The sequence below is a fragment of the Agrococcus sp. AC640b genome (assembly GCF_979255995.1).
Genome location: NZ_CEEDMM010000024.1, coordinates 1 through 43,034 on the forward strand (window position 1 = coordinate 1; position 43,034 = coordinate 43,034).

General features: G+C 71.6%; 29 protein-coding genes. 1 reads left to right on the forward strand and 28 read right to left on the reverse strand.

Annotation, left to right across the window (positions count from 1 at the left end; translation table 11 throughout):
- Nucleotides 1–38: 38 nt before the first annotated feature.
- The 7 genes from ACZ6H8_RS10750 to rpsL form a co-directional block, all read right to left on the reverse strand.
- On the reverse strand, nt 39–605 hold the full coding sequence (locus ACZ6H8_RS10750) for a dTDP-4-dehydrorhamnose 3,5-epimerase family protein (RefSeq protein WP_464146814.1): 567 nt from the start codon (nt 603–605) through the stop codon (nt 39–41).
- 31 nt (nt 606–636) lie between these two features.
- Entirely contained in the window at nt 637–1,623 is a 987-nt protein-coding gene (locus tag ACZ6H8_RS10755) for a GDP-mannose 4,6-dehydratase (protein WP_464146815.1), read from the reverse strand.
- A complete protein-coding gene (locus tag ACZ6H8_RS10760; protein WP_464146847.1) occupies nt 1,613–2,593 on the reverse strand; it encodes a GDP-mannose 4,6-dehydratase in 981 nt (326 codons plus the stop codon). Before ACZ6H8_RS10760 ends, ACZ6H8_RS10755 begins: the two co-directional genes overlap by 11 nt.
- A 157-nt stretch (nt 2,594–2,750) precedes the next feature.
- Nucleotides 2,751–3,944, reverse strand: coding sequence for an elongation factor Tu (tuf, locus tag ACZ6H8_RS10765; RefSeq protein WP_464146817.1), 1,194 nt, complete (start codon nt 3,942–3,944; stop codon nt 2,751–2,753).
- A gap of 109 nt (nt 3,945–4,053) precedes the next feature.
- Nucleotides 4,054–6,168, reverse strand: a complete 2,115-nt coding sequence (gene fusA, locus ACZ6H8_RS10770) for an elongation factor G (RefSeq protein WP_464146819.1) — start codon at nt 6,166–6,168, stop codon at nt 4,054–4,056.
- Between the two features lie 74 nt (nt 6,169–6,242).
- Nucleotides 6,243–6,713, reverse strand: coding sequence for a 30S ribosomal protein S7 (gene rpsG, locus ACZ6H8_RS10775; RefSeq protein ID WP_464146820.1), 471 nt, complete (start codon nt 6,711–6,713; stop codon nt 6,243–6,245).
- A 5-nt stretch (nt 6,714–6,718) separates the two neighbouring features.
- Nucleotides 6,719–7,087: a 30S ribosomal protein S12 gene (gene rpsL / locus ACZ6H8_RS10780; RefSeq protein WP_092506783.1), complete on the reverse strand. Its 369-nt coding sequence runs from the start codon at nt 7,085–7,087 to the stop codon at nt 6,719–6,721.
- A 379-nt stretch (nt 7,088–7,466) separates the two neighbouring features.
- Between rpsL and ACZ6H8_RS10785 the strand changes: the two genes are divergently transcribed.
- Entirely contained in the window at nt 7,467–8,060 is a 594-nt protein-coding gene (locus tag ACZ6H8_RS10785; protein ID WP_464146822.1) for a hypothetical protein, read from the forward strand.
- 62 nt (nt 8,061–8,122) lie between these two features.
- Here the strand turns inward: ACZ6H8_RS10785 and ACZ6H8_RS10790 are convergent, their stop codons facing one another.
- From ACZ6H8_RS10790 to ACZ6H8_RS10890, 21 genes are all read right to left on the reverse strand, one after another.
- Nucleotides 8,123–8,788, reverse strand: coding sequence for a hypothetical protein (locus ACZ6H8_RS10790; RefSeq protein WP_464146823.1), 666 nt, complete (start codon nt 8,786–8,788; stop codon nt 8,123–8,125).
- A complete protein-coding gene (locus tag ACZ6H8_RS10795; protein WP_464146825.1) occupies nt 8,785–9,153 on the reverse strand; it encodes a hypothetical protein in 369 nt (122 codons plus the stop codon). The genes ACZ6H8_RS10790 and ACZ6H8_RS10795 overlap by 4 nt, the downstream gene beginning before the upstream one ends.
- Entirely contained in the window at nt 9,150–10,829 is a 1,680-nt protein-coding gene (locus ACZ6H8_RS10800; protein WP_464146826.1) for a hypothetical protein, read from the reverse strand. The genes ACZ6H8_RS10795 and ACZ6H8_RS10800 overlap by 4 nt, the downstream gene beginning before the upstream one ends.
- Nucleotides 10,826–11,107: a hypothetical protein gene (locus ACZ6H8_RS10805; protein ID WP_464146827.1), complete on the reverse strand. Its 282-nt coding sequence runs from the start codon at nt 11,105–11,107 to the stop codon at nt 10,826–10,828. The genes ACZ6H8_RS10800 and ACZ6H8_RS10805 overlap by 4 nt, the downstream gene beginning before the upstream one ends.
- 177 nt (nt 11,108–11,284) lie before the next feature.
- On the reverse strand, nt 11,285–11,572 hold the full coding sequence (locus ACZ6H8_RS10810) for a WXG100 family type VII secretion target (protein WP_464146828.1): 288 nt from the start codon (nt 11,570–11,572) through the stop codon (nt 11,285–11,287).
- A gap of 118 nt (nt 11,573–11,690) precedes the next feature.
- Nucleotides 11,691–12,308, reverse strand: coding sequence for a hypothetical protein (locus ACZ6H8_RS10815; protein WP_464146829.1), 618 nt, complete (start codon nt 12,306–12,308; stop codon nt 11,691–11,693).
- The gene (locus ACZ6H8_RS10820; RefSeq protein WP_464146830.1) at nt 12,305–12,949 is read right to left on the reverse strand and encodes a hypothetical protein; all 645 of its coding nucleotides are present in this window, start codon (nt 12,947–12,949) and stop codon (nt 12,305–12,307) included. Before ACZ6H8_RS10820 ends, ACZ6H8_RS10815 begins: the two co-directional genes overlap by 4 nt.
- 19 nt (nt 12,950–12,968) lie before the next feature.
- Nucleotides 12,969–14,192 (reverse strand): DUF308 domain-containing protein, encoded by a 1,224-nt coding sequence (locus ACZ6H8_RS10825; RefSeq protein WP_464146831.1) that lies wholly within the window; start codon nt 14,190–14,192, stop codon nt 12,969–12,971.
- Nucleotides 14,189–14,500, reverse strand: a complete 312-nt coding sequence (locus ACZ6H8_RS10830; protein WP_464146832.1) for a hypothetical protein — start codon at nt 14,498–14,500, stop codon at nt 14,189–14,191. Before ACZ6H8_RS10830 ends, ACZ6H8_RS10825 begins: the two co-directional genes overlap by 4 nt.
- A 145-nt stretch (nt 14,501–14,645) precedes the next feature.
- A complete protein-coding gene (locus tag ACZ6H8_RS10835; RefSeq protein ID WP_464146834.1) occupies nt 14,646–15,263 on the reverse strand; it encodes a hypothetical protein in 618 nt (205 codons plus the stop codon).
- A 79-nt stretch (nt 15,264–15,342) separates the two neighbouring features.
- A complete protein-coding gene (locus ACZ6H8_RS10840; RefSeq protein WP_464146836.1) occupies nt 15,343–19,935 on the reverse strand; it encodes an FtsK/SpoIIIE domain-containing protein in 4,593 nt (1,530 codons plus the stop codon).
- Nucleotides 19,932–20,666, reverse strand: coding sequence for a hypothetical protein (locus ACZ6H8_RS10845; RefSeq protein ID WP_464146837.1), 735 nt, complete (start codon nt 20,664–20,666; stop codon nt 19,932–19,934). Before ACZ6H8_RS10845 ends, ACZ6H8_RS10840 begins: the two co-directional genes overlap by 4 nt.
- The gene (locus ACZ6H8_RS10850; protein ID WP_464146838.1) at nt 20,659–22,242 is read right to left on the reverse strand and encodes a serine/threonine-protein kinase; all 1,584 of its coding nucleotides are present in this window, start codon (nt 22,240–22,242) and stop codon (nt 20,659–20,661) included. The genes ACZ6H8_RS10845 and ACZ6H8_RS10850 overlap by 8 nt, the downstream gene beginning before the upstream one ends.
- A complete protein-coding gene (locus ACZ6H8_RS10855; protein WP_464146839.1) occupies nt 22,239–23,600 on the reverse strand; it encodes an FHA domain-containing protein in 1,362 nt (453 codons plus the stop codon). The genes ACZ6H8_RS10850 and ACZ6H8_RS10855 overlap by 4 nt, the downstream gene beginning before the upstream one ends.
- The gene (locus ACZ6H8_RS10860; RefSeq protein ID WP_464146840.1) at nt 23,600–24,433 is read right to left on the reverse strand and encodes a PP2C family protein-serine/threonine phosphatase; all 834 of its coding nucleotides are present in this window, start codon (nt 24,431–24,433) and stop codon (nt 23,600–23,602) included. The genes ACZ6H8_RS10855 and ACZ6H8_RS10860 overlap by 1 nt, the downstream gene beginning before the upstream one ends.
- Nucleotides 24,426–26,027 (reverse strand): RDD family protein, encoded by a 1,602-nt coding sequence (locus ACZ6H8_RS10865; protein ID WP_464146841.1) that lies wholly within the window; start codon nt 26,025–26,027, stop codon nt 24,426–24,428. Before ACZ6H8_RS10865 ends, ACZ6H8_RS10860 begins: the two co-directional genes overlap by 8 nt.
- Nucleotides 26,024–28,354: a transglutaminaseTgpA domain-containing protein gene (locus tag ACZ6H8_RS10870; protein ID WP_464146842.1), complete on the reverse strand. Its 2,331-nt coding sequence runs from the start codon at nt 28,352–28,354 to the stop codon at nt 26,024–26,026. Before ACZ6H8_RS10870 ends, ACZ6H8_RS10865 begins: the two co-directional genes overlap by 4 nt.
- Nucleotides 28,351–29,727: a DUF58 domain-containing protein gene (locus ACZ6H8_RS10875; protein WP_464146844.1), complete on the reverse strand. Its 1,377-nt coding sequence runs from the start codon at nt 29,725–29,727 to the stop codon at nt 28,351–28,353. The genes ACZ6H8_RS10870 and ACZ6H8_RS10875 overlap by 4 nt, the downstream gene beginning before the upstream one ends.
- Nucleotides 29,727–30,698, reverse strand: a complete 972-nt coding sequence (locus ACZ6H8_RS10880) for an AAA family ATPase (protein WP_464146848.1) — start codon at nt 30,696–30,698, stop codon at nt 29,727–29,729. Before ACZ6H8_RS10880 ends, ACZ6H8_RS10875 begins: the two co-directional genes overlap by 1 nt.
- Before the next feature lie 28 nt (nt 30,699–30,726).
- A complete protein-coding gene (locus tag ACZ6H8_RS10885) occupies nt 30,727–36,873 on the reverse strand; it encodes an Ig-like domain-containing protein (RefSeq protein WP_464146845.1) in 6,147 nt (2,048 codons plus the stop codon).
- A 149-nt stretch (nt 36,874–37,022) separates the two neighbouring features.
- Nucleotides 37,023–42,953 carry an Ig-like domain-containing protein gene (locus ACZ6H8_RS10890; protein WP_464146846.1) on the reverse strand — a complete coding sequence of 1,977 codons (5,931 nt, stop codon included), beginning with the start codon at nt 42,951–42,953 and terminating at the stop codon, nt 37,023–37,025.
- Nucleotides 42,954–43,034: the final 81 nt, after the last annotated feature.

Here is a 43,034-nt window from a genome sequence, read left to right on the forward strand (position 1 = left end):
CCCCCCCCGGGGCGCGGCGTCCGGTGCGACCGGTGCGGTCATGGCCCCGCGAGCACCTCTGCGAGCGTCGGCGCGTCGAGGTCCTTCTGGCTGATGATCGACCGGTCGTCGCGGTCGGGCTCGATGGGCCAGAGGATGCCGAGCTCGGGGTCGAGCGGCGTGATGGCGACGCCGGCCATGCCGGGCACCCACTCGCTCGTGAAGCAGTAGACGTACTGCGTCGGGGTGTCGCCCGTCGACTGGAAGCCGTTGCAGACGCCTTCGGGCACGAGGATCTGCGTGCCGGGCTGCAGGTCGGTCTGGAAGACCGCGCCGCGCGTGGGCGAGTCGGGACGCGTGTCGACCCAAGCCCCGTATGCGGTGCCGTGGGCGATCGCGATGAGCTTCACCATGGACTCGCCGTGCATGCCGCGCATGCCGCCCGGCTTCGTCTCGGTCACGTTGACCTGCTGGAACGCGGGCAGCGCATGGCCCGCCGCCTCGAACGCGGAGGAGCGGAAGAACTCCCGCACGGTGCCGCGGTCGTCGGTGATCTGCTTCATGCGGATCAGCGCGAGGCCGTCGATGCTCGTCGTCTGCAGGTCGAAGTCGATGATGTCCACCACGGTCGAACAGCCTAGCGTCCGACCACGGCGGCTACGGCGCCGTGGTCTCGCCCGCGGCGACGAGGGCGAGGTCCGCTCGGACCATGGCGCCCACGACGTCGGCGAACGCGACCGTCGGTCGCCACCCGAGACGGGTGCGCAGACGCGTGGCGTCGCCGACCATCGTCGCGACGTCGGCTGGGCGCGCGAAGCGCTCGTCGATCGTCACGAGGTGCTGCCACTCGTCGATGCCGACTGCGGCGAACGCGGCACCGACGAACTCCCGTACCGTGCGCGCCTCGCCGGTGGCGACGAACCAGTCGCCTGGCTCGTCGGCGCGCGCGATGCGCAGCATGGCGTCGACGGAGTCCGCCGCCCAGCCCCAGTCGCGAGCGGCGTCGAGGGTGCCGAGCGCGAGTCCCTCGTCGAGTCCTGCGGCGATGCGCGCGACGCCGTGCGTGATCTTCCTGGTCACGAACGACATGGGTCTGTCTGGCGACTCGTGGTTGTAGAGGATCGCGTTCGACGCGTGCATGCCGCGCGCGCGAGCGAGCTGGACGATGCGGTGCGCGTATGCCTTCGCCGTGCCGTAGGGCGACACGGGCGCGATGGGCGTCTCCTCCGTCTGCGGCGTCGTGGCCGCATCGCCGAAGATCTCCGACGACGACGCCTGCACGAGCCGCGGCGCCGACCCCGTGCGCGCCTCGACGCGCCACGCGCCCTCGACGATCGCGGCGACGGCGGCGCCCGAGACGAGGCCGGTGCGCGCCGGGGCGCGCCACGACTCGGCGACGGACGAGATGCCGCCGAGGTTGACCACGAGCGACGGCGACGCGGCGTCGACCGCTGCAGCGAGGCCGTCGAGATCGCCGAGGTCGCCGACGACCACGTCGACGCCCGCGTCGCTCAGCCGGCTGGAGCCCTCGTCCTGCGCACGCACGAGCGCGACGACGTCGGCGCCCTCCGCCAGCAGCCGCCCGACGAGCAGGCCGCCGTCCTGCCCGGATGCGCCCGTGACGAAGACGCGCTCAGGCGACATGCGCACGCTGCTCGCGCAGGTCGTGCTCGACCATCATCTGCACGAGCTGCTCGAAGCCGACCTTCGGCGCCCAGTCGAGGGCACGGCGCGCCTTGGCGGGGTCGCCGATGAGGAGGTCCACCTCCGCGGGGCGCATGAACTCGGGGCTCTGCTCGACGTAGGGCGTCCAGTCGTCGATGCCGACGACGCGGAAGGCCACGTCGAGCAGCTCGCGGATCGAGTGCGTCTCGCCGGTCGCGACGACGTAGTCGTCGGCGACGTCCTGCTGCAGCATGCGCCACATCGCGTCGACGTAGTCGCCTGCGAAGCCCCAGTCGCGCTTCGCCTCGAGGTTGCCCATGACGATCGTGTCCTGCAGGCCGAGCGCGATGCGCGCGACGGCGATCGACACCTTGCGCGTCACGAACTCGGGCCCGCGCCGCGGCGACTCGTGATTGAAGAGGATGCCGCTCGAGGCATGCATGTCGTACGACTCGCGGTAGTTGATGGTCATGTAGTGGCCGAAGACCTTGGCGACGCCGTAGGGCGAACGCGGCCACAGCAGCGTCGTCTCGCGCTGCGGCACCTCCTGCACGCGGCCGAACATCTCCGACGACGACGCCTGGTAGAAGCGCACGTCCTTCGAGCCGCCCGCGTACAGCCGCGTGGCCTCGAGCATGTTGAGCACGCCCTTGCCCGTCACGTCGCTCGTGAGCGAGGCGTTCTGCCACGAGTAGGCGACCAACGAGATGGCGCCGAGGTTGTAGACCTCGGTCGGCTGCGACGTGTCGAGCACGCGCGCGAGGGCGAGCGGGTCGGTGAGGTCGCCCGCGACGAGCTCGACGTCGGGCACCGCGGCCCGCACCAGGGGCTCCTTGGGATTGAACTGCCCGCGGATGAGGCCCGTGACGTCGTAGCCCTTCTCGAGCAGGAGCTCGGCGAGGTACAGGCCGTCCTGGCCGGAGATGCCGGTGATGAGCGCCTTGGGCATGCGTCTGCTCCAGTGGTCGGGGTCGCCGGATGCGACCATCATCGCACCGTCGCCTGCGAGCGCGCGGCACGGCGGCGCTGCCCGCCGCCGTGCCCCGCACGACGAAGCAGGGGGCCCGCATGATGCGGACCCCCTGCTCGTCGATGCAGTCGGAGACTTAGGCGAGGACCTTCGTCACCGTGCCGGCGCCGACCGTGCGGCCACCCTCACGGATGGCGAAGCCGAGGCCCTCCTCCATGGCGATCGGCTGGATCAGCTCGACCGACATGTCGGTGGTGTCGCCGGGCATGACCATCTCGGTGCCCTCGGGCAGCGAGATGACGCCGGTGACGTCGGTGGTGCGGAAGTAGAACTGCGGGCGGTAGTTCGTGAAGAACGGGTTGTGACGCCCACCCTCGTCCTTGGACAGGATGTAGGCCGTGCCCTCGAAGTTGGTGTGCGGCGTGACCGAGCCCGGCTTCACGACGACCTGGCCGCGCTCCACGTCCTCGCGCTTCGTGCCACGGAGCAGGAGACCGCAGTTCTCGCCTGCCCATGCCTCGTCGAGCTGCTTGTGGAACATCTCGATGCCCGTGACCGTGGTCTTCTGCGTCGGGCGGATGCCGACGATCTCGACCTCGGAGTTGATGCCGAGCGTGCCGCGCTCCGCGCGACCCGTGACGACCGTGCCACGACCGGTGATCGTGAAGACGTCCTCGACGGGCATGAGGAACGGCTTGTCCTTGTCGCGGACCGGGTCCGGGATGGACTCGTCGACGGCCTCCATGAGGTCGAGGACCGCCTGCGACCACTTCTCGTCGCCCTCGAGAGCCTTGAGGCCCGAGACGCGCACGACGGGTGCGTTGTCGCCGTCGAAGTCCTGCGACGACAGCAGCTCGCGAACCTCGAGCTCGACGAGCTCCAGGATCTCCTCGTCGTCGACCATGTCCGACTTGTTGAGCGCGACGAGCAGGTACGGCACGCCGACCTGCTTCGCGAGCAGCACGTGCTCGCGCGTCTGCGCCATGGGGCCGTCGGTCGCGGCGACCACGAGGATCGCGCCGTCCATCTGCGCGGCGCCCGTGATCATGTTCTTGATGTAGTCGGCGTGACCGGGAGCGTCGACGTGCGCGTAGTGGCGCTTCGGCGTCTCGTACTCGACGTGCGAGATGTTGATCGTGATGCCGCGCTGGCGCTCCTCGGGAGCGGAGTCGATCGAGGCGAAGTCGCGCTGCACGTTGGTCGCAGACGGGTACTTGTCGGCGAGGACCTTCGAGATCGCTGCCGTGAGCGTGGTCTTGCCGTGGTCGACGTGACCGATCGTTCCGATGTTGACGTGCGGCTTGGTCCGCTCGAACTTGGCCTTGGCCACTATGTCCTCCTAGGACGTCTTGCTTGCTCCGCGCGCGCGGCGACGAAGCTGTTCTGGGGTATGCAGTTATGGTAGCCGGGCTCGCCCCTGGGGACGAACCCGGCCGGGCTCACTCGCCCTTGGTCTTCTGGACGATCTCCTCGGAGACCGCCTTCGGAACCTCGGCGTAGCTCGAGAACTCCATCGAGAAGACGGCTCGACCCGAGGTCTTCGACCGCAGGTCGCCGACGTAGCCGAACATCTCCGACAGCGGGACGTCGGCCTTGACGACCTTCACGCCCGCCGCGTCCTCCATGGAGAGGATCTGGCCGCGACGCGAGTTCAGGTCGCCGATGACGTCGCCCATGTACTCCTCGGGCGTGCGCACCTCGACCGCCATGAGCGGCTCGAGCAGGATGGGCTGCGCCTTGCGGGCCGCCTCCTTGTACGCGATCGATCCTGCGATCTTGAACGCCATCTCCGACGAGTCGACGTCGTGCGCCGCACCGTCGAGGAGCGACGCCTTCACGCCGACCGTCGGGTAGCCGGCGAGCACGCCGACCTGCATGGCGTCCTGGATGCCGGCGTCGACCGAGGGGATGTACTCGCGGGGCACGCGGCCACCGCTCGTCGCGTTGACGAACTCGTAGGTCGTCTCGGCGGTGACCTCCATCGGCTCGAGCTTGATCTGCACCTTCGCGAACTGACCGGATCCACCGGTCTGCTTCTTGTGGGTGTAGTCGTAGCGCTCGATCGTCGACTTGATCGTCTCGCGGTAGGCCACCTGCGGCTTGCCGATGTTGGCCTCGACGTTGAACTCGCGACGCATGCGGTCGACGAGGATGTCGAGGTGCAGCTCGCCCATGCCCTTGATGACCGTCTGACCGGTCTCCTGGTTGAGCTCGGTCTGGAAGGTCGGGTCCTCCTCGGCGAGCTTCTGGATCGCGACGCCGAGCTTCTCCTGGTCGGCCTTCGTCTTCGGCTCGATCGCGACCTCGATCACGGGAGCCGGGAAGGTCATCGACTCGAGCACGACCTGGTTGGCCGAGTCGCTCAGGGTGTCACCGGTGGTGGTGTCCTTGAGGCCGATGACGGCGTAGATGTGGCCGGCGGTCACCGAGGCGACGGGGATCTCCTTGTTGGCGTGCATCTGGAAGATCTTGCCGATGCGCTCCTTCTTGCCCTTGGTCGAGTTGATGACCTGGGCGCCGGAGTCGAGGTGTCCCGAGTAGACGCGGATGTACGTGAGACGGCCGAAGAACGGGTGCACGGCGATCTTCGACACGAGCGCCGCGAAGGGCTCGGTCGAGTCGGCACGACGCTCGATGACGATCTCGGGGTCCTTGACGTCGTGGCCCTGCACGGGCGGCACGTCGAGGGGGCTCGGGAGGTAGGACACGACGGCGTCGAGCATCGGCTGGACGCCGCGGTTCTTGAACGCCGAGCCGCACAGCACGGGGTAGGCCGAGCCGTCGATGGTCAGCTTGCGGATGCCGAGCTGGAGCTCCGCGATCGACAGCTCCTGGCCGTCGAAGAACTTCTCCATGAGGGCGTCGTCCGCCTCGGCGACCGCCTCGACGAGCCGCGCACGGTACTCCTCGGCCTTCGCCTGCAGGTCGGCCGGGATCTCCTGGATCTCGTACTTGGCGCCCATGGTGACGTCACCCTTGGAGTCGCCGGGCCACACGAAGGCCTTCATCGACAGCAGGTCGACGACGCCGACGAAGTCCGACTCGGAGCCGATGGGCAGCTGGAGCACGAGGGGGCGCGCGCCGAGGCGCGACACGATCGTGTCGACCGTGAAGTAGAAGTCGGCGCCGAGCTTGTCCATCTTGTTGACGAAGCAGATGCGCGGCACGTTGTACTTGTCGGCCTGACGCCAGACGGTCTCGGACTGGGGCTCGACGCCCTCCTTGCCGTCGAAGACGGCGACGGCGCCGTCGAGGATGCGCAGCGACCGCTCGACCTCGACCGTGAAGTCGACGTGGCCGGGGGTGTCGATGATGTTGATCTGGGTGCCGTTCCAGAAGCAGGTCACGGCGGCAGACGTGATCGTGATGCCGCGCTCCTTCTCCTGCTCCATCCAGTCGGTCGTCGAGGCGCCATCGTGCGTCTCGCCGATCTTGTGGTTGACGCCCGTGTAGAAGAGCACGCGCTCGGTGGTCGTCGTCTTGCCGGCATCGATGTGCGCCATGATGCCGATGTTGCGGACCTTCGTGAGGTCCGTCAGCACGTCTTGTGCCACAGGGGTTCCTTACTGGAGTGGATTGGCGGGTGGGGTCGAGGGGCGCCCGAGGCGGGCACCCCTCGACCGGGTGGTCACCAGCGGTAGTGAGCGAAGGCCTTGTTCGACTCGGCCATCTTGTGCGTGTCCTCGCGACGCTTCACGGCAGCGCCGAGGCTGTTCGAGGCGTCGAGGATCTCGTTCTGCAGGCGCTCGGTCATCGTCTTCTCGCGACGAGCCTTCGCGTACGAGACGAGCCAGCGCAGCGCGAGGGTGTTCGCGCGGTGCGGCTTGACCTCGACGGGCACCTGGTAGGTCGAGCCACCGACGCGGCGCGACTTGACCTCGAGGGTCGGACGGATGTTGTCGAGCGCCTTCTTGAGCACGACGACCGGGTCCTGGTCGGACTTGCTCGCGACGCCGGCGAGCGCGCCGTAGACGATGCGCTCGGCGAGGCCCTTCTTGCCGTCGAGGAGGATCTTGTTGACGAGCTGCGAGACGATCGGTGCGCCGTAGACCGGGTCTGCGACGACGGGGCGCTTCGGGGCGGGTCCCTTACGAGGCATGGTTCTCAGCCCTTCTTCGCGCCGTAGCGGCTGCGAGCCTGCTTGCGGTTCTTGACGGCCTGCGTGTCGAGCGCACCGCGCACGATCTTGTAGCGCACGCCGGGGAGGTCCTTCACACGACCGCCGCGCACGAGCACCATCGAGTGCTCCTGCAGGTTGTGGCCCTCGCCGGGGATGTAGGCGGTGACCTCGGTGCCGTTGGAGAGCTTGACGCGGGCGACCTTGCGCAGAGCCGAGTTCGGCTTCTTCGGGGTGGTCGTGTAGACGCGAGTGCAGACGCCTCGCTGCTGCGGGTTGGCCTTGAGCGCGGGCGCCTTGGTCTTGGAGACCTTCGGCGTCCGGCCCTTGCGGACCAGCTGCTGGATGGTGGGCACGAATGCTTCCTTCTGCTGCACGGTGACAGCATCGATGTGATCTGCCGACGTCCGTCGGCGTCATCGGTGATCCGACGCGCGAGCGGACTCGCGTGGTGCATCGGATATGCCGTGGGGGCTCGGGCGGATGCCCGATTTCCCAAGTGCGTGGTTCGCCGCTTCCCGCGCATGACGCAGGGCGCGCGTGAGCGCACACCCGAGCAAGTCTACGGCCAGGGGTCATGCTCGGTCAAGGTCGGCCCCGCCCGCCCGTGCTGGTCGGCAGAGCCGCGCCGTCGCCGGTGCCGGCCAGCGCCCTCGGAACGATCCTCCACCCGCCCTCCAGGCTTCGGGCCTCGAACACCCCTAGGCTCCTGAGGTCACCCGAAGAGGAGCATCGATGTCCACCATCACCACCCGCGCCCTGCGCGGCCCCGTCGCCGTCGCGTTCGCCGCCGTCGGCATCCTCGGCCTCGCCGCCTGCAGCGGCGGCGACGCATCCGAGGAGTCGGCAGAGCCCACCACGAGCGCCTCGAGCGGCGCCGAGGAGTCGTCGGAGCCCACGACGAGCGAGGCCCCCGAGGAGACCGAGGCCGCAGCCGACGGCCAGCTCTGCACGAACGAGCAGCTCAGCTCGCTCACCGCAGCCTCCGGTCAGGAGATCCCGGAGGAGGCGTTCGTCGCCGCGACCGCGGAGTTCCAGCCCGCCTCGGCGATCGGCGACCTCCCGACCGAGTGCCTCCTCACGGCCGAGGAGTCCGGCGTGTCCGCGTCGTTCGCCTTCCTGCCAGGCGGCGCCGCCACGCTCGCGACGATCGCCGAGCAGGCGAACGCAGCCGGCGGCTCGGTGCAGGACGTCGGTGGCGTCATCACCGGCACGCTCGACGGCGTGACCATCACGGGCGTGCCGCTGACGCAGGTCGCCCCGGACTCGACGGCGTTCGAGAACCCCGCCGACATCGTCGTCCTCACGAGCATCCCCAGCGTCGGCTGACGCCTCCCTCGCGTCGACGGCCCCGGACCTCACGGTCCGGGGCCGTCTCGCGTTCCACGCCCTCAGCCGGCCTGCCCTCCGCGTGGGGCGCCCGCCGCGCGCAGCGCAGCCGCGACGCCGCCCTCGGCGTGCCACGTCGTGCCGAGCACGATCTCGTCGAAGAGCGTCTGCAGCAGCGCCGCGAAGGGCGTCGCGGGCGCGACGACGTGCACGAGGCGCGCGTGCCGCTCGCCGGGCACCGTGACCCAGTAGTCGATCCGCAGCGTCGGCAGGCGACCCACGGCGTCGACCTCGGCGTCCTCGAGCGTCGGCCGACGCAGCACGAGCGAGCGCGACGCCGCGAGCACGCGGTCGTCGGGCCCGGCGATCGCCGAGCCGCCCTGCGGCTCATGGGCCGCTCGCAGCACGAGCGGCACGAGCGCATCCATCACGGCACGCGGCGAGGCGTCGGCAGCCGTGCTCACGGCGACGCCCGGATAGACGGCGATCGAGGCCGGCAGCGGCACGCCGTCGCCGAGGGAGCGTCCGAGGTGCAGCTGCTCGGCCCTCCCCCGTTGCGCGTGCGCGAGCGCGAGATGCAGTCGGCGGCGCAGGCGGATGCGGTCGAGCGCTGCGGCGTCGCCAGCACCGTGCACCTCCTCCGCGAAGCGTCGGATGCGCGTGCGCGCGTCGGGCTCCCCGATGGGCACCGCGTACCAGTCGCCAGGCAGCGGCAGCTCGAGCCTCATCGCAGCCCCCGCACCTCGGGGGCGTCGACCACGATCGATCGCCGCGACACGACACCGATCCCAGCGACCCCCGCGGCATCGACGACGCGGCGGGCGTCGAGCCGCTCCTCGTGGGGTCGGTGCGTCGTGAACGTCACCGTCGCGCGCGGCATGGCCGGCCCCGCGGCGGCGAGCGCCGCGAGCGCGGCGCGTGCCGACGGCCCGGGCGCGTCCGCGACGGCGGGGTCGAGATCGAGGTGCACGACGAGCGCGTGCCGCCAGGGGGCGCCGTCCGCGACCTCGGCGACCGAGACGTCGACCACCCCGTCGACCGCCAGCAGCGCGGCCTCGAGCGCGTCGAGGTCGATGCTGTCGCGCGCGCTCACCGCACCACGCTCCCACCGCGCTGGAACACCGTCGAGTGCCGCTGCTCGTCGCCGCCGAAGAACTGCTCGAGGCCCACACGATCCGCCCACGCCTCCGCAGGGGATCCCGACAGGTCTCCCTGCTGCTGCAGCGTCGTCTCGTACGCTGCGCCCGCGTGCGGCACGAACGGCGCGTCCGCCGGCGGGGCGACCTCGATGCGCGTCCGGTTCGCGTCGTCGCGGTGGTAGCCGCCCTGCGGGTCCTCGAGCAGCGGCACGGGATCGCCGACGTGCTCCACCGACAGCACGGGGATGTGCGCGGGCACGTCGACGTCGTCGACGGGCGCACCTGCCACGACGACGCCGTCGACGTCGTACCGCTCGGTGAACGCGGCGTCCGCTGCGAGGTTCGCGGCCGTGATGCCGCCGAGGCTCCAGCCGGACAGCAGCACGCTCGCACCGTCTGGCACGCCGGCCTCCGCCATCGCCTGCTGCACGGCACGCTCGAGCTGCGTGGGACGGTCGCCGAGCTTGGCGTTCGCGTCGCTCGCGATGTCGTTGATGCCGTCGGTGCCCGTCGTCCACTGCTGCGTGCTGGGGATGTTCACGCGGTAGCGCACGACGCCGTCCGCCCCGACGACGGCCGTGACCGTCACCATGGTGGCGTCCTTCGAGTCGTAGCCCTTCGGCGCGTCGCGCAGCGCGTCGACGTCGCGGTTGCCCGCCTGCAGCTCGGCGAGCAGGTCGCCTGCCGTCGCATCGGGGCCGAGGTCGCTCGCCACGGTCTTCACGTCGCTCCACCGCAGCGACGGGTCGCCTGCATCCTGTGCGACGAGCCATGCGAGCACGCCGGGCGCCGTGCGCCGCAGCGTCTCGATCGCGCCGGCCATGAGCGCGGCGTCGAGCTCGCCCGTGCGCAGCAGCGTGCGCACGAACGCCTCGGCGCCGCCGTTCGCGACGAACAGCACCACGGCTGCGAGCAGCAGGCCGCCCAGCAGCGCGACGATGCCGCCGACGGCGAGCATCGCGACCGCGATCGCCGCGGCGACGAGCACGACGACGGCGACGAGCACGACCGCCGCGATCCACTGCAGCACGGCGACGACGGCGTCGGCGATCGCCGCGAAGAGGTCGGCGATCCCGCCCCACAGGTCGTCCCAGAAGGAGTCGTCGACCCCCGAGCCCTCGATCTCGGCCCGGATGCGCGCCTCGGCCTCCTCCGCGGCGCTGCGCTTGCGCTCCGCCGCGACGAGCCAGTCGTCGTACGCCTCCTGCCGCGTCGCCTCGTGCGCGGCGACGACGGCCGCCTGATCGCCGACCGGGTCGTCTGCGGCGTCGGCCGGCGTCGATGCCGCGAGTCGCGCGCGCTCGTCCTCCGCGTCGCCCACGGCGACGTCGGCCACCTCCCAGCGCTCGAGCGCCTCGTCGGCGGCCGCCTGCGCGATGCCGAGCTCGGCCGCGTAGTCGACGAGCGACTGCCCCGTCACGTCGTAGCGCGAGCGCGCCCTGCCGATCTGCTCGCTCACCTCGCCTGCGACGTCGCGCACGCGGTCGAACGCGCGCGCGATGGTCGAGTCCTCGTCGCGGATGGCCCGCAGCCGCTCGATCGCCGTCTCGATCGCCTCCGCCGTGCCGACGTAGGCCGTGCCGTGCCCGTCGACGACGTGCGGATCGCCCGTAAGCGGCTCGGGCCTCATCGCTCGTCCTTCGCGAGCTCGACGTCGAGCTCGACGAACGCCTGCACGATGTCGTCGATCGCGCGCGCGAGGCCCTCCGCCGCCTCCTGGAAGTCGCGACGGTTGTCGTCCCACGAGTCGGCCGACTCCCGCACGCGATGCGCGAGCCCCTCGTGCCCGACCGCGGTCGCTGCGGCATCCGCCGTGTCGTCGTGCGCTGCGAACTGCGTCGCGACGTGGTCGAGGTTCGTGACTGCGCCGCGCAGATCGCCGTACGAGATGCGGATGTCCTGGGCCACGGGATGCCTCCTGGGGTCTCCGCCAGGCTATGCGCGAGGTCTGCGAGCGCCGATGGGCAGGTCTGCCCATCGACGGCCGCGGCCCGCCGAGGCACGCGCGTCGCGCCCGCGCCCCTGCGCACACGACGAAGGGGCCGACCATCGTGGTCGACCCCTTCGGACGTGCTCGTGGCTGGATCAGCCGCCGGCGAGCTGCTCGTCGAGACCCTGGATCGCCTGCATCATCTGCGTGAGCGACTCCGACATGTCGTTGATGCCGTCGACGGCCGTCGTCAGACCCGACGTCAGCTCCTCGTAGCCCTCGCCGAACTTGCCAGACGCGTGCTGCGTCTTGAAGTCCTCGCCGAGCAGCGTGTCGACCTTGCCCTTGAGCTGCTCGAGCGTCGTGACGATGTCGTCGCGACCATCCTTGAGCGCCCCAGCGACCTGCTCCATCTCGCCATAGCTGGCACCGAAGTCCGTCATGGTCCGAATCCTTCCGTCTGTGTTCCGGCCCGCGTCGGACCCGATGACGACCACGCTACGGACCCCCGGCTCGAAGGTCGATGGGGAGAAGTCCCCATGCGGTCGCGGTGCGGCTCGGTCAGCGTGCGACGGGTGCCGGCGCCCAGCGCAGCGTCGAGACGCACACGTCGAACAGCTGGCGCAGCCTCCGCAGCGGCACGCCGTCCGCCGGGGCGTCCGCTGGTCTGCCGAACCCTGCCACGAGCTGCAGCGCCCGGCTGCGCTCGGTGCCCGGCACGGGCGTCATGTAGACGCGAGAGTGCACCACGAGCGACGTGCCGTCCATCTCGCGCGGGAACTGCCGCTCGAACACGATCGTGCGGGCGTCGCCGAGCAGCGGCTGCGCGTCGTGCTGGCGCATCGCGGTGCGCACTGCGGCATCGAGCGAGCCCGGCGACGTCGCCGCACGGAACGTCGCCGTCAGCGATGCGGGCACGAAGAGCGTGTCGGGATGCGGCTCGAGCGGTGCGAAGAACGCCACGACGCGCGCCTCCTGCAGCTGCGCGAACATGCCGTCGATCTGCCGCCGCAGCTCGACGAAGAGCTCGGGCCTGCCAGCCTCCATCATGCGACCGCGCGCGACGCGCGTGAAGCGCTCGAGCGTCTCCTGCGTGGGCGCGTGACGCTCCCAGCCTGGTGGCAGCAGCATCGTGAACTCCGGATCGGGCGCGCCGCCCAGCTCCTCGCGCAGGCTCATCGCGACTCCTCCACGATCTCGTCGTCGACCGTCAGATCCCAGCGCTCGCGCGCGACGACGCCGTCGGAGAGGACCCCGCGGAACGGCCGCCCGTCCTCGTACGTCGCCGTCATGGTCTCGAGCAGGCCGTTGAGGCCCGGCCGCACGGCGGCGAGCATGAACGCGACGCCGCCTGCGACGGTCACCACGATGGCACCCTCGCCGTCCTGCAGGACGATCGACTCGGTCGCGAGATCCATCGTGCCGCCGCTGGGCGCAGCAGCCGTCGTGGCGATCGACATGCGGATGCCCGTGCCGAGCCCCGGCAGCTCGAGCACGTCGTGCTCACCGGTGGGCAGCAGCTCGGCGACGCCCTCGGCCTCCATGATGCCGACGCGCACGACCGCGCCCACCGGGATGGGCGTCGGCCACGCGTGGAAGACGATCGGGTCGGGCAGCTCCTGCCGGTGCCGCAGGACGGCGTCGAGCTGCTGGAGCGCCTCGATGCGATGGTCTCCCGGCCACTGGCCCGGCCACACCTCCTCGAGCCGCGCCGACGCAGTCCGCACCCATTCGGCCGCCGCGGCGTCGAGGTCACCGTCGACGATCGGGACGATCAGCCATCCCGGCCAGGTCGTCGATCCTGCGATGTCCAACCTCATGCTGCCCCTCGGCTCGTGCTCACCAGAACACGTCGAGGATAGGGAACTGCTCCTTGGGGTTGAGTGGGAGGCCCGTCGTCATCTGGCCGTAGCCACCGAGCTTGAGGTAGTGGCCGATGATCGTGTGGCCGGCGTCGAACGTCGCGAGGGTCGTCGGCGAGAAGAGGTTCGCCACCGAGAACGGTCCCGTGAAGGCGTTGTCGGCGTACTTCGTCACGAGGTCGTCGAAGCCGTTCACCGTCATGCCGGTCTTGAGCCTGCTCACGACGTCGAACGCGCCGAGCGGGTTGTTCGTGCGGAAGTACGACATCGGCCCCTTCGCCATGATGTCGGCCCCCGCCTCCCACGCGTCGCCGAGCTTCGTGATCGGGATCTCGCGCACGAAGCTGCCGAAGCCGCCCTTGCCGAAGAGCATGCCGATCTTGCCGAACGGCAGCACGCCGATGACGCCGAGCGCGAGGTCGCCCCAGCCCTTGTCGCCGTTGAACATCTGCACGACCGTCACGATGAGTGCGATGACGCCGACGACGGCCGCGATCGCGGCGAGGATCGGACCGCCGATGATGAGCGCCGCGACGCCGACGATGAGACCGACCCATCCGAGGATCTCGGCGAACTCCGACAGCGCCTCCCAGAAGCCGTCCTTGAGCTCGTCGGTGAAGGTGCCGTCGATCTCGTTCGTCGCGAGATCCCAGGCGTCCTCCCACTCGTTGTAGGCGCCCTGGAAGTCGGACGCCGCCTCGAGCCACGACTCGTACGCCTGCCGCTTCGCCTCGTCCTCCTCGGCGTGCTGCTCGGCCTCCGCGCTGCCCTCGTCGGGCCCCATGCCGAGGAAGTAGCCGCGGCCGCCGGGATCCTCCGAGCCCGGCATGCCGTCGAAGTCGTGCCAGCGGTCCTCGGCCGTCGACGCGCGGGCGTCGATGATCGGCTTCAGGCGGATGACCTCGTTGCCGTAGTCGACGATGGCCTGACCGACGGGCGTGTACATCGCGCCCGCCTTCTCGAGCAGGGAGTACGAGTCGCCGACCGACTCGCGGAGGCTGTCGACCGCCTTGCCCTGCTGGCCGTCCTCGCTGTCGGCGAGCGCCTGCAGCGTCGCGGCAGCCGCCGTCATCTTCGTGCCGACGGTGACCATGGCGGAGCCGTTGGAGACGATGTCCGACCCGTCGCCCTTGAGCGGCTCGATCTCGATGCCGGCGCTCGTCCGGGGCCAGCGTGCGTCGGCGTAGCACATGTCGGTCATGCGGGGGCGTCCTGTCCACTCTCGAAGTTCTTGGCCGCGTCCTGGTCGAACTCCTGGAACGAGTCGTAGATGTCCTGCGCGTGCTGGCGGATCGCGTCGAGGTCGTCGGCGAGCCCGCTGCGCTTCGTGTTCCAGCGCGACTCCGAGTCCTGCGCCTTGTCCGGCAGCTCGTCGCGGTCCCAGGGCTTGTCGATCGCGTCCCTGATCGCACCGGAGCGGTCGCCAGCCTCACGCAGCTCGGTCACGATCGACTCGAGCTGCGAGATCACGGTGTCGAGCTCGCTGTACTTGATGACGACGTCGGGCACGGCGTTCCACCTCATTCACGGGGTCTCGATGTGTGGCGCCCGCGCCATCGATGCGGTGCGGATCGCCTGAGACGAATCTATGCGCGCACGCCTGGGAGCGACATGGGGAGAACTGCCCACCCGGTCCCCGACGCCGCCCGCTCGGTCAGCGCAGCTGCGCCCACGACGCGACCGGCTCGTCGCCTGCTCGCGTCGCGAGGTCCTCGTCGACGAGCCCTCGCTGCGCGAGCCGGTAGAGCACGAGCGAACGAGCGTGCCACGCCGCGTGCCCGCCATCGGCCACCGAGCCCACGAGCAGCCCGCCGAGCGCCGCCGCCGAGGCGAGCAGCAGGATCCACGCGGCGCCTGCGCCGGGCGGACGCCCCGCGAGCACCATGTCGAACGTCACGACCGTCGCGGCGGCCTGGGCACCCAGCAGCAGCACGACCGCGAGCATCCACCCCGCCCTGCGACGACGCGCCATGAGCCACACGACGAGCGTGGCCAGCAGCACCGCGATGCCGACGACCGCCGCGACCCGCACCGCCGTGCGGCCCGCACCCGGGCTCGCGAGCATCGACGCGAACGCGACGGCGGGTGCGAGCGCGAGCACGCACAGCACGACGACCGTCGCACGCTGCTGGCTGCGCCTGCGGAATCCGGGGGCGACGGCCGGCCGCGCCTCGATCTCTCGTGCGATCGTCGGCAGCGCCACCTGCCCGACGAACGGCTCGGTCCGCGCCCACGCCTCGGCGGTGCGCCGATCGTCGACCCTCGTGCTCATGCTCCGGCTCCCGCGCCACTCACGTCCGACATCCTGCCACGGTCGCCGCTGCCGTCGCCGCCCTGCGGGCGCGGCGGCATCACGCAGGCGGCAGGACCGTCGCCTCGCTCACGGCCGCGTCGGCGTCCGCGTGCTGCAGCACGGGGGCGACCGACACGGGCGGCACGGGTGCCGTCTCGGTCTGCACGAGCGGCATCTGCATCGTCACGCCACGGCCCGCCTGCACGAAAATGCCTCTGCCCACCGGGAAGTCGGCGCGCTTCACCTTCGGGAACGGCACCTTGAACACCGAGTCGCCGTCGAACGAGTCGGGCTTCAGGATGATGCCCTTGCGGCCGGCCTTGAAGTCGCCGATGAAGCCGAAGCCGCTCGTGACCTGCGACACGTCGGCGTCGCCGACGAGGAAGTGGTCGGAGCGGTTGATCGCCTGCATGAGCTCCTTGAGCTTGCGCTCGGCGTCGGAGTCCGCGAACTGCGGGACGTTCTCGATGACGATCATGATGCGGCCGGGGATCGTCTCGTCCTTCACGACGTCGACGAGCTCGGTCGCGAGCGCCTTCGCATCGTCGACGTTCACGGCGCTGCGCACCCACGGGGCGTAGTCCTTCAGCACCGAGCGTCGACCGGCGAAGTGGAACAGGCGCACGTCGGGGTCGAAGCGCAGCATGCTGTTGACGATCGCCTTCATCGCGTTCGTCTTGCCCGACTCCGGAGGTCCGGCCACGATGAACGTTCCGATCGCGTCGAACTCGCGGGCCGCGAGGGTGTCCTCGGCGACGCCCAGCACGGGGAAGCCCTTGATGCGTGCAGGCAGGTTGCCCTCGGACAGCCGCGTCGGGAGCGCACCGATCTCCTCGACCTCGCGCGCACCCTGCCTGCGCAGCTCCTCGGCGAGCTGCGCCATGAGCTTCGACTGCTCCGCGACGTTCGGCGTGCCGCCGAGCACGGCGATCTGCGTCTCGAAGCCGTCGACGATCGCCCTGCCGGGTGCGGAGTGCTCGTCGAGCACGTCGCGCGCGACGCCCACCATGACGTACGCGTTCTCGTCGGACAGGCGCAGCACGACGCGGCGCGAGACGTTCGACGAGACGCCGGTGGGCACGGCGCCCGACCGGTCGGCCGTGAAGACCACGTGGACGCCCAGCGGGCGGCCCTCGCCGAGGATCCGCATGAAGACGGCGTAGAACGGCGCTCTGGCGCTCGTCATGTCCCACTCCGCCTTGAACTGCGGGTAGTTGTCGAGCAGCACGATGATGCGCGGGATGCGCTCGCCCGTGATGTCGCGGTACTCGGCGATGTCGGAGGCGTTCGCATCCGAGAAGCGTCGCCCGCGGTCGTCGAGCAGCATGCCGAGCGAGCGCAGCAGCCGCTGCACGCGCTCCGCGTCGTCGCCCGAGATCACCGAGCCGACGTGCGGCAGCACCTCGAGCGAGCGCAGGGCGCCGGAGGCGAAGTCGAGGCCGTACACCTCGACGTCGTTCTCGGGCCGCATGCCCGCGCCGACGCCGATCGTGCGCAGCACGCTCGACTTGCCGGCACCGGAGGTGCCGTACACGAGCAGCGAACCGTCGCGGTCGGGCACGAAGTACATGGGCTCCTGCAGCTGCCGCTCGGGGATGTCGGCCTTGCCGAGCAGGATGCGCCGGTCGTCGTGGATCGGCAGGTCGCGCACGTCGACGGTGCGCTCGAGGTCGTCGAGCCACGGCCTGCGCGGCGCGGGGATGCCAGCCTCGCCCACGGCGTCGATGAGCGTGCGCACGATGCGCTTCTGATCGTTGGGACCCGGATCGACGTCCTCGTCGACCTCGACGGGCTGCTCGCGCTCCCAGCGCACGAGCGAGCCGAAGCGAAGCTCGGCCACCTGCACGTCGGCGACCTGCACGACGTCGTCGCTCGTCCACCCTCCCGCGTACGCCGACTGGAACGGCACGAGCCGACCCGGGCCGGTCTTCGCGATGCCGCGGCCGGGGATCGACGGGTCGAACGTGCCGGCCACGGGATCGTCGACGACGTCCTTCGAGTCGGACTCGTCCGCCATGCGCAGCGCGACGCGCATGTTCGTGTTGGCGCGCAGGTTGTCCTTGATGACGCCGGCAGGGCGCTGCGTGGCCATGATGAGGTGGATGCCGAGCGACCGACCACGCTGGGCGATGTCGACGACGCCGTCGACGAACTCCGGCACCTCGCCCGCGAGCGCCGCGAACTCGTCGATGACGAGCACGAGCGCCGGCGGGCAGTCGGGGTCGCGGCGCTTCTCGAGCTCGAGCAGGTCCTTCGCCTTCTTGCGGTTGAAGAGGTGCTCGCGGTGGTGCAGCTCGGCCCGCAGGCTCGTGAGCGCCCTGCGCACGAGGTGCGGAGACAGGTCGGTGACGAGGCCGACGCAGTGCGGCAGCTCGACGCAGTCGGCGAACGCGGATCCGCCCTTGTAGTCGACGAACAGGAACGTCACGCGGTCTGGGCTGTGCGCCGCGGCCATGCCGAGCACCCACGCCTGCAGGAACTCCGACTTGCCGGCACCGGTCGTGCCGCCGACGAGGGCGTGCGGGCCCTGCGTGCGCAGGTCGAGCGTCATGGCGTCCGTCGCGCCCTGACCGACGACGGCACGCAGGTTGCCGGCCTTCTTCAGCCTCGGCTGCTGCACGCCGGAGCGGTCGATGATCGTGTTGCTCTGCCGCCAGCGCTCGACGACCGCGCTGGGATCCTGCGCGATGTCGGGGCCCGTGAGCGTCAGGAGGTTGACGGAGGTGGGGATGTCGGAGGCGTCGACGATGACGGTCGACGAGTCGACGACGGGGGCGAGGCGCTTCGCGAGCATGTGCATGTACTCGTTCGAGACGCCCTCGACGACGACGTCGCGGTACGTGACGCCGGAGCGCACCGTGCCCACCTCCGCCTGCTGCAGGCCCTCGGTGACGTCGACGAACGTGCGGCACGCTGCGGGGAGCGACTCGACGGTGGGGGCGACGAACAGCGTGTAGACGCCCACGTCGGGGCCGCGCTCGAGGATCTGCGTCAGCCTGGGGCGGTCGACGGGGGCGTCGTTCGTGACGATGAGCACGATCGCGGCGCCGCCTGGGAACTTCGTCTCCTTCGAGGCGCGCTCGACGTCGGTGCCGAAGTCCATCGGGTCCCAGTCGTCCTTGTACGGCGGGCGCAGGTCGCCCTCCGTCTTCTTCGACCGGCGCATGATGTGCTCCTCGATCGCCGAGAGCAGCGCCTGCCCCGTCGGCGCCGAGTCGGCCAGCGGCATGTCCTTGAACGGGTTCTTCTCGCTCGTCGTGTGCGGCAGCCACTTCAGCCACTCGAGCTCCTCGACCCAGTCGGGCGCTGCGAGCGCGACGGCGACGACGTCGTTGGGGGCGTGGAGGCCGAACAGCTGCACGCCGAGGCCCCGCAGCGCGTCGCTCGCGGCAGCCTTCGGGCCTGCCACGCCGAGCGAGCCCGTCGACAGGAACGTCTCGAACACGGGCACCTCGGAGATGAGCTCGTAGCGCTCCTCGAGCGCGTCGACCCGCTCGACGAACTCCGGCAGCCCCTCCTGCACCTCGGCACGCTTGATCTCGTTGCGACTCTCCGTCGTGCACGTGCCCAGACGCACGCCCAGGAAGTTCCAGTGCTCCGGCCTGCGCGTCCACAGCATCGGCCCGAGACGCATGGCGTGGTCGAAGACCTCCGCGACGGGCGGGGCCTCGAGGTTGCGCACGCGGCGCTCCTCCGGGATCGCGCGGTACAGCAGCTCCTCGAGCCGCTCGAACTGCTTCTCGAACGTCGCCGCCTCGGCCTTGACCTTCTGGCCGACCTGCGTGCGCTGCGAGATGAAGTTGCCCGCGAGCATCAGCGGGGTCATGAACGCGACGATGAGCGAGCGCGCTCGCCCCGTCATCGCGAAGAGCGTGGAGGCGAGGATGATCGGGGCGATGAGCATCGGCCACGGGAACATCTTCGACGCCGGCTCCTTCGGCATCCGCGGCTCGTCCCACGACTCGCCCGAGTAGCGCTCCTCCACGCGCGGGCTGCGGTTGAACATGAGCGACCCGCCGCGCTCGAGCACGGGGTCGGCGCCGCCGGCGTCGAAGCTGCCTGCCAGCTGCACCTGCAGCACGCTCTCGCCGAGCGTGAACGCCTGCCCGGGGATGACGCGCAGACGAGACACGAGCTGGCCGTCGACGAGGACGCCGTTGGCCGAGTTCAGGTCGACGACCTCGATGTGGGTGCCGACCTCGATGCGCGCGTGCCGCTTCGACACCTGCCTGTCGCCGACGACGACGTCGCACGAGGGGTCGCGGCCGATCGTGTGCTGGCCTGCCGACAGCTGCACCTCGAGGCCGGCCGCGGGTCCGCCGACGACGCGCAGCACCGCGAGCGCCGGTCCGCCTGCGTTCGCAGCGCGCTGCGTCCTGCGGTGCCCGAGCGGCAGCACCGCGGCGTTGAAGCCGGAGCCGATCGCGGCCTCACCGATGAGGGCGTCGGGCTCGAGAGGATCGAGCCGAGGGCTCGTCGGCGGCGCGACGGCGAGGGTGACCGCCTGGTCGTCTGCGATCGCGACGCCCCCTTGGGGGTCGGCGTCGGCGATCTGCCTCGCGACGTCCTCGACCGTCGCGGTCGAGTCGGCCGTCACGACGATGTCGCGGGGTGCGGCGCCGTCCTTGTGCAGCGTCAGCTTGACCTTCATGCCTCGGTCCCCTCCTCGTCGGCACCGCGCAGCGACTCGTCGTCCAGCAGCGACAGATCGGCCCGCGTCACCAGCTGCGACGACACGGCATACTCCACGAGCCGCGCTCGCCGGTTGCTCGCGAGCCTCCCCGCGCCGCCGCGCAGTCCCTGCACGCCCATGCGGTCCAGCTTGTCGCAGACGTTGTCGAGCTTGCGGTTGAAGCGCGACATCGACCACCCGAGCCGTTCGGCAGCGGCCGTGCTCGTGGGCAGCTCGCTCACGCCCACGCCCTCGCGGCGCAGCATCGGCTCCGCGAGCGCCACGATGAGCGCCTTCTGCAGCGCCGTGAGCTGCGTGGGCATGACCGTCGCGTCGCCGACGGTCGTCGCGGCGGCGGAGGCTGCCATCGCGAACGGGGCGGTGGTCGTGTGGATGCCCAGCTCGTACGTCGTCGGACCCGCCGTGAACACCACGACGCACTCGGCGAACATGAGCGGCAGGCTCGCGCCCGGCGACAGCCACGACTGCACGGCGCCACCTGCGCTGGAGAGCGTCGCGGACAGGCGCGTGCCGACGTTCGTCAGCCACCACAGCCCGTCGCGCTGCGCGATCTCGAGGAACGCACGGTGCAGGTAGGGGTTGTCGTCGACTGCGAGGTCGCCCTCGCGACCGATGACGAACGGCCGCTCGGCGACGGGGTCGAACCACTCGCCGGCGAACTCGACGCGGATCGAGGTGGGATCAGACATCGGCGCACATCTCCACGAAGGTCGAACGAAGGCCGCTCTCGCGCTGGATCGCGACCGAGATGCAGGTCTCGCCGTCGGGGTCCAGCGCGAGGGAGTAGCTGGTGAGGTCGGTCGAGTCGCGGACGGGATCCGCGTTCGACGGGTCGGCGTGGACGACGTACACGTCGCCGTCCTGCTCCGAGGGGTTCGCCCACGTGAACTCGGCGGACTCGCCTGCGACGACGACGTCGACCTCGAGCGGCGGCGAGGGCGTGTTGGGCTCGGGCGCCGCGATCGTCGTCGACGGGCCCGGCTGGCTCGTGCCCGACTCCGACGTCACGACGAGCCAGACGCCGGCGACGAGCACGAGCACGAGCACGACGGCCGCGATCGACGCGATGATCGGCGTGCGCGACCGCTTGCGCCGCACCGCCTGCACCTGCTGCGCCGCCACACCCCACGGGGAGTCCGGCTCGGCGGCGACCGGCAGCTCGCCCGGCCGCGGGATCTGCGGACCCGCGAGCGTCCCGGCTGCCGACTGCGAGGGTCGCATGACGGTGGCCTCCGACACGGCCGAGACGGCCGCGGCGTACGACGGCGCCTGCGGCGGGGCGGGGCTCGAGGTCGCGAGCCTCGGCGGCTCGTCGACGTGCGGGTCGATCTCGACGACGCCCCGGATGCGCGTCGCGCCGCCGTCCTCGTCGTCGACGACGTCGACGGGCACCGAGTCGTCGAGCACGTCCATCTGCGTGACCGACAGGCGCATCTCGGCCTCGACCTGCTGCAGCGCCCGCCCGAGGGCCTGCGCGCTCGCGTAGCGCCTGCGCGGGTCGACCTCCATCGACGATCGCAGCACCGACTCGAGCGACGCGGGCACGTCGGAGCGCGCGAGCGGGGCGATCTCGCCGCGCTGGATGCGCGTCATGACGTCGATGCTCGTGTTCGACCCGCCAGGCAGCTCGAAGGGCGAGCGTCCCGCGAGCAGCGTGTACAGCGTCGCGCCGAGGGCGTAGACGTCGGACTCGCGGCCGCTCCAGGGCTGCTCGGCGAACGCCTCCGGCGGCGACCAGGGGATCGACATGCCCGTCGAGACGTCGGCCTCGCCCGTCGTGGTCGCGATGCCGAAGTCGGTGAGCGCGGGACGGTTGTACGCGGTGACGAGGATGTTCGCGGGCTTGATGTCGCGGTGGAGCACGCCCGCGCGGTGCGCCGTCTCGACGGCGCCTGCGATCTGCACGCCCAGCGCGAGCACCTCCGCCACCGAGAAGCGGTCGCTGCGGTAGCGCACGCCCAGGTTGGGCCGCGGGCAGTACTCCATGACGAGGTAGGGGCGGCCGTCGTCGGAGACGGCGGCGCCGTAGATCGTGACGATCGACGGATGCGACGACAGCTGGGCCATGACGTTGGCCTCCTGCCGGAAGTGCTCGACGACGTCGCGGTCGACGACGCCGGTCAGCAGCACCTTCACGGCGACGGGACGCGACGGCAGCACCTGCTCGTAGAGGAACACGTCGGCGAAGCCGCCGGTGCCCAGCAGCCTGCGGTGCTCGTAGCCGGGCAGCAGCGGCGGCTGCGCGGGCGCGCGACGCGCGCTCATCGCGCCTGCTCCCCGGCGACGCGCTCGATGCGCACGACGACGCCGTCGCCGAGGTCGAGGCGGTCGCCGAAGGCGATGAGCTGGGGGGCGCCTGGCCGCAGGCGCATCGGGGCGGAGCCGTCGCGCAGCAGCACCGTGCCGTTCGTGGAGTCGAGGTCGACGGCGAGCACGTTCCAGTCCTCGCAGCGCACCTCGAGGTGGCTGCGGGAGATGTCCTCGCTGGGGCTCGACACCGTGACGAGGCGGGGCACGCGGCCATCCTCGACGCGTCGGCTGCTCGGCCTCCTGCCCAGCACGACGCCCCGCCCCAGCGGCACGCGATCGCCGGAGGCCAGCACGAGCTCGGCGAACTCGGGTCGCGACCGCTGGTCGGACGAGCCGCGCTCGATGGGCGCACCGCACGCGCACGTCGTGGCGCCCGGAGGGTTCACGTGGGCGGCGGCGCACAGCGACGAGAGCACGACGGGGCCCGTCGCCGGCCCGAGCACGGGCGCACCCGCAGCCGCCTGCTCCCTCGCCGCGGCCGCGAGCGAGCGCGCGGCGTCGCCAGCGATCGTCATGCCGTCGTGGTCGCCGACGACGAGGTCGGGGACCTCGACGACGGCGGCGGGTCGGATGTAGCCGGGCACGGAGTCGATGATGCCCCCGATGCCTGGATGCGCCGTCGGTGCGTCCGACCCTGCTGGCTCCGGCGTCGTCGGCGGCGAGGTCTCGACGGCCGCGGGCGCGGCGTCGAGCGTCGGCTGCTGCTCGGGCGCGGGCGCGGGCTCCGGTGCGGGCTCGGGCTGCGGCTCGGGCTCCGGCTGCGGCTCGACCTCCGGCTCCGGCTCCGGCTGCGGCTCCGGCTCCGGCTCGACCTCCGGCGCCGACTCGGGCTCGACCTCCGGCGCGGGCTCGGACTCCGGCTCGGGCTCGGGCTCGGGCTCGGGCTGCGGCGAGACCTCGACCTGCGACGCAGCGCCCGTCGACGAGGCGACGAGCTCGACGCGCACTGCGCTCGCACGCACGACGCCGCCCTCGACCGGCAGCGCATCGGCGAGCGCCCCGACGGCGCCGAACGCCACGGTCGAACCCGTCGGCAGCAGGTCGCTGCTCCAGTCCTCGCCGGTGCGATCGGGCAGCGGCTCGGCGGCGACGGCCGGCACGCCGCGCCTGCGCCACAGCAGCCAGCCGTCCTCGACGGGCTCGAGCACCGCGAGCGCGAGCGGCTCGTCGCGCAGCGACGCCGCCGTCGTCCGGTCGCTCGTCGCCGTGTGCAGCGCCACGGCCGTCGGCGCGTCGAGACCGCGGTCGAGCACGACGAGCACGTCGCCGTGCACGACGCACCACGCCTCGCCGAACGTGTACGACGCGCGCATCAGCGTCGCCTCGTCATCGGCACGGTGTCCTCGACGAGCGCGCCGCGGCGGGTGTCGCCGAGCTCCCAGGCGCCCGCGACCTCGTCGACGTCGACCACGACCACCGTGACGTTGTCGCGCCCACCGGCGCGCAGCGCGCGGGCGACGAGCGACGCCGCGGCATCCGCAGGCGACGGCGTCGCACGCAGCACGCCTGCGATCTCGTCGTCGTCGACCTCGCTCGAGAGGCCGTCGGAGCACACGAGCAGACGCTGGCCCCGCTCTGCGGGCAGCAGCCAGCTGTCGGGAGCGTGCTCCTCCCCCGCACCGATCGCGCGCGTGATGATGTGGCGCTGCGGATGCGTGCGCGCGGCCTCGCGCTCGACGGCACCTGCGTCGACGAGCTCCTGCACGACCGAGTGGTCGACGCTCACCTGCTGCAGCACGCCGTCCTCGAGCAGGTACGTGCGGGAGTCGCCGACGTTGAGCACGTACCAGTGCGCGATGCCGCCGACGTCGACGGCGACCGCGCCGGCGAGGGTCGTGCCGCCCGCCGCGCCATGCCAGGCCGCCTCGTGGCGCACGGCGCGGAACGCGCGCTCGACGCTCTGCTCGACGCCCTCGACCGACGCGAGCGCGCGGCCCTTCAGCGTCCGGAACGACTCGACCGCGAGCGCGCTCGCCACGTCGCCGGAGGCCTGCCCGCCCATGCCGTCGGCCACGAGGAAGACGGGGAAGGATGCGAACACCGAGTCCTCGTTCATGGCGCGCGCACCCTCGTGGGTCGCCCCCGCCCAGCGCAGCACGATCGCCGCATGCTCGTAGCGGTACTCGCCCACGCGCAGCTCAGCCACGCGAGATCACCGCCCGGCGATCGCCGAGCATCACGACGTCGCCGACCTCTGCGCGGGTGGGCACGCCGCCGACGAGCCTCGTCTCCTTGCCTCCGCGCACGATCGACGAGCCGTTCGTCGAGTGCCGGTCGACGATCGTGATCGTGCCGCCCTCGACGTCGATCGCGACATGCGTCTTCGAGACCGAGCGCGTGTCGTCCGGGATCGGCACGAGCGTGCCGGCCTCACCGGGCTGGAGCGTGGGGTTGCGGCCGATCAGCACGCGGCCGCCGAGCTGGATGCGGCCGCCGCCGTCGAGCTCGAGCACGAGCGCGCGGGGGCGGGCGATGCGCGTGGCCTCGAGGTCGTCGCCGACGCCGTCGCTCGGCGTCCGCACGACGGTCGCGTCGGACACCGGCGCGCTCGCAGGCGCGGGAGGCTGCTGCACGGGCGCGGACGGGACCCCTGCCTGCCGCTCCTGCGCGGGAGCCTGCTGCGGCTCGTGCGGCGGCGCCTGATGCTGCACGGGCGGCTGCGGCGCGGCGTCGACGGCCGGAGGCGTCCATGCCGCCTGCTGCTGCACGATCGGCGGCTGCCCGGGGGTCTGCTGGGGCGTGACGGGCGAGGCGCTCGAGACCCCCTGCACCGGGGTGCCCGCCTGCTGCACCTGCGGCGCGCTCGGCACCCCGCCCGGCCGCGCGAACGGCGACGACGGCACGGGCGGCAGCCCGCTCGGCGCGGAACCCGTGAGCTCGCCGGGAAGGTAGGGCGCGGACGGCGCCGAGGGCGCGGCCTGCTGCGTCTCGGGCTGCGCGAGGGCCCGCTGCTGCGACGACGCGACGCCGACGACGGGGTGCTCGCCGGGCACGTGCGGCCGTGCGGCACCGAGCACGCCTGCGCTCACGCGAGCGCCCGGCTGGTAGGCGGCGGTCGCGCCGTGCTGCACGGGGGTCGCGAGCGACGGCAGCGCCTGCTGCTCGGCGACGGGGTCGGCCGCGACCGTCTTGCGGGCGATGCGCATCCGCTTCGCGTCGTACGGGTCGAGCCCGTTCGCAGCGTCGACGAGCCACGTGCGTCCGACGAGGTCGAGCCAGCCGCGACGCCTGCGCCGATCGAGCAGCGGCGAGCAGAGGAACAGCGCCGGCCCCACGACCGGCACGATCGACGAGGCGTACAGCACGATGCCGCGCAGCAGCACGCGACCGAATCCCGGCTTCGCGAGCGTCGCGACGTTCACGGTGCGCAGCCCCATGATGGCCTTGCCGAGCGTGACGCCCTTGCGCCCGTGGAGGATGAGCTGCACGACGGTGAACGCGATCGACAGCACGACCGTGACGATCGTCATGACGAGCGTCAGCACGAAGCCCGGGTGGTTCACGAACCCGTACCAGCTCGTCGCACCCGTGACGAGGCTCACGATGCGGGCCATCGCTCCCAGCAGCAGCGGCAGCGAGAGCAGGGCGTAGACCGCGACCTCGATGAGCGTCGCGACGACGCGTCGCCCCAGGGGCGCCGGGATGAGGCCGAGGCTCGCGGCGTAGGCGGGATCGGGCACGCCGTCCTCGTCGACGCCATCGGGGCGCGTGTCGCGCCCATCGTCGATCGACCAGATCATCGGCCCCTCCGCTCCGCTCGTCGACGCAGGAACGACCGCAGGGAGAGCATCCCGAGGATCCTCGTGCGCCTGCTCGCCTCCCGCCGCATCGCCTGCACGCTGCGATCGACATCCTTCCAGAACGCGTCGATCTCGCCGCGATGCGGCTCACCGGGGCCGAAGACGCCCGAGTCGACGTACTCGCCGATCGCAGCGGCACGCGACTGCGGATACCGCTCCTCCACCGACGACGCGACCTCGCGGCGCGTGATGCCCGCGGGCACGGGCAGGCCGAGGTCGACGGCCTCGTCGACCACCTCGTGCCAGCCGCCTGCCAGCCGCTCGCTCTCGCTCGCCGCCTCGAAGCGCCTGCGTCTGCGTCTGGCCTTCAGCAGGCCGATGACGAGGAACGGCAGCGCGAGCAGCGCGAGGATGCCGAGGATGACCCCCGCGACGGCGAGCGCGACGAGCCACCAGGTCGACGCCTGCTCCTCCTCGTCGTCCTGCGCCTGGTCCGGCTGCGTGTTCGGCAGCAGCTCCGCGGGCTCCTCAGGCGGCTGCGGCGGCTGCAGCACCTGCGGCCGGGGGTCGGGCTGCGGCTGCGGCTCGGGCTCGACCTGCGTGTTGTCCTCGGGCGGGGTCGGGTCGAACGGCACCCAGCCGACGCCCTGGAACGACACCTCGACCCACGCGTGCATGTCGCTGCCGGTGAGCTCGACCGCCCCCTCGTCGCCCTCGAAGGCCTCGTCGCCCGGGTACATGCCCATGACGACGCGGGCGGGCACGCCGTAGAACTGCAGCGCGAGCGCGAACGCCGCCGCGTACTGCTCGTCGTCGCCCAGCAGCGTCTCGGCGTCGAACATCGTCGTGAGCCTGCGCTCGCCGTGGCCGGCGAGCGAGACGGCCTCGTCGTCGCCGACGCCGTGGCTGAACGCGCCCTGGTTCAGCTGCGCCGTCATGGCGAGGATGTTGTCGAGCGTCGTCCGCTCGGTCGCGTACGTCGAGACGAAGGCCTGGATGAGCTCGGGCACGTCGGTGTCCGGCATGTCGATGTCCGACGTCGGCAGGCCCGCGAGGTCCTCGACCTCCGGCAGCGTCGGCACGATCGCGTCGATCGTGTACGAGTCGCCCTCGCCGAGCCCCGCCTCTGCGAGCACGTTGCCCGTGAGTCCGTTGTACGCGAGCGACGACTGCAGCGCGATGGCATCGTCGCCGCCGAAGTCGATGCGCTCCGCGTAGCCGACGCTCGGCACCCACACGCCCGAGTACTGGTCGATCTCGACCTCGATGCGGGTGGGCTCGCCAGGCTGCGACGAGTCGATCGCGTCGCCGACGCGGGAGAACGAGCCGGACGCCGCCGACTCCTGACTGCCTGCGACGGCGAAGACGGTGCCGTCGTACCAGTCGAGCGTCGCGAGCCGCAGCCGCGACCCCTCCGGCATGCCGGAGACGGTCAGCAGCGTCGCCTCCTCGAAGTTCTTGTGCCACAGCCGGAAGCCTGCGAGGGGGCTGGGGTAGTCGGCGAGCTCGATGGGCGGCTCGACGTCGTCGCGCAGCACCTGACGGTCGGTGAAGGCGATGGGCACGGCGGCGACGCTCGCGACGAGCGCGGCGGCCGCGACCATGCCGACGCCGCCGATGAGGCGTCGGCGTGCGAAGGCGCGGCGGTTGGCGTCGTCGCGCGTGACCTCGACCTCCTCGGCGAGGTTGCGCCTGGAGGTCGCTCCGCGCCATGCGATCCAGGCGATCGACGCGCAGGCGGTGACGACGCCGAGCAGGATGGGCTGCTCGGCGATGCGCGTGCCGAACGCGATCCCCACGACGAGGGCGACGACGCCGGGCAGCATCGCCCACGCCGCGCCGCGTCGCAGCCGGATCGCGAGCACGGTCGCGATCGCGCCGCACAGCAGCGTCGTGAGCATCGGCACGACGAGCAGGCTCGGGAAGCCCTGCACGGGAGGCTGCGCCGTGAGCAGGCTGCGCCAGGAGATGAACGAGCCGAGCATGAGCTCGCGAAGGCCGTCGACCGTCGGGATGACGCCGCCGATCGTCGCGTGGCGCACGGCGAGCGCGGGGCCGAAGACGACGTAGGCGACCACGATGCCCGCGACGGTCACGAGCCAGCCGCGCAGCGGGCGCAGCGACGTGACGACGCCGACGAGGATGCCGGCGAGCGCACCGCCGATGCCGGCGATGAGCACGTCGGTGCCGCCGAAGACGGGTCGGAACGCGAGCGTGGCCATCGTGAGCACGAGCAGGATGACGGCGCAGTCGATCGCGACCTGCCAGGGCCTCCTGGGCAGCAGCGGTGCGCGGCGACCGGCCGCTGCGGATGCGTCGACGCTCACTGCTCGCTCACCGCCCTGACGATGCGGGGGAGCTCGGCGAGCGAGGGCAGCTGCGCGAGCGTGGCGGTGCCGAGCGGCTGCACGCGCGCCTTCGCGCCCGCGACCGCCTGGATGACGAGGATGCGGGCCTGCGACGGCAGCAGCGACGTCGCACGCCGCACGGTCGTGAGGTCGACGCCGCTGCCCGCGTGCAGCATCACGACGGACGCACCGGGATGCTCGCGACCGATCTCGCCTGCGAGGCCGATGAGGCGCGCGTGGCGCGCGTTCGTCGCGACGCCCGAGAGCCCGTCGAGCAGGCGCTTGCCGTTCATGGCGGGCAGGCTGCGGCGGGAGGTGCGCACGACGACGTCCATCTCGTCGCGGATCGCCTGGAGGCCGAGCGACCCGAGCACCGAGATCGCCGTCTCGAGCTCGTCGGGGTCGCCGTAGTCGTCGGGGTTCGTCGACAGCCCGAGCGCGAGCACCGAGCGCCTCGTCTGCTCGAACTGGCGCACCATGAGCTGCCCGGTGCGCGCGGACGACTTCCAGTGGATGTAGCGGCGATCGTCGCCTGCGACGTAGTCGCGGAGCGCGTGGAACGCGATGTCGGAGTTCGTGAGGTCGCGGGTCGTGATGCCCTCGAGGTCGCGGATGAGGCCGGGAGCGGTCTCGTCGAGCTGCACGGTGCGCGGGTGCACGAACAGCTCGACGGGCTCGGTCCAGCGCACCTGCCTGCGCAGCAGGCCCAGCGGGTCGCCCTTCACCGAGCGCACGGGGCCGACGCGCAGCACGGCACGCCGCGACGTCGGGATCGCGAAGACGTCCTCGTGCACGTCGCGCGGCTGCATGCGCGGCAGGTGGAAGGCGGCGACGGCGGAGCCGACGGGCACCTCGATCGTGGCGGGCATGAGCGGACGCTGGCTCGCGGAGTGGATCTCGATGCGTCCGAGCGCGCGCTCGCCGACGACGACGCGCGTGTAGGCCAGGTCGAGCTCGATGCGGTACATCGTGCGACCGATGACGTAGACGATGGCGATCGCGAGCAGCACGGCGCCCGCGATCGCGATGACGACGAGCTCGGTCCACTGCAGCGACAGGCCGATGACGAGCGCCGCGATCGTGATGGCGAGCGCGACCCAGCCGAACCGCGTGACGGGTGCGAGCACGGGCACCGTCGCTCGAGCGCCGCGGACGATCCCCTGGCGCGCGCCGTGCACGACGTTCGAGTCGGCGAGCGCGCGCATGCGGCCGCGGACCGCTGCGAGCGCGGCGCGCGGCGAGGGTCGCGGACGGCGTCGCTCCTGCTGCTCCGGCTGCTCGGCATCGGGCGCGGGCGCGCTCGGCACGGGAGGGGCGGTCACCTCCCCGCCCTGCGGCGCGACCTGGCTCATCAGACGAGCGCCCTCTCCTGCGGCGCCGGCACGTCGGCGACGGCTCGCTCGATGACGCGCTCGCCGGTGACGCCCGAGAACTCCGCCTCGGGGTCGAGCACGATGCGGTGCGCCCACACGTGCTGCGCGAGCGCCTTGACGTCGTCGGGCAGCACGTAGTTGCGGCCGCGTGCGGACGCCCACGCCTTGGCAGCGCGCGTGATGGCCATCGCACCGCGCACCGAGACGCCCAGGCGCGTGTCCTTCGACTCGCGCGTGTGCTCGGCGAGGCCGGCGATGTAGTCGAGCACGGCCGCGTCGACGTGGGCCGTCGCCGCCAGGTCGATCATCTCGGCGACGGCCGTCGTCGTGACGATGGGCTGCACGAGCGACGACGCGTTGCGCTGCGCGGAGCCGGCGAGGATGCGCACGGTCTGCTCGCGGCCCGGGTAGCCGATCGACGTCTTCATGAGGAAGCGGTCGAGCTGCGCCTCCGGCAGGCGGTACGTGCCCGCCTGCTCGATGGGGTTCTGCGTCGCGATGACCATGAACGGCCGACCCACCTCGTAGGCGTCGCCATCGACGGTGATGCGGCCCTCCTCCATGACCTCCAGCAGCGCCGACTGCGTCTTCGGCGACGCACGGTTGATCTCGTCGGCGAGCACGATCTGCGCGAAGATCGGCCCCTTGTGGAACTCGAACGCCTGCGTCTTCTGGTCGTAGACGGTGACGCCCGTGACGTCGGAGGGCAGCAGGTCGGGCGTGAACTGGATGCGCGTGTTCGCGCCGGCGACCGTGGCCGCCATCGACTTCGCCAGCTGCGTCTTGCCCGTGCCGGGCGCGTCCTCGAGCAGCAGGTGGCCCTCGGAGAGCATGGCCGTGAACGCGAGCGCGATCACGTCCTCCTTGCCGAGCACGACCGCGCCGACGTTGTCGACGAGACGCTGGAACGTCTCCTGGAACCATGCCGCCTGCTCGCGGGTCATCGTCATCGCCATCGCGGCGCTCCTTCTGTCGTCATCATGGCCAGCTGATCCGTGGTGTCTGGATGTCGACGCCATTGCCCCACACGCGCATCCAGGCGTCGCCGCGGAACTCGGAGAAGCAGAGGTCGCCGTTGGCGTTCGACCCGGCGGTCGTGCTGCCGCTCCAGTCGCCGATGCGGACCGTGCCCGGGTTCGGGTCGTTGAACGGGTTGCCGGGGCCGTTGTTCGATCCGGTGTTGAAGCACTGGTAGCTGTAGGTGCCAGGCGGCAGCTCGCTCCAGCTCAGCTGGTACTTGTAGCAGGTGCCGTTGCATCCGGGGAAGACCGGACCGCGCGAGAGCGTGATCGACGGGTTGCCGCGTGCCTGGGCCTGCGCGGACGCCTGCGTGGTCTGGGCGCCGTGGACGCCCTCGGCCTGCCCTGTCGACGCCCGCACCTGGATGCGCGTCTGCTGGCCGGGGCTCGTCTGCACCGACTGGGAGCCCTGATCGGCGACCGGCTGCCATCCGCCGCCGTTGATGTTGATCTCCACGGTGACGGGGCGCCCGTTCGGGTTCGGTCCGTCCCACGAGACGGTCACCTCGTTGACGCCCTGCGTCGCACCCGCGGTGGGGGCCCCGATCGGTCCGTACGGCGCCGCCTGCGCGGGAGCGGACTGCGGCCCGGGATACGTGATGCCCTGCACGGTCGACACGGCTCGGACCGTGATGTTCGCGCCGGGCACGTCCTGGTTCGCGACCTGCACGCGCCCGCCGGTCGCCGAGACCGTGCCGCGCTGCGTGCCGTTGACGAACACCTGGTACGAGACCTCCTCGGCCCGCGCACCGTTCGTCGAGCCGGCCTGCACCGTGATGTCGGCCCAGCCGTCGCCGTTCGTCACGGCGGTGATGGCGGGCGCCGCCGGCGTGGTCGCGTCGCGCACGCCGTTGGACTGCGCCGATGCCGGCGACGGCCCCACGTCGTTGACGGCCTGCACCGTGAAGGTCAGCGTCACGCCCGTGCCGGCTGGCAGCGACCCCGCTCCGAACGTCGCCCGCGTCGTCGCAGCGCCGGTCACGGTGAGCGCAGACCCGACCGGTGCGCCGTTCGAGTAGGGCTGCACCGAGTAGCCCGTGATGGCCGCGCCGTTGTTGCGCGTCTCGTGCTGGTCCCACGTGACCTGGATCTGCACGTTGCCTGGGATCGACTGGTCGCGCGTCGCGGAGACGCCCGTCACCTGCAGCGGCGGGCCTGCGGGGATCTGCGCCGACGAGGCGGGACTGAACTCGCTCGGCTCGGGGGCCTCGTTGGAGGCCTGCACGCGGAACGTGTACGCGGTGCCGTTCGTGAGGCCCTGCCACACGTGCGTCGTCGCACCACCGGGGATCACGACGGTCGGCGAGCCGTTCGCGGGCGGCGGGCTGATCTCGAGCAGGTAGCTCGTGATCGCCGAGCCACGGTTCGGCGGCGCCTCCCACGTCACCGTCAGCTGCGTGTCGCCACGCTCGGCGCGCGGCGCCGCCGGCGGGTCGGGCCGCACGTCGGGACGCGCATCCGCAGACGCAGGCGACGGGTCGGAGTCGCCCACCTCGTTCGTCGCCACCACCACGAACTGATACGTCTGATCGTTCACGAGCCCCTGCAGCGTGCACGTCGTCGACCCGCACGCCTGCGAGAACGACCCATCCGCGCTGCGCACCGTGTAGCCCGAGATCGCCGCACCGTTCGCCGCAGGCGCCGCCCACGCCAACGTGACCGTCTGATCCCCCACCGACAGCACGTTCGGACGGATCGGCGCCTCCGGCCTGCCCTTCACGTTCAGCACGATCTGGCCCGTCCTCGCACGCTGCTGCGTCTCGGTCGCGTCGATCACGGTGTAGCGCACCGTGAGCACGCCGGAGAAGTCGCCACCGGGCGTGACCGTGACGGTGGAGCCGTCGGTGGTCGCCGACCCGTCGCCGCCGACGACCGTCGCCTCGGCGACCGTCAGCGGCGCCTGGCCCTCGAAGGGGTTCCAGTCGTTCGCGAGCACCGGGATGGTCGAGGCGACGCCCTGCACCGCCTCGCCCGTGTCGTCGCGCACGATGGCGAGCGGCTTGTCGGAGATCACGACGGTCGCGACGACCGTGCCCTGGATGGCGTTGCCGTGCCGGTCGGTGATCTCGAGCGTGTACGAGGCCGTCGCACCGAGGCTGGCGTCCACATCGGCCGAGAGCGTGATGATCTGACCGGAGAGCGATGCGTCGACCTGCTCGGACTGCCCACCGACGAGCTCGTATCGCATGTCGTCGAGGTCGCCGGGGTCGGGGTCGCGCGTGGCCGTCGTGAGGTCGAGCTCGACCGAGCCGTCCTGCGGCACCTGCAGCGATGCGCCCGAGAACGTCGGGGGCACCGCCGACGAGGGCCGCACGAGCAACGCGACCGAGAGCACGGCTGTCGAGGCGCTGTCGTCCGACTCGTCCGTGCCGTCGGTGACCTCGAAGCTCAGCGTCGCGGGGCCCGTGTAGCCGAGCTCGGAGGTGTAGACGAGCGTGTCGACGTCGACCACGAGCGGGTCGCCGTTGGCGTTCGTCGCCGACACGCTGTCGGCCGTCGTGATGCGCGGGCTGTTCTGCGACACCGCCACGAGCTCCGACAGCTCGAACTCCTCCGCGACGCCGGACTGCACCTCGATGACCTCGTCCGAGATGAGCCTCGGCGCAGGATCCCGCGCGAGCGGCACGAAGACGAACGCCTGGGCGCTCTCGCCATCCGGGTCGGTCACCCGGTACGTGACCACCTGGAACTCCTCGTCGCTCGGCGTCACCCGGATGCCGTCCGCGGTGACGTCGGCGTCACCCTGCAGCACCGCGACCTCGAGCGCATCGGGGCTGCCGTCGGGGTCGAGGTCGTTGTCGAGCACCGGCACCGTGATGGGCTCGCCCGCAGACACGTCGGCGGCGGGCACGACGTCGTCGACGGCGACCGGCGGCTGCGGCGGAGCGTCGTCGGCGACCGTGACGAGCACGATCCCCGGGGTCGATGCCCCGCGACCGTCGGAGACGCGGTAGAGCAGCTGGTACTCGCCCTCCGCCTCCGGCGAGGTGAAGTCGACGGTGCTCCTGTCCTCGTCGATCGTGATCTCGCCGAGCTGCTCCGACGCCTCCGAGATGCCGTCGAGCTCGAGCGTGAGCAGGTCGCCGTCGGGGTCGAAGTCGTTCGAGAGCACGGGCACCGCGATGTCGCGACCGGGCTGCACGAGCACCTCGTCGGTCTCGGCGAACGGCGCCTGGTTCAGCTCGGGCGGCGGTGCGATGCCGATGACGACGGCGGCCGTCGCCTCCGCTCCCCACCGGTCCCGCACGCGGTAGGTGAACGTCGTCGAGCCCGCGGTGCCCTCGTAGGCCTCGTAGACGAAGAAGCCGTCGCCCGTGTCGACGATGCGGCCCGCATCGGGCGCCGCCTCGTAGCCGACGAGCTCCACGCCGTCGCCGTTCGGATCGATGCCGTCGAGCGGGATGGGGATCGAGACCCGGTTGCCCTCGACGACGCGCGCCGTGACGGTCTGCGCGATCGGCGGGTCGTTGCTGCCGTCGCGCGAGACGACGGTGATGTCGACGGGCGCCGTCGCGACGCCGCCGTGTCGATCCGTGATCTCGTAGACGACGCGCACGGAGCTCGGGCCCCCGACGGGCACGAACACGCGCACGACGTCGCCATCGACGAACGCGCACCCCTCGGCATCCTCGCCCGTCACGTCGCAGCCGTCGTCGCCAGAGGCGAACGACGTCTCGACGAGCGTCGGCGTCACGGTCAGGTCGAGGTTGTCGGGACTGAAGTCGTTGTCGAGCACGGGGATCGACACGAAGTCGCCCTCGCGCACCGTCGCCGTGTCGGCCACCGCCGTCGGCTGCGCAGGCTGATCCGGCGGCGGCACCGGGATGATGACGACCTGCCCCGTCTCCGTGTAGCGCCCGTTCGAGACGGTGTACGTGATGGTCGTCTCGCTCGTCAGCCCTTGCGTGTCGATGAGACGCAGCACGCGCCGCTCGAGCAGCTGCGCCGACACCGCGACGCCATCCGCCCGGACCGACTGCACGACGAGCACGCCGCCAGAGGGGTCGACGTCGTTCGCGATGAGGTCGACGAGCGTCTCGCCCAGCTGCGGCAGCAGCGCGATGTCGCGCACCGCGACGGGGCGTGCCTCGTCGTCGGCCTCGCGGATGTCGACGCGGATCTGCCCTGGCTGCGAGGAGGCGCCTGCCGTCGCGAGGTAGGGCAGGTAGTAGGTGCCCGCCGTCGCACCAGAGAGGCTGACGATGCCGGTTGCGGCATCCCACGAGCCCTGCAGCTGCGGCACCTGGTCGAGCGACACCTGCGCGAGGCGCGCGTCCTGGGTTCCTGGCACGTAGTCGTTCGCGAGTGGCTCGAGCGAGACCTCCTGCCCGACGGTGGCCGAGATGAAGTCGGCGTTCGGCTGGATCTGCGCGGTGCCGCGCTCGAGCACGGTCACGGCGATCGTGCCGTCGGTCGATCCGCCGCGGGAGTCGACGATCGTCAGCTCGACGCTCGTGATGCCTGGCGCGCCCGTGGCCGTGTAGAGGATGCGGCCGGCGGGCGACGCCTCGATCTGGTCGCCAGAGGGGCTCGTGGCCGACTGCAGGTAGAAGTCGTCGCCGTCGGGATCGAACCAGCCCTGCAGCCCCGGATACTCGAACCTCGCGGTCTGCTCGATCACGAACGACTGCTCGAACAGCGGCTCCGGCGGACTGTTCTCCTCCGGAGCACGCACCGTGACCGTGACGGTCGCGGTGTCGGTGCCGCCCTTGCCGTCTGCGACCTCGTACTGGAACGTGATCGTGCGATCCGAGAACGACTCCGGGATCTCGATCTGCAGCTGCGAGTCGTTCGCGATCGGCGACACCGTCACCCCCGACGGCAGATCGCTCACGACCCGAGCGGTCAGCACGTCGCCATCCTGATCCGAGTCGTTCGCCAGCACCGGCAGGATGCTCGCCCGCCCCGGCCGCGCACCCAGCTGATCGTCGGTCGCGACCGGATCGTGATTCTCGGCCGACGGCGGCGGCACCGTCTGCTGCAGGATGTCCTCGAGCGACTCGTCCTGCTCGTCCGACTCCGCATCGCTCTGCTCGGGGATCAGGTCGTCCCAGTTGTCGATGAGCACGACGACGTCGGTGACGAGCCACGACTGACCCGTCTCGAACTGGTTGAGGGCCACGAGGCCGCGGTTCACCCGGAACGTCGCAGCACCCTCGAGGCCCTCGATGGCCTCCTCGGTGCTGCGCGAGGCGTCCTGGCACGTGCGCACGAACGTCGCCGACGACGGGAACGCCGCATAGACGCAGCCGCCAAGCTGCACCGGCGCGACCGTCTCGCCCCCGCCGGAGCCGAACGACTGCTGCACGAGCTCCCCGACGCCGAGCGGCTGCCGCAGCAGCAGATCGCTCGTCGCGAGCATCACGCTCGAGGCCTCGTCGCCCACCTGCTGCAGCACCGCATCCTCTGGCACGTCGACCGTGCGACCAGGCAGGAACAGCCGCGTGCCACCCAGCGCGACCGCCTGGTCGCCGACCATCGTGACGCTGACGTCGTCGGCCTCGCCGAGCCCCTCGCGGCCCTCGCGCGACGGCTCGTCGAAGCCTCCGTCGTCGGCGGTCTCCCACCGCAGCACCGCGTCGTCCGCAGGGGACGCGACGGCGACGCTGCCGTCGTATCCGACGGCGAGCGCGGCGCCCTCGCCGACCTCGGCGAGCGGATCGAGCTCCTCGGCGTCGAACGCGCTCACCTCGCCGACCGGCATGGCCCACAGCTCGCCCTCTGGCGAGAGGATCGCGACGGTGCCGCCGCGCTGGTCGACCTGCGTGTCCGGATGCAGCAGCACCGCGGCGCCGAGGATCATCGACGACGGGTCGACCGCGATGAGCGCGCCGTCGCCGTCGCGCACGAACACCGCATCGCCATCCTGCAGCACGTCGAACGACGTCGACCCCGACGGCAGGAAGAACCCACCATCGAGCTCCTGCGCCTGCACGTTCAGATGGCCCACCTGCGCCTCGGACGTGCGCGTGACCCACACGCCACCGTCATGCAGCTCGACGTCGGTCTGCGTGAACCCCTCGTACGTGAACGCCAGCACACCCAACGAGATCGCCGCCGCAGCGACGACGGCGACCGAGGCGGTCGTCTTTCGACGCCGCTTCATCCACCGCAGCACGCCCACGACTCCCCCGAACGCTCAGACCCACCGATCATGCCCTACGCGGGGCCCTCGCTGCTGGATGGAACCTGAGCCGCCCTCGGATCCGCGGCCGCCCTGCGGCAGCGACGCCGTCGGCCATGCCACCCACGCCGTCACGGCCAGGCGATGCCGCCGCCTTGGAAGTCACGGGTGTCGAGGTTCACGCCATTGCCGCTCAGCGTCATCCACGCGGTGCCGCCGTAGCCGGAGTAGCAGAGCCTGCCGCCGCTCGCGCGGTACTGCGTGCTGTCGTTCGCCGAGCCGACGGTGATCTGCAGCGCGCTGCCCTCGGGGTCGCCGGTGCCGGGCGCGAAGTTGCCGCTGCCGCCTGGGTTGCCCGAGTTGTGGCACGTGAACGTGTAGGTCCCGGGCGCGAGGTTCTGCCAGTTGAGCTGGTAGTACCTGCACGGCACACCACCAGCGCCCGTGCAGCCGTTGCCGCGCGCGTCGCCTCTGCTCAAGGTGATCGACGGGTTCGAGCGCGACGTCGCGCACGCCCGCGCGCTCTCGCCGCTCGACTGCCCCTCGACGTCGACGACGATCGCGACGATGCACGCCTCCTGCCCCGCAGGCACGGAGATCGTGCGGCTGCCGTTCGCGGCCGGCTGCACGCGGTTGCTCTGGCCGCCGAGCTGGTTCGTCCATTCCAGGTACGCGAGGGAGCGGCCGTTCGTGCCGTTCGTCGACCAGCCGAACGTCACCTCCCCCACGCCCGCCTGCGCGGTCACCGACGGACGCGGCGGCAGCCCGAATGGCGCGGCCTGGACCACGTTCGAGCGCGGGCTGTCGTAGCGGATGCCCTGCACGGTCGAGATCGCGCCGATCGAGATGTCGTACGGATTCTCGCGGTTCGCGAGCGGCAGCCGGTCGTCGCCCGGGATCAGACCCCGATCGGTGCCGCCCTGGAACCAGTGGTACTGGATCTCCGAGGCGTTCGCGCCGTTGCTCGCGCCCGGCGACCATGCGATCTCGGCGTAGCCGTCGCCGTTCGTGACGCTCGTGATCGTCGGCGCAGCCGGGGTCGTCGCATCGCGCACGCCGTTCGACGGCGCCGAGGCCTCAGACGGGCCGACGTCGTTCGTCGCCACGACCGTGAACGTGTAGGTCGATCCGGCCGAGCCCGGCAGCGCACCCGCGCCGAAGACCGCGCTCGTGGCCGTCGCGCCCGCCACGGTCTGCGCGAGACCGGCCTGCGGGGCGCCGTCGCGCACGGGCGTGACGGTGTAGCCCTGGATCGCCGCACCGTTCGACTGCGTCTCGTGCTGCGCCCACGTGACCTGGATCTGCACGGTGCCCGGGATCGACTGGTCGCGCACGGCGGCGACGTCCGTGACCTGGAAGGGCGGGCCCGCTGGCGTCTGGGTGGCGGAAGCCGGGCTGAAGTCGCTGGGCTCTGGGGCGTCGTTGTAGGCCTGCACGCGGAACGAGTAGGCGACGCCGTTCGTGAGCCCCTGCCACACGTGCGAGGTCGCGCCGCCCTCGATCGACACCGTCGGCGACCCGTTCGCAGGCGGCGGGCTGATCTCCAGCAGGTAGCTCGTGATGGCGGAGCCGCGGTTCGCCGGCGTCTCCCACGTGACCGTCAGCTGCGTGTCGCCGCGCTCGGCCCGCGGCGCCGCAGGCGGGTCGGGACGCACGTCGGGTCGCGCGTCCGACGACGCCGGAGACGGGTCGGAGTCACCGACCTCGTTCGTCGCCGTCACGGTGAACTGGTACGTCTGATCGTTCACGAGCCCCTGCAACGTGCACGTCGTCGACGCGCACGCCTGCGAGAACGACCCATCCGCGCTGCGCACCGTGTACGTCGAGATCTGCGCGCCGTTCGCGGCGGGCGCCGCCCACGCGAGCGTCACCGTCTGGTCGCCGACCGACAGCACGTTCGGTCGGATGGGGGCCTCGGGGCGTCCCTTCACGTTCAGCACGATCTGGCCCGTCTGCTGCCGCTGCTGCGTCTCGGTCGCGTCCTGCACCGTGTACCGCACGGTGAGCACGCCCGAGAAGTCGCTGCCGGGGGTCACGGTGACCGTCGCACCGTCGGTCGACGCCTCGCCGACCCCTCCGACGACCTGCGCCTCGACGACCCGCAGCGGTGCCTGCCCCTCGAATGGGTTCCAGTCGTTGGCGAGCACGTTGACGCCCGTCGCGATCCCCTGCACCGCCTCGCCGGAGTCGTCGCGCAGGATCGCCACCGGCTCGTTCGAGATCACGACGGTCGCGACGACCGTGCCCTGCGCGGTGTTGCCGTGCCGGTCGGTCGCCTCGACCGTGTACGAGACGGACGTCCCCAGGTTCGCGTCCACCGGTGCGGACAACGTGAGCACCTGGCCTGCGAGGCTCTGGTCGAGCTGGCCCGAGGCGCCGCCGACGACCTCGTAGTCCATCTCCTCGAGGTCGCCCGGGTCGGGGTCGCGTGTGGCGCTGGTGAGGTCGAAGTCGATCGACCCGTTCTGCGGCACCTGCAACGCGGCGCCGTCGAACGTCGGGGCGACGGCCGACGATGGGCGCACGAGCAATGCGATCGACAGCGTCGCGGTGTTCGCGTCCGGGTCGGACTCGTCGGTGCCGTCGGTGACCTCGAAGCTCAGCGTCGCAGGTCCCGTGTAGCCGGACTCCGACGTGTAGACGAGCGTGTCGACGTCGGTGACGAGCGGGTCGCCGTTCGCGTTCGTCGCGGACACCCGGTCGGCCGTCGTGATGCGCGGATCGTTCTGCGACACCTCCACGAGCTCCGAGAGCTCGAACTCCTCGGCGATGCCCGACTGCACCTCGTAGACCATGCTCGGGTCCGACAGGCGGGGGGCGGGGTCGCGCGCCACAGGGATGAAGACGAACGCCTCCGCGCTCTCGCCATCCGGGTCGGTCACGCGGTACGTGACCACCTGGAACTCCTCGTCGCTCGGCGTCACGCGGATGCCGTCCGCGGTGACGTCGGCGTCGCCCTGCAGCACCGCGACCTCGAGCGCGTCCGGGCTGCCGTCGGGGTCGAGGTCGTTGTCGAGCACCGGCACCGACAGCGGCTCGCCTGCCGCGACGTCGGCAGGAGGCACGACGTCGTCGACCGCGATCGGCGGCGCGAGCGGGGCGCCGTCGGCGACCGTCACGAGCACGACGCCCTGCGTCGACCCGCCGCGGCCGTCCGAGATGCGGTAGCGCAGCGAGAACTCGCCATCCTGGTCCGGGGCGACGAAGTCGACGGTGCTGCGATCCTCGTCGATCACGATGTCGCCGAGCGCCTCCGACGCGTCGGCGATGCCGTCGAGCTCGAGCGTCAGCAGATCGCCATCGGGATCGAAGTCGTTCGCGAGCACGGGGACCGCGACCTGACGGCCGGGCTGCACCGTGACCTCGTCGCGCTCTGCGAAGGGTGCCTGGTTGACGTCGGGTGGCGGTGCGATGCCGACGACGACCGCGGCGGTCGACTCCGCACCGAACCGATCGCGGACGCGGTACGTGAAGGTCGTCGACCCCGCGGATCCCTCGTGCGCCTCGTAGACGAAGAAGCCGTCGCCGGTCTCGGCGATGCGCCCCGCGTCGGGTGCCTCGTCGTAGCCGACGAGCTCGACGCCGTCGCCGTCGGGGTCGATGCCGTCGAGCGGGATCGGGATCGAGACGACGTTCCCCTCGACGACGCGTGCCGTGACCGTCTCGGCGATCGGCGGGTCGTTGCCCGCCTCGCGGCCGATGACCGTCACGTCGATCGGCGCCGTCGCGACGCCACCGAGCGCGTCGGTGATCTCGTAGACGAGGCGCACCGACGACGGGCCGCCGACCGGCACGAAGATGCGGACCCGATCGCCGTCGACGAACGCGCATCCCTCGGCGTCCTCGCCGACGACGTCGCACCCGCCGTCGCCCGATGCGAAGGTCGTCTCCACGAGCTCGTCCGACACGGAGAGCTCGATGTTGTCGGGGCTGAAGTCGTTGCCGAGCACGGGGATCGACACGAAGTCGCCCTCACGGACGGTCGCGGTGTCGGCGACGGCCGTCGGCGGCGTCGGCTGGTCGGGCGGTGGCACCGGGATGATGACGATCTGGCCCGTCTCGGTGAAGCGGCCGTTCGAGACGGTGTAGCTGATCGTCACCTCGCTCGTCAGGCCCTGCGTGTCGATGAGGCGCAGCACGCGACGCTCGAGCAGCTGCGCAGACACGGGTGCGCCGGTCGCCACGACCGACTGCACGACGAGGACGCCGCCTGAGGGGTCGACGTCGTTCGCGAGCAGGTCGACGAGCGTCTCGCCCAGCTGCGGCAGCAGCGCGATGTCGCGCACGGCGACGGGCCTGGCCTCATCGTCGGCCTCGCGCACGTCGACGCGGATCTGACCCGTCGGCGACGAGGCGCCCGCCGTCGCGAGGTACGGCACGTAGTAGGTGCCGACCGTGTCGCTCGACAGCGTCACGATGCCCGTCGCAGGGTCGAAGGAGCCGGCGACCGCGGGGGCCCGGTCGAACGAGACCTGCGCGAGCCGTGCGTCCTGCGTGCCGGGCACGTAGTCGTTCGCGAGCGGCTCGACCGACACCTCCTGACCGGGCGTCGTCGAGACGAAGTCGGCGTTCGCGATCATCGGCGCCGTGTTGCGCTCCATGACCGTCACGCGGATCGAGCCGGGAGCGGCGTCGCCTCGGCTGTCGACCACCGACATCTCGACCGTGGTCGGGCCGGGTGCGCCCGTGGCCGTGTAGAGGATGCGGCCGGCGGGCGACGCCTCGATCTGGTCGCCAGAGGGGCTCGTGGCCGACTGCAGGTAGAAGTCGTCGCCGTCGGGATCGAACCAGCCCTGCAGCCCCGGATACTCGAACCTCGCGGTCTGCTCGATCACGAACGACTGCTCGAACAGCGGCTCCGGCGGACTGTTCTCCTCCGGAGCACGCACCGTGACCGTGACGGTCGCGGTGTCGGTGCCGCCCTTGCCGTCTGCGACCTCGTACTGGAACGTGATCGTGCGATCCGAGAACGACTCCGGGATCTCGATCTGCAGCTGCGAGTCGTTCGCGATCGGCGACACCGTCACCCCCGACGGCAGATCGCTCACGACCCGAGCGGTCAGCACGTCGCCATCCTGATCCGAGTCGTTCGCCAGCACCGGCAGGATGCTCGCCCGCCCCGGCCGCGCACCCAGCTGATCGTCGGTCGCGACCGGATCGTGATTCTCGGCCGACGGCGGCGGCACCGTCTGCTGCAGGATGTCCTCGAGCGACTCGTCCTGCTCGTCCGACTCCGCATCGCTCTCCGGCGGGATGAGGTCGTCCCAGTTGTCGACCAGCACCACCTGGTCGGTCACGAGCCACGACTGCCCGGTCTCGAACTGGTTCAGCACCACCAGCCCGCGATTCACGCGGAACGTCGCAGCACCCTCGAGACCGTCGATCGGCTCCTCGGTGCTGCGCGAGGCGTCCTGGCACGAGCGCACGAACGTCGCCGACGACGGGAACGCCGCATACACGCAGCCGCCAAGCTGCACCGGCGCGACCGCATCCGCACCACCCGACCCGAACGACTCCTGCGCCATCTCGCCCACGCCCAACGGCTGCCGCAGCAGCAGATCGCCCGTCGCGAGCATCACGCTCGACGCGTCGTCGCCCACCTGCTGCAGCACCGCATCCTCGGGCACGTCCACCGTGCGCCCTGGCAGGAACAGCCGCTCGCCGGCGAGCGCCACCACCTGCTCGCCCACCATCGTCACCGACACGTCATCCGCCTCGCCGAGCCCCTCGCGCGCCTCGCGCACCGGCTCGGCGAAGCCGCCCTCGTCGCCGACCACGAAGCGCAGCACGGCGCCCTCGTCGGGTGCCGCGACGGCGACGCTGCCGTCGAGCCCCACCGTGAGCGCCGCCCCGTCACCGACCTCGGCGAGCGGCTCGAGCTGCTCGGCGTCGAACGCCCCCACCTCGGACACCGGCATCGCCCAGAGACGGCCATCCGACCAGAGGATGGCCGCCGTGCCGCCGCGCTGCTGCACCTGCGCATCGGGAGGCAGCGGCACGCTCGCGCCGAGGATCATCGACGCCGTGTCGACCTGGAGCAGGGCGCCGTCGCCGTCGCGCACGAAGACCGCATCGCCATCCTGCAGCACGTCGAACGACGTCGACCCCGACGGCAGGAAGAACCCACCATCGAGCTCCTGCGC

Coding starts and splice junctions, on each gene's coding strand:
- ACZ6H8_RS10875 (WP_464146844.1), bottom strand. CDS start 29,727: ATGAGCCAGGTCGCGCCGCAGGGCGGGGAGGTGACCGCCCCTCCCGTG.
- ACZ6H8_RS10785 (WP_464146822.1), top strand. CDS start 7,467: ATGTCCACCATCACCACCCGCGCCCTGCGCGGCCCCGTCGCCGTCGCG.
- ACZ6H8_RS10820 (WP_464146830.1), bottom strand. CDS start 12,949: ATGAGGTTGGACATCGCAGGATCGACGACCTGGCCGGGATGGCTGATC.
- ACZ6H8_RS10835 (WP_464146834.1), bottom strand. CDS start 15,263: ATGAGCACGAGGGTCGACGATCGGCGCACCGCCGAGGCGTGGGCGCGG.
- ACZ6H8_RS10855 (WP_464146839.1), bottom strand. CDS start 23,600: ATGCGCGCGTCGTACACGTTCGGCGAGGCGTGGTGCGTCGTGCACGGC.
- ACZ6H8_RS10865 (WP_464146841.1), bottom strand. CDS start 26,027: ATGATCTGGTCGATCGACGATGGGCGCGACACGCGCCCCGATGGCGTC.
- ACZ6H8_RS10810 (WP_464146828.1), bottom strand. CDS start 11,572: ATGACGGACTTCGGTGCCAGCTATGGCGAGATGGAGCAGGTCGCTGGG.
- ACZ6H8_RS10840 (WP_464146836.1), bottom strand. CDS start 19,935: ATGAAGGTCAAGCTGACGCTGCACAAGGACGGCGCCGCACCCCGCGAC.
- ACZ6H8_RS10880 (WP_464146848.1), bottom strand. CDS start 30,698: ATGACGATGACCCGCGAGCAGGCGGCATGGTTCCAGGAGACGTTCCAG.
- ACZ6H8_RS10755 (WP_464146815.1), bottom strand. CDS start 1,623: ATGTCGCCTGAGCGCGTCTTCGTCACGGGCGCATCCGGGCAGGACGGC.
- ACZ6H8_RS10815 (WP_464146829.1), bottom strand. CDS start 12,308: ATGAGCCTGCGCGAGGAGCTGGGCGGCGCGCCCGATCCGGAGTTCACG.
- ACZ6H8_RS10850 (WP_464146838.1), bottom strand. CDS start 22,242: ATGAGCGCGCGTCGCGCGCCCGCGCAGCCGCCGCTGCTGCCCGGCTAC.
- rpsG (WP_464146820.1), bottom strand. CDS start 6,713: ATGCCTCGTAAGGGACCCGCCCCGAAGCGCCCCGTCGTCGCAGACCCG.
- ACZ6H8_RS10845 (WP_464146837.1), bottom strand. CDS start 20,666: ATGTCTGATCCCACCTCGATCCGCGTCGAGTTCGCCGGCGAGTGGTTC.
- ACZ6H8_RS10800 (WP_464146826.1), bottom strand. CDS start 10,829: ATGAGGCCCGAGCCGCTTACGGGCGATCCGCACGTCGTCGACGGGCAC.
- ACZ6H8_RS10885 (WP_464146845.1), bottom strand. CDS start 36,873: ATGAAGCGGCGTCGAAAGACGACCGCCTCGGTCGCCGTCGTCGCTGCG.
- ACZ6H8_RS10790 (WP_464146823.1), bottom strand. CDS start 8,788: ATGAGGCTCGAGCTGCCGCTGCCTGGCGACTGGTACGCGGTGCCCATC.
- ACZ6H8_RS10760 (WP_464146847.1), bottom strand. CDS start 2,593: ATGCCCAAGGCGCTCATCACCGGCATCTCCGGCCAGGACGGCCTGTAC.
- ACZ6H8_RS10825 (WP_464146831.1), bottom strand. CDS start 14,192: ATGACCGACATGTGCTACGCCGACGCACGCTGGCCCCGGACGAGCGCC.